At 38.7% G+C, this 57,671-nt stretch carries 44 protein-coding genes (1 of these 44 cut by a window edge); 18 read left to right on the top strand and 26 right to left on the bottom strand.

Annotated features, from left to right (window positions below; genetic code table 11):
- Nucleotides 1–524 precede the first annotated feature (524 nt).
- The 6 genes from LC419_RS10620 to alaS form a co-directional block, all read right to left on the bottom strand.
- Nucleotides 525–1,994 (bottom strand): M20/M25/M40 family metallo-hydrolase, encoded by a 1,470-nt coding sequence (locus LC419_RS10620; protein ID WP_223607308.1) that lies wholly within the window; start codon nt 1,992–1,994, stop codon nt 525–527.
- A gap of 7 nt (nt 1,995–2,001) precedes the next feature.
- Complete coding sequence (locus LC419_RS10625) at nt 2,002–2,238, bottom strand: hypothetical protein (RefSeq protein WP_223607309.1); 237 nt, start codon at nt 2,236–2,238, stop codon at nt 2,002–2,004.
- A gap of 31 nt (nt 2,239–2,269) precedes the next feature.
- Entirely contained in the window at nt 2,270–4,684 is a 2,415-nt protein-coding gene (locus LC419_RS10630) for a hypothetical protein (RefSeq protein WP_223607310.1), read from the bottom strand.
- A gap of 434 nt (nt 4,685–5,118) precedes the next feature.
- Complete coding sequence (locus tag LC419_RS10635) at nt 5,119–6,933, bottom strand: cytochrome-c peroxidase (RefSeq protein WP_223607311.1); 1,815 nt, start codon at nt 6,931–6,933, stop codon at nt 5,119–5,121.
- 64 nt (nt 6,934–6,997) lie between these two features.
- Nucleotides 6,998–8,479: a hypothetical protein gene (locus tag LC419_RS10640; protein ID WP_223607312.1), complete on the bottom strand. Its 1,482-nt coding sequence runs from the start codon at nt 8,477–8,479 to the stop codon at nt 6,998–7,000.
- Between the two features lie 196 nt (nt 8,480–8,675).
- The gene (gene alaS / locus LC419_RS10645) at nt 8,676–11,279 is read right to left on the bottom strand and encodes an alanine--tRNA ligase (protein ID WP_223607313.1); all 2,604 of its coding nucleotides are present in this window, start codon (nt 11,277–11,279) and stop codon (nt 8,676–8,678) included.
- A 507-nt stretch (nt 11,280–11,786) separates the two neighbouring features.
- Between alaS and LC419_RS10650 the strand changes: the two genes are divergently transcribed.
- The 4 genes from LC419_RS10650 to msrB all read left to right on the top strand — a co-directional run bounded on the left by LC419_RS10650 (nt 11,787) and on the right by msrB (nt 14,287).
- Nucleotides 11,787–12,341, top strand: a complete 555-nt coding sequence (locus LC419_RS10650; protein ID WP_223607314.1) for a sigma-70 family RNA polymerase sigma factor — start codon at nt 11,787–11,789, stop codon at nt 12,339–12,341.
- Nucleotides 12,342–12,355: 14 nt separating this feature from the next.
- Nucleotides 12,356–12,628 (top strand): hypothetical protein, encoded by a 273-nt coding sequence (locus LC419_RS10655; RefSeq protein ID WP_223607315.1) that lies wholly within the window; start codon nt 12,356–12,358, stop codon nt 12,626–12,628.
- An 82-nt stretch (nt 12,629–12,710) separates the two neighbouring features.
- Nucleotides 12,711–13,160 (top strand): DUF417 family protein, encoded by a 450-nt coding sequence (locus LC419_RS10660; protein WP_223607316.1) that lies wholly within the window; start codon nt 12,711–12,713, stop codon nt 13,158–13,160.
- A 17-nt stretch (nt 13,161–13,177) separates the two neighbouring features.
- A complete protein-coding gene (msrB, locus tag LC419_RS10665) occupies nt 13,178–14,287 on the top strand; it encodes a peptide-methionine (R)-S-oxide reductase MsrB (RefSeq protein ID WP_223607317.1) in 1,110 nt (369 codons plus the stop codon).
- 210 nt (nt 14,288–14,497) lie between these two features.
- On the opposite strand, the gene LC419_RS10670 is transcribed toward msrB, so the two are convergent.
- From LC419_RS10670 to LC419_RS10685, 4 genes are all read right to left on the bottom strand, one after another.
- Nucleotides 14,498–15,139 carry a hypothetical protein gene (locus LC419_RS10670; RefSeq protein ID WP_223607318.1) on the bottom strand — a complete coding sequence of 214 codons (642 nt, stop codon included), beginning with the start codon at nt 15,137–15,139 and terminating at the stop codon, nt 14,498–14,500.
- Nucleotides 15,136–15,780: a hypothetical protein gene (locus LC419_RS10675; RefSeq protein ID WP_223607319.1), complete on the bottom strand. Its 645-nt coding sequence runs from the start codon at nt 15,778–15,780 to the stop codon at nt 15,136–15,138. The genes LC419_RS10670 and LC419_RS10675 overlap by 4 nt, the downstream gene beginning before the upstream one ends.
- 190 nt (nt 15,781–15,970) lie before the next feature.
- Nucleotides 15,971–16,816: an ABC transporter permease gene (locus tag LC419_RS10680; RefSeq protein ID WP_223607320.1), complete on the bottom strand. Its 846-nt coding sequence runs from the start codon at nt 16,814–16,816 to the stop codon at nt 15,971–15,973.
- Entirely contained in the window at nt 16,809–17,720 is a 912-nt protein-coding gene (locus LC419_RS10685) for an ABC transporter ATP-binding protein (protein ID WP_223607321.1), read from the bottom strand. Before LC419_RS10685 ends, LC419_RS10680 begins: the two co-directional genes overlap by 8 nt.
- Nucleotides 17,721–17,913: 193 nt before the next feature.
- Here LC419_RS10685 and LC419_RS10690 point away from each other — a divergent pair, with 193 nt between their 5' ends.
- From LC419_RS10690 to LC419_RS10710, 5 genes are all read left to right on the top strand, one after another.
- The gene (locus LC419_RS10690; protein WP_223607322.1) at nt 17,914–18,909 is read left to right on the top strand and encodes an alpha/beta hydrolase; all 996 of its coding nucleotides are present in this window, start codon (nt 17,914–17,916) and stop codon (nt 18,907–18,909) included.
- 313 nt (nt 18,910–19,222) lie between these two features.
- Nucleotides 19,223–20,587: an ATP-binding protein gene (locus LC419_RS10695; protein ID WP_223607323.1), complete on the top strand. Its 1,365-nt coding sequence runs from the start codon at nt 19,223–19,225 to the stop codon at nt 20,585–20,587.
- A gap of 189 nt (nt 20,588–20,776) precedes the next feature.
- Nucleotides 20,777–21,883, top strand: a complete 1,107-nt coding sequence (locus LC419_RS10700) for an FAD-binding oxidoreductase (RefSeq protein WP_223607324.1) — start codon at nt 20,777–20,779, stop codon at nt 21,881–21,883.
- A 190-nt stretch (nt 21,884–22,073) separates the two neighbouring features.
- Nucleotides 22,074–23,186: a peptide chain release factor 2 gene (gene prfB, locus LC419_RS10705; RefSeq protein ID WP_223607325.1), complete on the top strand. Its 1,113-nt coding sequence runs from the start codon at nt 22,074–22,076 to the stop codon at nt 23,184–23,186.
- Between the two features lie 87 nt (nt 23,187–23,273).
- Nucleotides 23,274–23,969 (top strand): DedA family protein, encoded by a 696-nt coding sequence (locus tag LC419_RS10710; protein WP_223607326.1) that lies wholly within the window; start codon nt 23,274–23,276, stop codon nt 23,967–23,969.
- A 41-nt stretch (nt 23,970–24,010) separates the two neighbouring features.
- On the opposite strand, the gene LC419_RS10715 is transcribed toward LC419_RS10710, so the two are convergent.
- Together LC419_RS10715 and LC419_RS10720 are read right to left on the bottom strand one after the other, a co-directional pair.
- Nucleotides 24,011–24,880 carry an alpha/beta hydrolase gene (locus LC419_RS10715; protein ID WP_223607327.1) on the bottom strand — a complete coding sequence of 290 codons (870 nt, stop codon included), beginning with the start codon at nt 24,878–24,880 and terminating at the stop codon, nt 24,011–24,013.
- A 212-nt stretch (nt 24,881–25,092) separates the two neighbouring features.
- Complete coding sequence (locus LC419_RS10720; protein ID WP_223607328.1) at nt 25,093–26,481, bottom strand: serine hydrolase; 1,389 nt, start codon at nt 26,479–26,481, stop codon at nt 25,093–25,095.
- A gap of 163 nt (nt 26,482–26,644) precedes the next feature.
- Between LC419_RS10720 and LC419_RS10725 the strand changes: the two genes are divergently transcribed.
- Entirely contained in the window at nt 26,645–27,544 is a 900-nt protein-coding gene (locus LC419_RS10725; protein WP_223607329.1) for a DUF808 domain-containing protein, read from the top strand.
- A gap of 70 nt (nt 27,545–27,614) precedes the next feature.
- Here the strand turns inward: LC419_RS10725 and LC419_RS10730 are convergent, their stop codons facing one another.
- The 6 genes from LC419_RS10730 to proS all read right to left on the bottom strand — a co-directional run bounded on the left by LC419_RS10730 (nt 27,615) and on the right by proS (nt 35,115).
- A complete protein-coding gene (locus LC419_RS10730; RefSeq protein WP_223607330.1) occupies nt 27,615–28,625 on the bottom strand; it encodes a hypothetical protein in 1,011 nt (336 codons plus the stop codon).
- Between the two features lie 159 nt (nt 28,626–28,784).
- The gene (dnaJ, locus tag LC419_RS10735) at nt 28,785–29,906 is read right to left on the bottom strand and encodes a molecular chaperone DnaJ (protein ID WP_223607331.1); all 1,122 of its coding nucleotides are present in this window, start codon (nt 29,904–29,906) and stop codon (nt 28,785–28,787) included.
- Between the two features lie 104 nt (nt 29,907–30,010).
- A complete protein-coding gene (locus LC419_RS10740) occupies nt 30,011–30,550 on the bottom strand; it encodes a nucleotide exchange factor GrpE (RefSeq protein WP_223607598.1) in 540 nt (179 codons plus the stop codon).
- A gap of 217 nt (nt 30,551–30,767) precedes the next feature.
- Nucleotides 30,768–32,099 carry an Nramp family divalent metal transporter gene (locus LC419_RS10745; RefSeq protein ID WP_223607332.1) on the bottom strand — a complete coding sequence of 444 codons (1,332 nt, stop codon included), beginning with the start codon at nt 32,097–32,099 and terminating at the stop codon, nt 30,768–30,770.
- Between the two features lie 113 nt (nt 32,100–32,212).
- Nucleotides 32,213–33,520 carry an OmpA family protein gene (locus LC419_RS10750; RefSeq protein ID WP_223607333.1) on the bottom strand — a complete coding sequence of 436 codons (1,308 nt, stop codon included), beginning with the start codon at nt 33,518–33,520 and terminating at the stop codon, nt 32,213–32,215.
- Nucleotides 33,521–33,639: 119 nt separating this feature from the next.
- The gene (gene proS / locus LC419_RS10755; protein WP_223607334.1) at nt 33,640–35,115 is read right to left on the bottom strand and encodes a proline--tRNA ligase; all 1,476 of its coding nucleotides are present in this window, start codon (nt 35,113–35,115) and stop codon (nt 33,640–33,642) included.
- A 144-nt stretch (nt 35,116–35,259) separates the two neighbouring features.
- Here proS and LC419_RS10760 point away from each other — a divergent pair, with 144 nt between their 5' ends.
- Complete coding sequence (locus LC419_RS10760; protein WP_223607335.1) at nt 35,260–36,369, top strand: prolyl-tRNA synthetase; 1,110 nt, start codon at nt 35,260–35,262, stop codon at nt 36,367–36,369.
- A 29-nt stretch (nt 36,370–36,398) separates the two neighbouring features.
- A complete protein-coding gene (locus LC419_RS10765) occupies nt 36,399–37,802 on the top strand; it encodes an OmpP1/FadL family transporter (protein ID WP_223607336.1) in 1,404 nt (467 codons plus the stop codon).
- Nucleotides 37,803–37,887: 85 nt separating this feature from the next.
- Here LC419_RS10765 and LC419_RS10770 read toward each other — a convergent pair whose 3' ends face one another.
- On the bottom strand, nt 37,888–38,610 hold the full coding sequence (locus LC419_RS10770) for a ZIP family metal transporter (RefSeq protein ID WP_223607337.1): 723 nt from the start codon (nt 38,608–38,610) through the stop codon (nt 37,888–37,890).
- On the bottom strand, nt 38,607–39,335 hold the full coding sequence (locus tag LC419_RS10775; protein WP_223607338.1) for a bifunctional 2-polyprenyl-6-hydroxyphenol methylase/3-demethylubiquinol 3-O-methyltransferase UbiG: 729 nt from the start codon (nt 39,333–39,335) through the stop codon (nt 38,607–38,609). Before LC419_RS10775 ends, LC419_RS10770 begins: the two co-directional genes overlap by 4 nt.
- A 135-nt stretch (nt 39,336–39,470) precedes the next feature.
- Here LC419_RS10775 and LC419_RS10780 point away from each other — a divergent pair, with 135 nt between their 5' ends.
- Entirely contained in the window at nt 39,471–40,634 is a 1,164-nt protein-coding gene (locus LC419_RS10780) for a class I SAM-dependent RNA methyltransferase (RefSeq protein ID WP_223607339.1), read from the top strand.
- 187 nt (nt 40,635–40,821) lie between these two features.
- Nucleotides 40,822–41,220 carry a branched-chain amino acid ABC transporter substrate-binding protein gene (locus LC419_RS10785; protein WP_223607340.1) on the top strand — a complete coding sequence of 133 codons (399 nt, stop codon included), beginning with the start codon at nt 40,822–40,824 and terminating at the stop codon, nt 41,218–41,220.
- A gap of 209 nt (nt 41,221–41,429) precedes the next feature.
- Here the strand turns inward: LC419_RS10785 and LC419_RS10790 are convergent, their stop codons facing one another.
- From LC419_RS10790 to LC419_RS10800, 3 genes are all read right to left on the bottom strand, one after another.
- Nucleotides 41,430–42,353 carry a hypothetical protein gene (locus LC419_RS10790; protein WP_223607341.1) on the bottom strand — a complete coding sequence of 308 codons (924 nt, stop codon included), beginning with the start codon at nt 42,351–42,353 and terminating at the stop codon, nt 41,430–41,432.
- Nucleotides 42,354–42,510: 157 nt separating this feature from the next.
- Entirely contained in the window at nt 42,511–43,326 is an 816-nt protein-coding gene (locus LC419_RS10795; protein WP_223607342.1) for an AraC family transcriptional regulator, read from the bottom strand.
- 39 nt (nt 43,327–43,365) lie between these two features.
- Entirely contained in the window at nt 43,366–44,379 is a 1,014-nt protein-coding gene (locus LC419_RS10800; protein WP_223607343.1) for an SDR family NAD(P)-dependent oxidoreductase, read from the bottom strand.
- Nucleotides 44,380–44,568: 189 nt separating this feature from the next.
- Between LC419_RS10800 and LC419_RS10805 the strand changes: the two genes are divergently transcribed.
- On the top strand, nt 44,569–45,573 hold the full coding sequence (locus LC419_RS10805; RefSeq protein ID WP_223607344.1) for a glycosyltransferase family 2 protein: 1,005 nt from the start codon (nt 44,569–44,571) through the stop codon (nt 45,571–45,573).
- A 50-nt stretch (nt 45,574–45,623) separates the two neighbouring features.
- On the opposite strand, the gene LC419_RS10810 is transcribed toward LC419_RS10805, so the two are convergent.
- Nucleotides 45,624–46,850 (bottom strand): aminotransferase class I/II-fold pyridoxal phosphate-dependent enzyme, encoded by a 1,227-nt coding sequence (locus LC419_RS10810; RefSeq protein WP_223607345.1) that lies wholly within the window; start codon nt 46,848–46,850, stop codon nt 45,624–45,626.
- A gap of 158 nt (nt 46,851–47,008) precedes the next feature.
- On the opposite strand from LC419_RS10810, the gene LC419_RS10815 reads away from it, so the two are divergent.
- Entirely contained in the window at nt 47,009–47,467 is a 459-nt protein-coding gene (locus tag LC419_RS10815) for an Lrp/AsnC family transcriptional regulator (RefSeq protein WP_223607346.1), read from the top strand.
- Nucleotides 47,468–47,575: 108 nt separating this feature from the next.
- Here the strand turns inward: LC419_RS10815 and LC419_RS10820 are convergent, their stop codons facing one another.
- Together LC419_RS10820 and LC419_RS10825 are read right to left on the bottom strand one after the other, a co-directional pair.
- Complete coding sequence (locus LC419_RS10820; RefSeq protein WP_223607347.1) at nt 47,576–48,601, bottom strand: bestrophin family protein; 1,026 nt, start codon at nt 48,599–48,601, stop codon at nt 47,576–47,578.
- Between the two features lie 129 nt (nt 48,602–48,730).
- Nucleotides 48,731–50,803, bottom strand: a complete 2,073-nt coding sequence (locus LC419_RS10825; protein WP_223607348.1) for a thiamine pyrophosphate-dependent enzyme — start codon at nt 50,801–50,803, stop codon at nt 48,731–48,733.
- Between the two features lie 532 nt (nt 50,804–51,335).
- Between LC419_RS10825 and dnaE the strand changes: the two genes are divergently transcribed.
- Together dnaE and LC419_RS10835 are read left to right on the top strand one after the other, a co-directional pair.
- A complete protein-coding gene (dnaE, locus tag LC419_RS10830; protein WP_223607349.1) occupies nt 51,336–56,003 on the top strand; it encodes a DNA polymerase III subunit alpha in 4,668 nt (1,555 codons plus the stop codon).
- Between the two features lie 336 nt (nt 56,004–56,339).
- Nucleotides 56,340–57,671, top strand: the beginning of a protein-coding gene (locus LC419_RS10835) for a T9SS type A sorting domain-containing protein (protein WP_223607350.1). It continues 2,223 nt past the right edge of the window; the window shows 1,332 of its 3,555 coding nt (coding positions 1–1,332); the start codon lies at nt 56,340–56,342; the stop codon falls past the right edge of the window.

A 57,671-nucleotide genomic window follows, 5' to 3' on the forward strand; every position in this document is an offset into this window, starting at 1 on the left:
TGGTGTTGGGTTTCGCAAAGACGCTGTTTTTCTCATGCTATGAATTTTTAAGGCTCAAGAATTTTATCTGCGATAATTTAATGCTTTTGATATATTAGAATGTTGCCGAATATTGCTTTTGTAATCGCTATAATCCGACTTCCGAAAATGGAGCGCTAAGAAAATAAATGCTGTGAACGTCAAGAAAATTCTACTGTCCGAAGCGCGGGACTGTAAGTGAAACGAAGCAGAAATAATACATCCGCGCAAGTTTTAGAATTTTTAGAGAACAGGATTTATTTTTAGCGGAAGTTTCCAGGTCTTGAACTTTTGCTTCTTTTGTTTAAAGACAAAAGAATATTATAAAATATCTGATGAATGATGTTGGTGTTTCGCAAAGGCGCTATTTTTTTCATGCAATATGTTATTAAGACGCAAGGATTTTATCTGCGATAAAATTTTATACTGGAGATTGCTTCGTCGCTACGCTCCTCGCAATGATAAAAAGGAGTTTCGGCGGCCCGGAGGGCCGCCGAAACTTTCATTTATCTCTCAAGCGTAAAATTAGAAATGACTTTCGGACGTTCAGTCTCGTTGGCTACTTTCCAGGATGTCCTGTACATCCATTCTGTCATTTTATAGAGCTTTTTGTAATTGATATTTTCAGATTCATCCTGAGGCGTGTGATACTGATCATGCAGTACGCTGGTGAAAAATACTGCCGGAATTCCAATTTTTGCATACGGTAGGTGATCACTTCTAAAATAGAAATATTCAGCGTGATTTGTAGAATCCCAATCTTTCAGGTATTTAAATTTTGTGCTTTCATTATTGGCATCTTCGGCCATTTTTACCAAGTCCTCAGAGTTTTTATGTGGTGTATTTCCACCCAGAAGAGCGGCTTCATTATTGTCATTTCTGCCGATCATATCACCGTTCAGAACGGCTACGATCTTTTCTTTCGGAACGACCGGATGAGCAGCGTGCCATCTGGAACCCAGCAATCCTCTTTCTTCCGCTCCATGGAAAACAAACAGAATACTTCTTTTCCCTGGTTGTTTTTTATAGGCTCTGGCCATGGCAAGCATTGCAACACATGTACTCGCATTATCGTCGGCGCCGTTGTAGATGGTGTCATTTTTTACAGGATGTCTGATTCCGTCGTGATCCTGGTGACCGCTTAGTAGAACATATTCTTCTTTAAGGGCAGGATCTGTACCTTCAATTTTTCCAATAATGTTTACAGAAGGATATTTGTAGGTTTCTGTGATGAGGTTCAGTGCCATTTTAGGGTTGTTTTTCACCCAGTTTGCATTTTCTCTTTTGATCCATAAAACAGGAATATTATCCGTTATTTTCTCTCTCAGACCTTCTACCCCGTAGGTTCCTCTTGTCATTTGAGGAAGAACTTCAACCCAGCTTTTTTCAGAAATATCATCAGTGATAAAAATAATGGCTTTTGCACCTAGTTCATTGGCTTTGTTATAATATTTTGTCCTTACAAAACCGGGATATCTTCTTACGAAAAGCGTCATTTCCTTGTCGATGTTTTTATCAGAGGCATTCACGGCAAGAACTTTTCCTTTGATATTTAATTTGGAAAGTTCTTCAGGCTCTGTATTTCCTGCGTATACAATTTCGGCATCAATCGCAGCATTAACCGGCTCCGCAACAAGGAAATCTTTCCAGAGTTTCAGGCTGCTGTTCCCGATTTTCATACTGCTTTGAGGAATCACCTGATGTCTGTACATATCAAAAAACTGGAAGAATGTACCGTTGTCACCGGCGGGCTTCATTCCGGCTTCTTTTGCTTTATCGGCCAGCCACATTGAAACTTTTAATTCATCTAAAGTTCCAGCTTCACGGCCCCAGAACTGATCGGCTGCCAGTTCATACATGTCTTTTCTGAGATCGGTTTCTTTGATGGCAGAGACCAGGGGTTTTTTATAGTTTTGAGCATTCCCAAGACTGAACAGAAGAACACTTAATATCGAGAATAGGTAATTTTTATTCATCAGATTTTTAATTGAAGTTAGCCAATTTATCTGAGAACTGTTTTGAAAACTCCTTTCTGTCTTCCTCCAGTTTTACCTTGTCAGCCGGAAGGACATAATTAAAAAGGACTTTATCTTCATTGTCAAGAAATATAATTTCCTTTTCATTACCATCAATCATCTGTGCGAAAATTTCCCACATCGGGGTATCTTTCAGTCTTAACAATTCAAAAAACTGTTCCGCTTTTATTTCTATTCTCTGCATGTTTCGTTTTTTATGTATTTATAAATGTTGTTTAAAATTCTAATATTTTCAGCTTAAACTGAATCGCAAAATTCTGCTTAAAATTGGGTGTGGTGTAGTATCCGACTCTGTAGAACAGTCCCAAATTAAAATAGCTTGAAAGGAAATTATTCCACTCAAGACCTACTTCCTGATAAAGGTGATCCAGTTTTCTGAATCTGAACTGGTGGTATTCCGGATGCTTCATATCTCCGATGGTTCCTCTCAATACAAAATCAAAGCTCGAAATATTCTGCCCAAAACTTTTAAAGTACAAAGGAAGTTTATGGGTGAAATAATAGGCTACAAATTTATCATTGTAATACTTTCCGCCTTCCAGCGTGGCAAAACCAAGGTACGACGTAAGGTTAAAATTAAAATCCTTTCTCGGGGAAGCCAGCCCGTTCATGGTAAAATGCTTCCAGATAGGAGCTTCACCAAGCACCACGCCTCCGTAAAGCCTGAATCCAGTAGTTCCGAGCATTGTCTTAAAATTGTGGACAAACAGAGCGTCAAAACGGGTGTAATTGAAATCTCCACCCAAAACTTTATAGCTCTGTTCATAGTTGAAATACAGTTCGGGATATTTCTGATCGATGATGGATTTTCCCTGAGGGGTCATGATATTCGTCGAATTCGGGGAATATTTTAAGGTAAATAGCGTATTGAAATTATCAAATTCACCGCCTTTTCCTCTGAATTCGTAATCAAACTTAGCTTCCTCGATATTTCTTTTGGCTGCAAAAACCAGGGTCAGTCCATTCGTCACATCATTCAGATAAGACAGCGATGCTCCTCTGAAGTGGTAATATTTGTCATTGTTAATGTTATTCCCGTAATTCATCATCCGCATTTTGAAATTCCATAGCCTTCTGTAGAACTCGCCCGATGCCGTCACATCATTATAATACTCGATTCTGAAAAATGAATTTTTATCCAGCGTCGTCTTCATGTCAAGACCGATTCCGTATTTCCATTTATCATCCTTAAAACCGTACGCGAAATAATAATCCGGTGAGAAATAAGGATTGAAGGTTTCGTTCATTTTAGCTTTTAAACCAAGCCTGAAGCCTTCGTACAAGTTATAATTGACAATTTCATCCACTGCAAAATCTACGACGCCTGCTCGGATTTGTCCATTGATAAGACCGGTGAGAATTTTGGCTTTACTGTCGATGTTATATTTTTTTCCTAAACTGTCAATCGTTGTATATGTATTTTTTTCCCTTTCTGTGAGAGGGTCGGTTCTGTACTGATCCAAAAGATGTCCATCGGCATTTTTTACTGAAAAAGTATAGCCTTTAAAATTATTGCGATCCTCTTCAATAGGCGATTTGAAATCAAAATATGTGGAAGTCAGGAAAGCATACGTTCCAAAGCTCGTCTTGTCTTTCTTCTCCGGATGTTCTTCCGTTTTTTCTTTGTTTTCCTCTTCCATAGCCACTCTGCTCATTCTGAGTTTTACCTTTTCCTGAGCCAGAAACCATTTATTATTGTAGAAAACCCAGGTACTGGTAATGATACCGTCGTTTTTGTTCTTGCTGAAATTTTCGATCTTTTGAATTCCGTAGGTTTCAGTGTCTACATAGATGGCACCGTTATACTTTCTCCTTTTATCCGGTTTTTTGTAATTCACTTCACGGAAACGGATTACAAAGGTTTTTCTTCCGCTTACTTCAATGGTATCCGAAAGGAAAAAACGGTAAAGTCCTCTGTTTTCCTGCTTGATCTGATTGGGAATTTTGTCCCTGTTGCTCTGTTGGATAGCGATCATTTCGTAGATCGGCTGTTTGAGACCGGAAATTCTGTTGTCCAGGATATTGACCTTTTCACCGTATTTTTTAGAATAGACAAACTCCTGAGCTCTTTCCCACAGGAATAATTTGCTTTTTGAAAAGATCTGTTTGGCTGAGATATTATTTAATGAATCCTTTTCCCTTTTTTTCTTGAAAAACTGAGTGTCGTTAAAAAACTTGTTGAATTGTGTAATGCTATCCTGATCAATGTCCATAGACATTTTTTCGTAAGATTTGAACGTGTAGGAATCTAAACTTTTCGGTGAATTGTCTTTAAAAAGCTTGTTCACCTTTTTTAGGATCTCAATAGCCCGTGGATCGCTTCGGTCTTCAATGACTACCTCTTCAATATCGGTTGTTTTTGACGTTTTTTTCAGCAGAGTGACCTCCATGTCAGCTTCTGCCGCTGCTGTTTCCTTGTCGTATCTTTCAGCCTGGATCTCAATGGTACTGCATGAAGCTTTAAATTCCAGGGTACCCTGAATATCTGTAAAGCCAAGAATTTTCCCTTCACAGGAGATCTTGGCATTGGATATAGGCTTTTGGCTGGTTTCGTCAATGACCCTGATCTTTGATTGAGTGTAACCAAAGAAAGATATTAACAAATACAGTAAGACTAAAAACCTTTTCATGCAAAAACTAGCTCAAAAATAGTAATATTTCTTATGTTAAAAAAGTTTTTATGATTTGTTAATACATTGATTTAATCTAAGTTTCAGATAGAAAAATAGAGTACAAAAAAATGCTCTCTTTGTTTTTCAACCACTGATTTCATGGATTTACACAAGATCTTTTCAAAGATTGGCTTTTTATAATTATGATAAAATTGACATAGGAAAATGGGAGCGTTAAGAAAATGAATCCTGTGAACGTTAAAAAAATTCTATTTTCTGAAGCGCGAGATCCATTTTGAACGGAACAATTCCTATTGAATTCGCGCAAGTTTTAGAATTTTTAGAGAACAGGGTTTATTTTTAGCGGAAGTTTCCAAGTCTTGAAATAACATTCGTCGACTTTATGGAGACAATTTTTGCTTCTTTTGTTTCAAGACAAAAGAAAAGAATATTTATCGGTCATCCAATGCGCCCATAAAATCGATGATCTTATCTATTTCCTGATCCGTAAGCTGCAGAGGATTGTCAGAAAGCGTCTGGTTGTCCACTTTAAATCCGAAGCCTTTTCCGCCACCTTTGTTATAAAAATTCATGACTTCCTTCAGGGTTTTATACCCTCCATTATGCATATAGGGAGCAGTTTTGCTAATGTTTCTGAGGGTAGGTGTTTTAAATGAATGTTGTAATGCAGCTACAGTTTCATGAAATTTTCCTCTTCCAAGATCCTGATCAAACATTTTGTTCTCTCCATTGACACCAGTTCCCAGTACTTCCTGTTCTGTTTTTTTGAAATTCGGGGGAACAGTTCCGTTAAACAAAGGAATAAAATGACATAATGCACATTGGGCTTTTCCTACAAAAAGATTGAATCCCTGTTTCTGATTTTCCGTCATCGCAGAACGGTTTCCGCTCATGTATCTATCAAAATTAGAATTGAACTTCGCCAAAGAACGGATGTAGCTTGCCAGTACATTCTGGAGCTGCCAGGTTTCAGCTTTTGGAGTGTGGTAAATCTTTTTAAACGCGGGAAGATAAGAGGGATCCTGATTAATTTTATCCAAAATAACATTCAGGTCACCGTGCATTTCTTCCTTGTTGGAGATCACATCTGAACTTTGACCTTCAAGATCATCTTTCCGCATATCCCAGAACTGTCCTTGCTGAAACCCTGCATAATTCAGAGAAGGTGTATTTCGCGGCAGTTCTTCATTGTCAAGCGACATAGATTTGGCAAGTCCGTCTGTAAAAGCTTTTCCCGGATTATGACAGGTGGAACAGCTTCTGTTGTTGCTGTTGGATAGAATTTTGTCGCTGAAGAGTTTTTTACCCAAAGCTGCCTTTTCATTAGAGAACGCGAATTCTTTTCCTGGAATAAATGCATTGGGATTGAAAGCGTTTTTCGAGAAAAAAGTAGCTGCATTCTTACTTAAAGCAGTGTTTACCTCAATGTCCGGGATGTTTTCCTGCTTTTTAAATTCCAGGAGTAAAGACGAAATTGTATTCAGATGATCCGGAATGAAATTAACATAGTCAAACGTATTTCTGTCTGTATTTTTTTTCAGCGCTGCGATGGCTGAATGAATGGCTGCGTCAATGCTTTTCAACGCTTTATCTTTCGACTGATCCGTAGAAATCTGTTGTAAAGTCAGTTGAACAGCTTCTAAAGAATAGGGCATTTCCTTTAAAAATGTTCCTGATATCGGCGTATCAAAACTTGAAATTCCTAAACTTGAAATCCTGAAAATTTCCTGTCTTGCCGCATCGAAAACCTGATCTTTGCTGATGGAAATCGCCTGGAAGTTCGTTTTAATCGTATTGCTTTTATTGGTCAGCTTCTTCAGAAACCGGATAGCTTCTTCTTTGTTTTCGGGGGTGTAAGGATAGAAGAGTTCTTCAAGAACCTGAAGACCTTCTGGTTCCAATTCGGTATGCTCATCCATTTCAATTTCAGAAAGAGCAGGACCGTTTATAAACCGGGCTGAATTCGGCAGGAAATATTCAACCGCCCATTCCATTTTTTTATAGGTGATTCTCAGGTCCTCAAATTTTCTCTGGATTGTCTTCTCATCTGCATTATTTGAGACAAGAGCCATAAGCTCATTGATCTGTTTTTCAAAGGAAGTATTGGTTTTGACTATTTCACTTTTTACAGCACTCAGATCCTCATGGACAGGCTGATGTTTGTCTGTTTTACACTGAAAAAGAACGAAAAGAACAGTTACAATGGATAATACAACGAGTATGGGATATTTGAAGAATACTTTCATAGGCATGAAAAAGTATCAACGGAAATTCTCCGCTGATACTTTGGTTTTTATGGGATATCTAAAATTATTTCTCTACGTTTCTGATGATTACAATCTGGCCGCCTTCTTTGTTGGTATTCACGCCAGCACCGTCAGCATTCTTAAACTTATCCTTCTGCCATGTATGAGAGTGAATATTTACCGTAAAAGTATTCGGAACTCCGATGATGTCTGAGATGTCAACCATCGCTCCATATTCCCATGAACCGAACTTTTGAAGTGTTCCGGATTGGTTATATGCGGTCTGCCATGCTGTATCCAGTCTGTTGTGTTTCATATTCAGCCACGGTTTGTACTGCTTTGTAGTGATATTCAGCTGCCAGATATAAGAATCATGAGCTGCTGCTGTGTAATAAGAATCCCCGTCTTCCTGGATGTAAACGAAGTTTTCCGTTACACAAAGGTTATCAGGATTGATCAGGTTATGTCCCGGATTGGAATCTCCTTCTGCAGCCACTTCCAGTTTTCCGGCCAGCATATTGTTTTCGTTAAGAACAAGCTTGTACACTCTTCCCCACATGGTTAATCCCGGTTTCGGAGTCACACCGTCTGAAGATTCCCCTGTTGCCGTAAAGTAAATTTCCCTTCCTTTTCCGGCTCCTTTTCTGTAATCTACGTCCTCAACTCTTGAAAAGCGGATCGCATTGTTATCAATATTCTTTTGGTTGATCTGGGCTCCTGTAAGATTTTTAGCATTGGAAATCTCTACAAATTCCACGTCATAAGAACTTCCTTTTACCATATCGGTTTCCGTATAGTTATTGTTGGTTCTCTTTAAAGCATATAATTTTCCGTTCTCAAGATCTCCCTGTGTATTGGAAACATACATGATCAGCTGTCCTGCAGACTGGTGTGATGAAGAGTAAGACTGATCTTCACCAATCATAATGTACGTTTTTCCGCCTGAAATATCTTTAGGAAGCGGAACCGCATTTTCCATAGACGCTTTACCCAAAGCAGGTTTTACCCTTGTCTGGTCGGATGCCTGAGAAGCAGCTGCCAGTGGATTGATGGCATGAACCATACTTTCTTCACCGGATTCACCGGCAGTAAGAAAAGCACTGAAACCATGCGTTTCAGGAGTGGCAAGGGTAGCAGAACATAATCTGGTCATACCTCCGATCCCGTTCAGGATGTATTCTCCTTTTACAGGTCTGAATGTTTTATCTAAATAAACTCTTGATACAGATTGAGTGATCTCATGATTGGTGATCATTAAATAACCATCCGAGTTGGGATCTTTCATAATTCCCATGCCGTCCGGCTGGCCTGCGAAAACAAAATTGGGTGTTCCGGAAAGAACATCGGAACTTGAAATCAAAGTCGTAATATTCAGGTTTTCAAAACCCGTCATTCCATAAACGAAGGCAGGTTCCTGTGAAAAGTTTTCAATTTTAATATTCTGATTGACAGGATTGGTTTCCTGACCGTCATTATTGTCATCGTTACAGCTCTGAAAGGCCATAGCAGCGAAGAGTAGAGCTCCGATAGTTTTGTTAATTTTCATAATTACTTTTTTGAATTTCGATTGTAGCAAAACTAAAGGTCTATTGTGAATTATATTTTAAGGGGACGCAACAAATAGTTTAAGTTTGGGTAATGGTTTGTTAAGATAAGATCAATAATTAGAATGGTTATAAATAAAAAAAACTCCTGAAAATTTCAGGAGTTTCTAATGTTTTATCGTAAAAGGATGATTAATCCTAAATATTCAAAGCTTTTTGGTAAGCATTTTCCAAACCGTCAAGATTTTTACCTCCTGCCGTTGCGAAGCCCGGATTTCCGCCGCCGCCGCCCTGGATTTCTTTGGCCAGGTCTTTTACGATAGCTCCAGCCTGATAATCTGCTGCCAGATCATCAGAAACTCCAACAGTGATCATTGGTTTTCCATCCGAATCAGAAAGAATAATGGTTACAGAACTTGGGATTTCTTTTTTCAACTGGAATACAATGTCTTTTACAGAACCTGCATCCAGAGAAGTTTTCTTCACCAATAGCTGTTTGTTGCCTTTTTGTTCGTAAGCATTTTTCCATTCACCGATCTCGCCTTTTGCTTTTTCCTTTTTAAGGGCTTCCACTTCAGATTTTAAAGATGCATTTTCGTCGATCAGTTTTTCAATAGATCGTACCACATCTTTAGATTTCAGCAATTGAGAAAGCTCAAGGATCTGATTTTCCAGGTTTTTGAAATATTCCTCAGATTTATCTCCGGAAATCGCTTCAATTCTTCTGATCCCTGCTGCTGCAGAACCTTCGGAAGTAATTTTGAAATGACCGATTTCAATGGTATTTTTTACGTGAGTTCCCCCGCAAAGTTCCTTAGAACTTCCGAACTGGATCATTCTCACACTGTCACCATATTTTTCACCGAACAAAGCCATAGCTCCTTTATCCAAAGCCTCCTGAATAGGAATGCTTCTGAACTCCTGTAAAGCAATGCTTTCTTTGATCTTGTGGTTTACTTTTTCTTCTACCAGCGCCAATTCTTCCTCGGTCATCTTATTGAAGTGAGAGAAGTCAAAACGAAGATAATCCGGACCTACGTAAGAACCTTTTTGCTCTACGTGCGTTCCTAAAACCTCTCTTAATGCCTCATGCAAAAGGTGAGTGACAGAGTGATTCGCCTGAGAGTTTTTTCTGTCGGTTGCATCTACTTTAGCATAGAACACAGCGCCTGCATCTTTCGGAAGACCGTTGATCAGAGAAATGATCAGTCCGTTTTCTTTTTTGGTTTCCAAAACTTCGAAGCTTTCTACAGCATTTTCCAGAACCCCTTTGTCTCCCACCTGACCACCGCCTTCAGGATAGAAAGGAGAGCTGCTCAATACCACCTGGTAGAATTCTCCGTCTTTATTTTCTACTTTTCTGTATCTGGTAATATAGGTTTCAGATTCGATCTGGTCGTATCCTACAAAGTTTTCAGGTTTAGTCTCTAAGGTTACCCAGTCGTACACTTTCTGAGCAGAATCAGCTTTTGAACGAAGCTTCTGCTTTTCCATTTCAACTTTAAATCCTGCTTCATCAATGGTAAGACCTTTTTCCTCTGCGATAATTCTTGTTAAATCATCCGGGAAACCGTACGTATCATATAATTCAAAAACTTCTTCGCTTGGTAATACTTTTGAACCGTCCGCAATTGTCTGCTCAATTAATTTCTCAACTCTGATCAGTCCGTTTTCAATCGTTTTCAGGAATGAATCTTCTTCACTTTTGATCACTTCAGAAACCAGTTTTCCTTGCTTTTCCAGTTCAGGAAAGAAAGTTCCCATCTGAGCCTGAAGTACGGCAACAAGCTTGTAAAGGAAAGGTTCTTTCATGCCTAAAAATCGGTAAGAATAAGAGATTCCTCTTCTTAAAATTCTTCTGATGACATATCCTGCTCCTCCGTTGGAAGGAAGCTGTCCGTCAGCAATGGCAAAAGAAACCGCTCTGATGTGGTCTACCACAACACGGATTGCAATATCTTTTTCGTCTTCTAGAATTCCTGTATATTTTTTGCCTGAAAGTTCTTCCACTTTAGCGATAAGCGGTGTAAAAACATCAGTATCATAATTGGAAGATTTGCCCTGAAGTGCCATACAAAGACGCTCGAAGCCCATTCCTGTATCCACGTGCTGTGCAGGAAGTTTTTCCAGAGATTTGTCCGCCTTTCTGTTGAACTCCATGAAAACCAGGTTCCATACTTCTACAACCTGCGGGTGATCATTGTTGACAAGATCTAGTCCTGATACTTTAGCTTTTTCTTCCGGCGTTCTAAGGTCAATATGAATTTCTGAACACGGTCCGCACGGTCCGCTTTCACCCATTTCCCAGAAATTATCCTTTTTGTTACCGTTGATAATTCTGTCTTCCGAAATATGAGATTTCCAGAAATCGTAGGCATCCTGATCTCTTTCAAGATTCTCGGAAGCGTCTCCTTCGAAAATAGTTACATATAAATTTTCTTTTGGAACTCCGAACACTTCAGTCAGTAATTCCCAGGCAAAAGCAATAGCATCTTTTTTGAAATAATCACCGAAAGACCAGTTTCCTAACATTTCAAACATGGTGTGGTGGTACGTGTCTCTTCCCACATCATCCAAATCATTATGCTTTCCGGAAACTCTCAGACATTTCTGTGTATCGGCAATTCTTGGGGCCGTAGGCGTTTTGTAGCCTAAGAAAAAATCTTTGAACTGTGTCATTCCTGAGTTGGAAAACATAAGGGTAGGGTCGTCTTTCAACACGATAGGTGCCGAAGGAACGATAAGGTGGTCTTTACTTTTAAAATAATCTAAAAATTTTTGACGTATCTCTTGTGATGTCATAGTATTGCTTTGCTTTTAAAACTATCAAATTTTTGATAAGATGCAAATTTAATGTTTTTAAGCGATTTGTAAATAATTTTATGCTATGTTTTGAATTGGGTAAGTCGGTTAAAGTTTATTTGTTGCGAGATAAGCACAAGGTCGTAAATAATTCTAAGTATTATACGGTAGATAAGTCGCAGGAAAATCAAGTTTGTTAGCAATGACAGTGTGCTCAAATTTATCGGAGATAAAATGTTTTAGCTTTATCAACATAAAGTATGGAAGAAAATTTAGTATTTTTGCGTTTATCCAACAGTTTTGGAAATACTACAGACATTACTGACTCATTTTTTATAAGCCTTCCTTAAAGATCTGCATAATAAAAATTTTGCATGTTCTGTTTTAACTTTTTATATTCGTTTTAATATTAAATAAAGACTTAATCGATTTTATGATTTTGAAACCAAAATATAATGGTCTGTGTAAATCAATAGAATTAGTTTTTATGATATTAAAGAATAAAAAATGACGAAAAATGAAGTGCTGAAAAGCTGGGTAGAGCAGTATTCCGGGCCTCTTCTTAAAAGAGCAGCCTATCTGCTTTCAGATAAAGTGGAAGCGGAAGATATCGTACAGGATGTTTTTTTAGCTGCATTTTCGTCCTATGATTCTTTTGAGGGAAAAAGCCAGCCGCTCACCTGGCTGATCGCTATTTTAAATAGAAAAGCTGCTGATTTTTACCGGAAAAAGTATAAATCGGATCCGGAGATCAAACTGGATCATTTTTTTGACGAAACCGGTTCCTGGAAAAATAACGGTGTTTTGAATGTCTGGAATGTTTCCGAGAAAGAACCTGAACTTTTAGACAATAAAGATTTTAATAAAACTCTTGAGGATTGTATTGAAGATTTACCCTCCAGATGGAAAATCCCGCTGAAAATGTATTATCTTCAGGAGAAAAAAGCACCGGAAGTGAGTCAGGAATTAAAGATGTCTGCGACTAATCTTTGGAAGATCCTTCAGAGAAGCAGAATGCAGCTGAGGGAATGTCTTGATATCAACTGGTTTACCAACTTATAACCATATCATAAAAAATGTTGAGAAAATTGATTCATATTCTGTTCCTGCCATGCAGCAAAGCTACAATGCTGATGGAGAAAAGGAATGCACAGGCCATCTCCCGAAAGGAAGACTGGCAGTTAACCATGCACTTAAAGATCTGTAAATGGTGCCGTGCGTATGAAGAAAAACTGAAGATTCTGGATGATATTTTAAGAAGAAAACTTTCTCAGAAAGAAAATACTGAAATTAATGATTCTGATATTAAGGGTTTTAAAAGTAAAGTTTTAGAAAAATTAGATCTTTAGAATAAATATTGTCAGGATTTTGAAATGTTTCCGACTATACTTTTGAAAACAATAATAAAGTATCATTCAAAATCTTAAAGACATGAACGGAACATCAAAATTGAACGTCGAATCCGGAACGTACCAATCGGGATATTATATTTCCCTTTTCGGGGGTGCATTGATTTTGCTCTGGATTGGAATATTCAAATTTACACCTACCGAGGCAGCTGCCATTAAACCGTTGGTGGAAAACCATTTTCTTACTTTCTTCGTATATAAAACAGCAAGTGTCCAAATGGTGTCAAATGCTATAGGAGCGATAGAAATTATCATTGCCTTATTACTGATATTTAGTGTGAAATTTGCATCTCTAAGAAAGTATGCCGGAATCGGGCTTATCATGATATTTCTGGTAACGCTAAGCTATCTTTTCACAACTCCCGGAATCTGGAAAACAGTGGATGGTGTTCCTGTCACAGATTTTTTCATCCTGAAAGATCTGATTTTCCTGGGATTCGGGTTAATGATCGTACAAAACAATAAAAAGTAATGGATAAAAAGAAAAAAATGAAAAATATATTTATCGTACTCGGGATTATCTTGGGTATCGCAGTTTTTGCTGCAGGATCGGGGCTTTTTAAAAATCCGAAGTCCAAAGAATTAACAAACGGAAAAGAAAAAGAAAAAGAAAATCAGGAAATTATGGATAATAAAAATGTCAGAGAAATCTATTTTGCAGGCGGATGTTTTTGGGGGACAGAACACTTTTTTCAGCAGATCCGCGGAGTGGTGGGAACTGAAGTAGGCTATGCCAACGGAAATACTCAGAATCCAACGTATGAAGAGGTCGTAAGCCATACTACAGGTTTTGCGGAAACAGTAAAAGTGAAATATGATCCTGAACAGGTTGATCTTAAATTGCTGATTGATCTTTATTTTAAAACAATAGATCCTACAACTCTGGACAAACAGGGAAATGACAGAGGAAATCAGTACAGAACCGGTATTTATTTCACGAATAAAGAAGATGAAACTTTAGTGAAAAATGAAGTTCTGAAACTGGCTAAAAATTATTCTCAGCCTATAGTTGTGGAAACGGTAGCATTGAAAAATTTCTATAAAGCAGAAGATTATCATCAGGATTATCTGGATAAAAATCCGGGAGGGTATTGTCATATTGAGCCGGGACTTTTTGAAATGGCTAAAAATGCAAACCCGCTTCCCAAAGCAAAATATCAGAAGCAGGATAAAAAAGTTTTAAAAGATAAACTGACTGCAGAACAATATAATGTAACGCAGGAAAACGCAACGGAAAGACCTTTCCAAAATGAATACTGGAACGAAACACGTGAGGGAATCTATGTAGATATCACGACTGGTGAACCATTATTTATTTCTACCGACAAGTTTGAATCCGGTTGCGGATGGCCAAGCTTTTCAAAACCGATTACCAAAAAGCTGATCGATGAGAAAATGGACAAAACTGCCGGAATGGTAAGAGTGGAAGTAAGAAGTAAAACGGGAGATGCCCACCTTGGGCACGTTTTCACAGATGGCCCTACGGATAAAGGAGGTCTTAGATACTGTATCAACAGTGCTTCGCTAAAGTTTATCCCAAAAGCTGAGATGGAGAAAAAAGGCTACGGAGATTATATCTCTCTGCTGGATAAAAAGTAATATGAAGGAGAGACCGCCGAAAGGCGGTCTTTTTTGTTGGTATGAAACAAAGCTGGTACTTAAAATCTTGCTGAAAATCTTTGATTTGCTCACGCCTTAAAATATTCTCAGTTTCAATCGTGCCTTGTGTCTTTGCGATTTTCCAACAAAAAAATAACATAATAAACGGATGTTGAAAATTTCACGCAGATTTCACTGATAACGCAGATTTTAATAATGCACTTGAAATCTCTCCTTAATACTAAGCATTGAGATATTCACCAGGAATAAAAATCCGAACATGATATAAAATGCCTCTTTAGGAAGTTGAGCTATCTGATATTGAAACTTTTGAAACCCTTTAAAATAATGTTCTTCCGGAAAATCGCGGCCTATATTCCCGCACTTGTCACTCAGTGCAGCGAATAATTCTTTGGCGCTTGGGTCATTATATTCTTGGCTGACAAAAAAGTGCCATGTCTTTTCCACATCAAGCGTATAGGTAAATTGTCCTGCAAGTTCTATATCATTAAGCAATGCAATAAGATCACTGTAGTTATTGTGGCCATCCAGAATGAATTCAATACCTGAATTTTTCTCATTCCTTTTCTGTAAATTCCTGATTTCAGCAACGTATAAATTTGTATTTTCCTTTGCTGTATTGGGAGTTACTTTTATTTTTTTATAATTCCAGTTTCTGTAAGGTTCAAAGCTTAAATAGGACTTTTCGCCTTCTGCTTTTGCTTTTGCAGGAAGCCAAATATCAATAGCATTAAAATTCACTTCTTCAAACTTCCGGTTTCCATAATACCAAAACAGCAGTGGAATTAATACAGCACTGATCAAGCCCGGAAAGTAATAGATCTTTTTCATGCGATTATTTTTTTTTGGGTTTGAAGGTTTTCTTTAATACTGAACATGGATATATTCAGGAAAAGCAGAAAGCTGAAGATGATATAATATGACTGTTTAGGTAGGTCGAGAAGGTATTTCAGTTTTTCCACGCCTTTATAGTTGTCATTCATCCTGTAAAAGACAGTAGCATCTCTGGTTCCACAGTTTAGCCTATGGATTTTTTCAGCGACATTCGAATCTTTATAAAAATGAAGTGCAAAAAAATGATTGGTTTTTTCCAGATCAACCCCATAGCTATCCTGGCCGGCAAGTTGCATAGCGTCAATTAACGATATAAAATCCTGATAATTATTGCGGTCATCAATGATAAATTCAATACCAGTTTCTTTTCCATTTCTTTCCTGAAGTTTCTTCAGTTCTGAAACATAGAATTTCTGGTTTTGAAAGGCTGTATTGGGCTTTACAATGATTTTTTGATAATTCCAGTCTCTGTAAGGTTCAAAAGAATTATCTATATCTGGATTGTATCTGTGTTTGGCAGGAAGTCCCAGGTCTATGACGGTGTATTGTGGTTGCACCCTCTGGTTCCCGTAGTACCAGAACAATACCGGAATAAGGACAGCACTGATCAATCCCGGGAAATAATACATTTTTTTCATTCCTGTCATTTTGATAAAATTAATAAAAAATCGAATATCCAAATGATCAAACCCTATTTTTAACATTCTACAGGTAAACAAAAGAATAAAAAAAGTGATCCAAAGGACCACTTCATTTTTAAATCAATTCAATCATTCAATGTTTAAATCTTTAAATCTTTAAATTTTTAAATCTTTAAATATTAGATTTTTACCAATCCCTTTTTCTCAAGATCCAGTAAGACCCGAAAATAAAGATCACAGACCAGATGATACACACAATCATACTTTCTGTGGGATAATGAGCTTCATATTTTACCCCCATAACTTTCAGCATATTCAGTCGCATTAGTGGATTAGGAATAAGATTAGACATACTTTCTAACGGTAAAAGACTGGTAATGAAAAAGTCGTTTTCCAATACGGCTTTTCTCTGTTCACTTTGCATTCCTGTTAGTTTCTGGTAAGCTTCCAGACCTGCTAAAATCTTTTCTACCACCCAGTATGTAAAGAAACCAAGAAATACAAACATCGATTTTCTCAGTAATACGGAAAGGAACATCAGAAACGAGAAGAATGTAAACAGCTTCACAAAATAGTTCCCGATAAAATAAACCTCTGCATATATTTTTGAATCATCAGTTACTTTAGAATACTGGTGTCCCAAAAACATGGCGAGGATAAACACAATCAGTGTGGAAACTGTTGTGAAGATTGTGATCGTTAGAAGCTTTGATCCTATGAATTCTTTTCTGCTAAGGCCGTCAATCGTGTTTTGTTTGAACATCCGGTTGGTGAATTCCTGCGAAATAGAAAATACAATGATCAGTCCAAGGAAGATCTTCAGCAAAGCGACAATCCATGTTGTAAAGTTCCAGATCTCCGGGAAATTGTAGATTCCCTGTTCCTTTAAGTTGACAGTACCTCCGAAAATATTCAGATCTACCAGTCCGATGAAAAGAAGAGCGATCAGAATGGCAAAATACATGATGGTGAAAACCTTGAACGGTCTGTAGTTCAGATTTTTATAATATTCTAGTTTTAATAGTTTAAGCATGGGTATTCGTGTTTTTTACAAGTTCAAGGAATTGAGATTCTAGAGACAGTTTTTTCTTCGTCAGATGAGACAGAAAAATTCCCTTTTCAGCAAGCTTTTGATTTAAAGCCGAAGCAGATATGGAAGCATCTTCCCGGATCTGAGCTTTGATGATCTCACCGTCAGCTTTCACAGCAGTGAACCACTGAAGTTCTTCCAAAGCGCTTAACAGCAAAGTATTGTTATCTGCCTTTAATTCAAAATATCCGTTATTCGCAGTCATTTCATCCACTCTTCCGCAATAGATGGAATTTCCTTCCTTCAATACGATCACATGGCTGCATATTTTTTCAATTTCGTCCAGAAGGTGGCTGGCAATGATAATAGTAATGCCCTGTTTAGCGATATTACTTATGATATCACGAATCTGGATTATTCCTTCCGGATCCAAACCATTCGTTGGCTCGTCCAGAATCATCACCTCAGGATTGTTCAGCATGGCTGAAGCGATGGCAAGACGCTGTTTCATCCCCAGAGAATAGGTTTTGAATGCATCATTTTTTCTTTCAAAAAGACCCACCGTTTTCAGAACTTCTGCAATTCTGCTGTAGGGGGTTTCTTTGATCTCAGCTACGATTTTAAGATTCGTTTCGGCATCCAGATAAGGGTAAAAATTAGGCTGTTCAATGATGGCACCTATTTTTTTCAGTGTATCAGGCTCAGTTCCTTTCTTCCCAAACCAGTACCAGTCGCCGCTGGTAGGATTGATGGTAGAGAGAAGCATCCCAAATGTAGTAGATTTTCCGCTTCCGTTAGGTCCCAGCAAGCCATAGACATTTCCTCTTTCTACATCAAAGGAGATATTATTGACAACCGTTCTCTTGAATTTTTTAGTCAAATTCTTTACTGACAAAATTTTTTCCATGTAATTTGTTTTACATAGTAGTAGTCTATGTAATTAACAGAATGTTACAGCATCTGAGTTTTTTTAACAGATATTTTTATTCGAGGTCATCAGATTCGATGTAACAAGATTCACAATATCATTGTTTTATGGATGTAACTATTTTTATTTAATACAGACCTATTGAAGAATCATCACATCAAAAAATATAACTATGAAAATTATTAAATGGACGAAGCGTATTCTTATGGCGCTTCTTTTAGTCATTATTTTACTCTTGATTACAGGATTTGCTTTTGAAAAGATATCCCGTGCAAGGGCTGAAAAAATCAAACCGGACGGTGAGTTTGCAGAAGTGGAAAATCATAAAATGCATTATCTGAAGGAAGGAACAGGCGGTCCGACGGTTGTTTTTGAAACCGCTTTTGATCCTGCAGGCCATCTGCAATGGTATCATATCCAGAAAGATCTTCCAAAAACTTACACCACTTTTTCCTACGACAGATCCGGAATTTTGTGGAGTGAGCGGGGAATGAATCCCAAAACAGGTGAGAAAATAGCTGAAGAACTCCATGCATTGTTAGAGAAGTCCAATGCACCGAAACCCTATATTCTGGTCGGACATTCTTTTGGAGGAATGCTGACGAGGTTTTTCGTTCAAAAATATCCACAGGATGTGGCAGGCGTAATATTGGTAGATAGTCAGTATCCGGCTGATGAGAAATTTCTTTCCCCTGAAATGTATAAAATGGTGAATCAGGGTCTTCCAGGAGGATTTTTGAAGTTCGCAAATACCTTTGGAGCAGCCAGACTGATGTTTAAAAATATGTTTCCGTTAGGAGAACAGTATAAATACCAAAATTCATTGATGCCTGCACTGCTTTACAAAAGTGCCGATGCAACCCTGGAAGAGCAGGATCACATGAAATCCATAAAAAAAGAAGCCGCAGCTATTAATTCTTTTGGCTCGATTCCGTTGTACGTGATCACGGCAGGCGATAAGACCAGATACGATACTTTTATTAAAGAGCAGAAATTAAAAAACGAAATGCTTGGCGCATGGGATAAAATGCAGAAAGATTTGCTGAATTTATCTACCGACAGCAAACAAATTGTAGTCCCAACAAGCGGCCATTACATCAATCAGGATCAACCGAAGATCATAGAAGAAGTTGTGAATGAAATGGTTAAAAAAGTCACAACCGAATAGCGAAATTTCAGGCTAAGGCAAAGGTTTAGATTAATAAATGTGAAAGGTCAATTTTGCTTCGCAAGTGAATGGTGAATTTAAAAACCAAGATGTCAGACGTCAGATTTCATACAGCAGATTGTTAACTCAATAACTACAAACTAGCAACCGAATCAAGTAACCAGCAACAGACAACATTATCCAGACCCAATTTACGCTAAGACTCTGGAACTCTCTCACCCTCAAAACCATATCCCGGATCATCAATTTTACCATATTTTCAATAGATGTTCAAAATTTAAATATTAAATTTGATAGAATTAATCGTTTGTTTATGAAGTTAATTGAATTAGCGAAGGAGCTGAATGTTTCTGCAGAAGCCATCAAACAGTTTATCCAGGATTTTGATCTGGAGCTGGGAGTCTGCATCAGTACCAACTTTGAAGTGAAGAAAGATTTCGAGAAGTTTGCCCGCGAAAATCTGGATTTTTTAAAGCTTTATGAAAAAGATCTGGACAAAAATAAAACCTTGGAACAGATCGCTGAGGTAATCAACCAGCCGAAGGAAAAAGTAGAAGAAGCGATCAAAGAAACCAATCCCAATATTTTTGATAACGGTTTTTTCCGTTCATCCATCTCAAGTTACGGCATTGATAATAAACTCGGTGGCAACTATCAGTTTGTCTACGATTATTTTGGACATAAAACCAGTCTGATGCATCGGGATTTTATCGGGTACAGAGATTTATTTTTCTATATATCGGCAGTTTTGGAACCATTCCTGAATCCTCAGCAGATCAAAGACTGGGGAATTCATAAACCGGCGGGGATTATTCTTTACGGGCCCCCGGGAAGCGGAAAGATTTTCTGGGCAACCAAAATTGCTGAAATTATCGGATACAAGTTCAAGGAAGTTAAAAAACATTATCTGGGAACCTCTTTTATTGATGGGAACCCAACCAACTTTACTGATTTTCTGGTTACGATGATGAAAGAAGAAAAAGTACTTCTTTTCCTTGATGATTTTGACGAAATTATGATGGAACGAAAAGCAGAAACAGATCTGGCTTCCTGTAATCTTGAAACCCAGGAACTGATTCTGCACTATATCGGAAAATTTGAAAAAGAAGAACTCCTTATGGTCGGTTCCGCCAATTCTGTTTCGGAAATCGATGAAGAAATTCTTGCTCCGGGAAGATTTGATGTGATGATTCCTGTATTTCCGCCCAATGCCGCAGAACGGTCGGAAATCATTTTATATGCGATGACCAGAGGGCTTGAAGAAGATTCACTTCTCTATAAAATCCTTAAAAAGAACAAAGCGGATAAAGTTCCGTTCTGGCATGAGATTTCGGCTAAAATGAAAGCATTTAGCAATACCATGCTGATCGATTTCACCCAAAGTCTTAAAAAACGTCTTAAAAATCAGTACCAGAGAACAAAAAATGAAAACCTCAAGATTGATCAGGTTCTTTTGAATGCTGCTCTAAGAGATGCGGGTGGAAAACTTACAGAAGAATATCTGGATCAGGTAGCGAGATTTCTGGGAGATGCCATTATCAATAATTTCGATGAATTCAGGTTCAGAATCCAGGCCCTGAAAAAAGAACTGGAAACCTATAAAGTAGTGGAAGAACCGAGAAGAGAGATTGGGTTTCATCATAATGGGGAAGAGGGAAATGGTGGAGCACAGGGGTAATGTGGGTTGATAGTTTGAGTGTGGGAGGGTTTTAGAGTATAAGAGTCTTGGAGTTGGTAAGAGGTTTGGGGTGCGAGTTTTCGGGATTCGGGGTTTGAGAGTATAGCATTCAAATAATAATCTTAATCTCAGTCTAAACCTTGTCTCAATCTTGATCTGAAATCTGGCATCTAAAAACAAAAATTACTCATGAACAGCATTTGGGAACTTGAAACCTTTTACAGAAAAAGAGATATCGTTATTATCGGGTCTGGATTTTCCGGGCTTTGGACAGCGCTATCTATTAAGGAAAAATATCCTGAAAAATCGGTTTTAATTATTGAAAGAAATACGGTTCCACTGGGAGCTTCAACCCGCAATGCCGGATTTGCCTGTTTTGGAAGCCTTACGGAAGTCATTGCTGATTCTGAGAAAATGGGCTGGGAGAAGACACTGGAACTCGTAAAGATGAGATTTGAAGGCCTTCAGAAGATCAGAAGATATTTTAAAAACAGTGAAATTGATTTTGAGCTGAACGGTGGCTATGAAATTTTAAATAATGATGAACCTTTACAGCAGCTTGATGTGGTTAATGAGAAGCTAAAGCAAATAACCGGTCTTGATAAAACTTATGTTCTGAAGCAGGAGAAGATCGAAGAATTCGGTCTCGGAAAATCTGAATTTCTGATAGAAAATCCATGTGAAGGGAGTCTGCATTCCGGGAAACTATTGCAAAAACTTTTGGATAAATGCTATGAGTTGAAAGTAGAGTTTCTTTTCGGAACAGAAGTGAAAAATATTGATGAACATGCTGAAGAAATAAATATTCACCTTTCGGAAGCGCTTTCTGTAAAGGCTGAGAAGATGATTTACTGTACGAATGCTTTCAGTTCGAAATTTCTTGAAAAAGAAGAAATCATTCCTGCACGAGGACAAATCCTTTTAACGGAACCTATTGAAGATTTAAAACTCAGAGGAACGTTCCACTATGATGAAGGGTTTTATTATTTCAGAAATCTCGGAAACAGAATATTGCTTGGCGGTGGCCGGAATCAGGATTTTAAAACAGAAGAAACCACCAGTTTTGAAACCACGGAATTTTTACAGAACCATCTGGAATACTTTTTAAGAGAAGTTATTCTGCCGGATCAAGATGTTAAAATCTCTCTTCGCTGGTCAGGAATTATGGCCATGGGTTCCGAAAAAACACCGATTGTAAAACAACTTTCAAACCGGCAATTTTGCGCAGTAAGGCTCTCCGGAATGGGAGTGGCACTGGCTCCTAAAATAGGGGAGATGGTGACTGAGATGATTTGAGGTAATAGATTTCAGATATTAGACATCAGATTTCAGACTAAGGCTGAGAAAAAGGTTTAGACTGAGATTAAGATGATTATTTGATGGCTATCAAACTCTAAAACTCTCCTGCACTCAAACTCTCAGACTCTCAAAGGCTCTTACTCTCAAACCCGAAAAATTCCGTATTTTTGTATAAAATAAAAATTTCGTGATCAACAACGACCAGATAAAAGAAGTTCAGTCTAGAATTACAGACCTATATAAATACCTTCAGATCGAAAAAAAGAAGATAGAAATAGCAAATGATGATGAAAAAACCGCCGCTCCTGAATTTTGGGATGCTCCCAAGGAAGCAGAAGTTTTTCTGAAGCAGCTTCGTTCCAAAAAGAGATGGGTGGAAGACTATGAGGAGATCAGTACCCAGTTCGAAGACCTGCAGGTATTGGCTGAATTTGCCAAAGAAGATCCGGACTCCGAAAAAGAGCTGGATGAAACATTTCCCAAGCTTGTCGAAAAAATAGAAGACCTTGAGTTCAAAAATATGCTTTCCAATGAAGGGGATGAGCTTTCTGCAGTTCTTCAGATCACTGCGGGAGCAGGAGGTACGGAAAGTTGTGACTGGGCATCAATGCTGATGAGAATGTACACGATGTGGGCTGAAAAGCAGGGGTATAAAATCCGTGAGCTTAACTATCAGGAAGGAGATGTAGCCGGTGTGAAAACCGTTACCCTTGAAATTGACGGGGAGTATGCCTTCGGATATCTGAAAGGAGAGAACGGTGTACACAGACTGGTAAGGATTTCACCTTTTGACAGTAATGCAAAACGTCATACCAGCTTCGTTTCGGTATATGTTTATCCTTTGGTGGATGATACTATTGAGATTAACATTAATCCGGCTGATATTTCATTTGAAACGATGAGATCTTCCGGAGCTGGAGGCCAGAACGTTAACAAAGTAGAAACAGCTGTACGTCTTCGTCACGCACCAACCGGAATTATCATTGAAAACTCCGAATCCCGTTCCCAGCTTCAGAACAAGGAAAAAGCCATGCAACTCCTTCGTTCCAGACTTTATGAAATGGAGCTCGAAGCGCGTATGAAAGCCAGAACAGAGATCGAGGCCAACAAGATGAAAATAGAGTGGGGAAGCCAGATCAGAAACTACGTGATGCATCCATATAAATTGGTAAAAGATGTTCGTTCTGCTCATGAAACTTCAGATGTGGATTCTGTGATGAACGGAAATATCACTCCATTCCTGAAAGCCTTTCTGATGGCCGATGGGACGGCTGTTTCAGACGATGACCTGGACTTGTAAAATATCATGTCCCTATTTTAGTTAAAAACTTATAATTAATTTTTGTTTAAGACATTTTACGCTTACTTTTGTTGTTAATCGTTATATATGGAAGATTTCAATAGCTGGAGAGATTTACTGAACCCCGAGTTTTACATTAAAATGGGTGGGTTCTGGCTTATTTTATTTATTGTTTTTGCTGAAACAGGTCTTTTCGTGGGATTTTTCCTGCCTGGTGATTCATTACTGTTCGTGTCGGGAATTTATGCCGTTGAAATCATCAAAGAGACTTTTGGCTCTACAGGGAGCGATTTCTTAGATACTACTATTCTCGCTTCATGTGTGGCACTTGCTGCCATTATCGGAAATGAGGTAGGATATTATTTTGGAGTGAAAACTGGTCCGGCTCTGTATAAGAAGCAAGATACCATGCTTTTTAAGAAAAAATACCTTTATCAGGCGCATGACTTTTTTGAAAAACACGGTGCGCTGGCCATCATTATGGCGAGATTTTTACCGGTGGTGAGAACCTTTACTCCAATTGTTGCAGGTATTGTAAAGATGGACAAGAAAGAATTCTTAAGAGATAATGTAATCGGAGCTGTCCTTTGGTCATTCATTTTGATTTTTGCAGGGCATTATCTTGACAAATTATTCCAGGAGCAGTTCGGGATCAATTTAAAAGAGAAACTGGAGCTGATCATTATTATCATCGTTCTGGTAACAACGCTTCCGGTGATCTTCAAGTTTGTATTTGGTAAAAAAGAAGACCATTCGAAATACGAAAACAAAGATTTAGATTAAGAAAATCAAACAATCATATCAATAACCTGCTTTCCGGCAGGTTATTTTTTTATCCATTCCAGTATGTTGGGGTAAATGATTCTGTCCCTTTTTATCCTGCTGAAAAACCTTGGAACATGGCCTGTTCTTTTCATAAAGATTAGCTTATGGGGAACGTTCTGCTTCGTGAGGGCAGAATCCATAGACAATCCCTGGTGTTGGTTAACCAGGAAATCATTATTTCCCTGAAAAAGCAGGGTAGGAACATTGGATATATTCGCAATCGGACTGGCTTCCTTAAAGGCTTCAGATATATTTTTCCGGTCAAATTTCTCTCCCACTACTTTCTGAAAAGTAGGAGAAGTATATTTTGAATAGAATGAATTAAGATATTCCGGGCTGTAAAAATCTGTCGGCCCGCTCAGGGAAATAATCTTTTTGATCTGTTCCGGATGTCGGTAGCCATAGAGTAGAGCAAGATGTCCGCCGGCGCTTTCCCCGAGAAGGATATAATTGTTTGGTTTCAATTCTGCTTTTTCGGCCAGAGAATTAAACTTTTCAATAGTATATCCAATATCTTCCAGCTGTTGTTTATAAGTGATGTTCTTCTGCTTTGAAACAAGCCTGTAGTTCATATTAATACTTGGAATCTTCTGTTCAAAAAGCATTTTCTGAATTTTGATCATATGCTCTTTCTTTCCAAGAGTCCAGGCCCCACCATGTACGATAAGGACTACAGGAGCATCTTTGGCATAATCCAGCGGAAGGAAAACATCCATTTTCTGTCTTTTGTGCTCGCCGTATTTTAGGTTGTAAATTTTCTGCTGGCCACCGGTACCTACCCAGACCCTGAATTTTGTATTACAGGACTGCAGCAGGAAGCTGAGGCATCCTATGATGAAAAAATGGTATCTGATAATGAGCTTTTTCATTACTTAAATTTAAGGAAAAATTACGGTTTGAGAGTGAAAGGGTGTTAGAGTTTCGGGGTACGGGATTCGGGTTTGGAGAATGTTGTCAGTTGCTGGTTGCTAGTTCGTAGTTACTAAGTTAATAACCTGGTGTCTGAAATCTGACGTCTGGCATCTTCGTTTTTAAAATTCACCATTGACTTGCGAAGCAAAATTCACCATTCACCTCTATCTTAGAGCTTTTCCGCCGTTTTAGAAGAAAGTCCTTTTTTGATTATGATAACATCTTTTTCTCCTTTTTTAAAGATAAAAGAAATTTCCGTATCATCATCCTGAAGGAAAAATACATCATCTTTTTCAGCCAGCATTCTTACCTTGGGATCATTATTGTTCTGAATAAAAAGCTGACCGTTTTCGTTCAGAATATGAATAATGTTATCATCTGAAAGTGCATAATTACCCACATATTTTTTAAGGACATCAGCATTCAAAGTGACTTCTTTCTTAGGCAGCGGAAGCGTGTAAGGCTGTCCTAATAGAGCTGCTAAAATCGTATTTCCGGCTTTCTCCAGTTTTTTACTCGTGATATTGTTGAGCAGTATAATGCAGAGATCCTCATCGGGAAGCATCGCAAAATAACTTGTGGAACCCTCTATATTTCCACCGTGATTGATCAGCTTTTTTCCATAAAGATCATCAATGAACCAACCGTAAGCGTAGCCACTCAGATAAGGGGTGGTCGCTTTTTTAAATGACTTTTTGGAAACAATGGTATAATCTCTTAAGCCTTTATAATACTTGTAAAGATCTTCAGCGGTACTGTAAATCTGCCCTGCAGGGCCGGTTAATGTGGGATTCCATATTTCTGTTTTGTCCTGCTTCGTTTTTGAAATGTAGGAATAGGGAATTGTTTTGTACTGGCTTTTCAAAGCAAGATAATCAAAACCGGTATGGGTCATTTTCAGAGGATTTAAGATTATTTTTCTTACAGCGTCTTCATAAGAAAGTCCCGTCACTTTTTCAATGATTACACCCAGTAATATATATCCGGAATTGGTATACGAAAATTGAGTACCGGGTTCAAAATCCAAAGGTTCATCTTTAAAAAAAGAGATTTCTTTTGTTTTGCTGATAGCTTCTCCGGTATGAAGCAGACGGAAATATTCCTTATTTCGCAAGGCTTCGTAAATTCCTGAGGTGTGGTTGAGAAGATGCTCAATGGTAATTTCATTCCCCCTCGGATAATCCGGAATAAGTTTAGAAACCGGGTCTTTCACAGAGAGTTTTCCTTTTTCGCTGAGCTTTACAATGGTTAAGGCCGTGAAAGATTTGGTCAAAGAAGCGATCTGATATATACTTTTGTCCTGATTGGGTATCTTTTTCTCTGCATTTTGCCAGCCATAAGACTTTTCAAAAACTGTTTTATCCTGATAATGCACCAAAGCCGTTCCGTTGAATTTATTGATAGCTGCAAACGCTTGTATAATACTGTCTATTTCCTTCTTTTGTTTCTGGTTAATATCGCTGACATTAGGCTTGGCCTGAGCTTTTAAAGGAGAGCTGATTGTACTGAACATAAAAATCATACATCCTAAAACGAAAATATAAGATTGATGGTGCATGGTATCTGGTTTTAAAAAACGGTTAAAAGTAAGCAGACTTTTGCTTACATCAACGGTCCGTCCGCAGAAAATATTTAAAATTAATATCCAGAAACAAATAAAAATAGATTTTAATAATTATTTTTGCCCAACTTAACATATATTAAAAAAACATTAAAATAATATGGCATCTGGTTTTTTTGCAATTTTAGATGATATCGCGGCGCTGATGGATGATGTAGCTGTTACAAGTAAAATAGCCACACAGAGAACAGCAGGTATTCTGGGCGATGACCTGGCTGTGAATGCAGAGAAAGCTACGGGTTTCCTCTCTTCACGGGAAATTCCGGTTCTGTGGGCCATTACAAAAGGCTCCTTTATCAATAAACTGATTATTCTTCCTGTGGTGTTCCTTCTCAACTGGCTCTATGCTCCTGCCATCAACTATGTGCTGATTTTGGGCGGATTATATCTGGCATTTGAAGGTGTTGAAAAAATTATAGAATTTCTTTTTCACCGGGATAAAAAAGGTCACGAAGTGGTAGAAGAAATTGTAGAAGACGAAAAGAGTGCTGAAGAAATAGAAAAAGCAAAGGTAAAATCGGCCATCACCACAGATTTTATTTTATCTGTTGAGATTGTGATCATTGCTTTGGGAACCGTTTTGGAAGAGAGTCATCCTTTCATTACCCAGATTTTGGTAACGAGTCTGGTTGCTTTTATAGCTACGGTGGGCGTATACGGAATTGTTGCTTTGATCGTAAGAATGGATGATGCAGGATTCAAATTGATCAAGAAGAGTAATGACAAAGGCTTCTTTGGAAAGCTTGGACACTTTTTGGTGAATGCTTTACCGGTTGTGATTAAAGCTTTGGGAGTGATAGGTACCATTGCTTTGATTATGGTAGCCGGCGGTATTTTTGCACACAGAATAGAATTTCTTCACCATGTTTTACCTTCCTGGTCTTCTAATGAGCTGCTTACTATTTTTAAAGAAATTATCTTGGGACTTATAGGAGGCTTATTTGCAGTAGCACTTTTTACAATAGGAAAAGGGGCTGTTTCTCTGGTCAAGAAGAAATAAAAAAATAAAAGAATTAAATTTAAATATTCAAAAAAGCCTGTACTCAAATATGAATGCAGGCTTTTTTATATTATTTTTTGAGATTTGCCTGGATTAATTCAATGATGGTTACCGACTTTGTTCCAAACATATCTTTTACCCAGAATTCTGATACTTTTTGCCGCTCAAGGATTAAAAAAAGTGCCAGACCTTCTTCCTGTGACCACCATCTTCCATTTCTTCTGATTCCCTTTATGGCTGTTTCTTGATCTGTTTTACCTCCTTGAGGGTGAATCAGCCATAAATACATTGAATATTGTCCTAGACCTTCCATAGTAAGAAACAGATCGTCCATTGCAGCGAGGGTCTTATATTTCCCTTTTAAATATTTTTTTTGCCTTTTATTCATTAGATTCAAGCCTTTTAATAGCTCTTCCTGATGAAGTTCTTTATCAGAAATACTATTATAGAAGCTACTTACTTCAGCATTAAACAGATCAACATATTCTTTATTTTGACTGAAAATATTCTGAAGCATATCATCATTGGTATTAACCCCGAAATCATGCTCCTTTTCATATTGGGTAATTTTTATTCCAAAATTCAGCATTTGTTGCGAATGGGAAAATTCATGAAGGAATACCCCGGTGATTAAATTGTCCAATCCGAGTTCCTTGCTTTCTACACCTGCTTTTTTCCAGAAACTGGGAAGAGGCATGACGAAAAAAGAATGATGTGCTGTACCGGGAATCTCGGAAGCATAAGAAGTAATGCCTACCGGAATAGAATTTTTGTCGGGTAGAGTAATTTTGCCATGGTGAAGGGCCTTTTTCCAGTTTAGTTTTAAATTTAAAAGGCTGGGTCCATTAATAGTTTCCCCTTTATTTATAGTAACTGTAGACGTTGAATACACATAGTTTTCATCAAAGAATACAAATTCTACAGGCGTTATGGTATCAATTTTATAAATATTCTGATAAACCAATATCCATGCGGAAAACCAATCGGTCACTGTCTTGTGAAACTCTTCATTCGGAGTGTTCTGTCCAAATGCTTTGACCTGGAAAATAAGAAGTACCAGAAAAAAGTATATTTTCTTCATAAGTGTTGGATTGTGTGATAAGCCAATATACAAAATATTACTATAAAGACAGAGTCCATAATTCCGGTTATTGATGAAGATAAAATCAACCCCATAAAAACAAAAAAGTCGGAAGAAAAATCTTCCGACAATAACTGCCATGAGGCCTTATAATATATCTTAGTTGAATAAATCTTTCACTTTATCAAAGAAAGTTTTTTCTTTTCCGGAAGGTTCTGCAACCATTTCTCCGCTTGACATCTGCTTTTCAAAGAAATCTTTCTGATCCTTTGTCAGTTTTTGGGGTGTCCATACATTGATATGGATGAACATATCACCTTTTCCATAGCTGTCGATGCTAGGAAGGCCCTTTCCTGCCAGTCTGAGGATCTTCCCGGACTGTGTCCCCGGATCAATGGTAATTTTCACCTTACCACCTACTGTAGACACTTCTTTCTTAGTTCCTAAAGCGGCTTCTGCAAATGAAATATATAATTCCTGGTGAAGATTGTCACCTTCTCTCTTGATTGTTTTATCTACTTCCTCTTCAATGATCACCAATAAATCACCCGGAATTCCTCCGAATGGCGCATCATTTCCTTTTCCTCTTACGTTAAGCTGAATGCCGTCTCTCGCACCCGCCGGAATATTGATAGAGATTTCCTCTTCATCTTTGATCAGTCCCTGTGCATTGGCTCCTGCTGGAATTTTATCGGCTACTTTCCCGATTCCCTGACAGGTTCCACAGGTAGTCTGCGTCTGCATTTGTCCGAACATCGTATTCATAACCTTTAACTGAACACCGGAACCGTTACAGGTAGGACAAACTTTTGAAGTGGCACCTTCCGCCATCTTCATTTTTTTTACTTTGATGGTTTTCTGCGTTCCGTTCACCATTTCCTCAAGGTTCAGCTTGATTCTGATTCTTAAATTAGAACCTTTCACCTGCTGGCGTCCTCCGCCACCACCGCCAAAACCACCGAAGCCTCCGCCTCCGAAAATATCTCCAAACTGGCTGAAAATATCTTCCATGTTCATTCCGCCGCCGAAGCCACCGCCTCCAAAGCCACCATTTCCGCCCATTCCGGCATGACCGAACTGGTCGTATCTTGCACGTTTCTGGTCGTCGCTCAGTACTTCATACGCTTCTGCAGCTTCTTTAAATTTTTCCTCAGCCTCTTTATCACCGGGATTTTTATCCGGGTGAAATTTGATCGCCATTTTTCGGTATGATTTCTTTATCTCTTCGGCCGATGCAGATTTACTGATCTCAAGAACTTCGTAATAATCTCTTTTTGACATATTCTTATAATTGATTATTGATAAATGATAATTGACGCCTATTGCTTATGGTTTAAAACCCGCTGTCAATCAATTATCTATCACCATTTATCATTTATTTACTATTAGTTTCCTGTTACTACTTTTGCAAAACGGATCACTTTATCACTTAAAGTATATCCTGTTTCAATAACATCTACGATTTTGCCTTTTAGATCTTCCGATGGTGCAGGAATCTGTGTAATCGCCTCGTGGAAGTCTACATTGAAGGTATCACCTGCTCTTACTTCCATCGCTTTTAAGCCTTTTTCAGTAAGTCTGTTCTTAAATTTCTGATAGATCAGTTCTACACCCTGAAGGTCAGCTGAATTTCCGTTTTTAGCAATTTCTTTTAAAGCTCTTTCGAAGTCATCAAGAATACCCAGCATTGAAATCATCATATCCTGATTGGCATACTGGAAGAATTCCATCTTCTCTTTTGCCGTTCTTTTTTTATAATTTTCGAATTCAGCGTACAACCTGATGTAACGGTCTTTTTCTTCTGCCAAAAGTTCCTCTGGAGAAGGTTTTACTGTCACATTTTCCTCAGCTGCCACTTCGTTCTGAACGTTGTTCTCTTCCTGATTATTGATGCTTTCTTCGTTAATATCCTGATTTTCCATAATTCAATATTTATTTAAATAGTTGTTTGACAAAGAACCTGCCAAATAGAAAATATGGACATTAAGGCAGAAAAGGGAATGAGGAATTGGCTGTGAATGGTCAATTTTGCTGGGAAAGCCAGAGAAGATTGTGAAATGTCAATTTTACGTCACAAGTCAATAGTGAATTGTGGAGGATGAAAATTCACAATTCACTATTGACGATTCTCCATTCACTTTTCTACCCTGCGAATGTCTGGTACAATAGGTATAAATTCAGTACAATAATAACCACGGAAATAATCCAGACACTAACTTTTAAAATAGGTTTATTCACGAATTCTCCCATTTTGGCTTTATCATTGGTGAACATCACCAAAGGAACTACCGCAAAACTCAGCTGCATGGATAGGATCACCTGGCTTAAAACCAGTAAGTCTGTAGTTCCCTGCTCTCCATAGATGATCGCAACTATTAAAGCCGGAATGACAGCAATCAGCCTTGTGATTAACCTTCTTAACCATGGTTTCAAACGAATATTTAAAAATCCTTCCATAACGATCTGTCCTGCAAGTGTGCCGGTAAGCGTTGAATTTTGTCCTGATGCCAGCAAGGCAATTGCAAAAGCAATACTTGCCATAGAAGCTCCCAGAATAGGAGTCAGCATTTTGTAGGCGTCATGAATATCCGCTACATGCTTATTTCCTGTAGTATGGAACGTGGCGGCGGCAAGAATAAGAATGGCTGCATTGATGAAGAAAGCCAGCATCAGGGAAACCGTACTGTCTAAAGTGGCGAACTTGATCGCTTCCTTTTTTCCTTCCTTATCGCGCGGATAATCTCTGGTCTGGACAATACTGCTGTGCAGGTATAAGTTGTGGGGCATTACAGTGGCTCCCAAAATCCCGATAGCGATATAGAGCATTGCCGGGTTTTGGATGATCTCTTTCTGGGGAACAAGTCCTCCAAGTATTTCATTAAAAGCAGGCTGTGAAATCACAATTTCATAGATAAAACACGCCAGAATGATAAAAATAAGTCCGCCTACAATACTTTCTATCCATCGGAAACCTTTGGCCTGAAGCAAAAGAATAATCAGAACATCTACAGTTGTGATCACAATTCCCCAGGTTAGTGGAATATGAAATAAGAGATTTAAGGCAATAGCTGAACCTATCACCTCTGCGAGATCACACGCGGCGATGGCTATTTCACAGAAAACCCACAGGATAAAATTGGTGGTAGGGCTGAAGTGGTCACGGCAAGCCTGCGCGAGATCCCTTTCTGCAACAACACCCAATTTTACGGACAGGTGCTGCAAAACCATGGCGAAAATATTTGAAATAAGAATCACCGAAAGCAGGGTATATCCGAATTGAGCTCCTCCCGCAATATCGGTAGCCCAGTTTCCCGGATCCATATATCCTACGGCAATCATCAGTCCCGGACCTGCAAATGCAAGATACTTTCTCCAGAAAGAACCTTTTCTGGGAACTTTTATGGAGGAATATACCTCAGGCAGGGAATGGGAAGTTTTATCTTTACGCCAGGCGTTATTTAAATTGAAATTCATAAATGTTAGAAATGACTAACAAATTTACTTAAATAAATGTAAATACGAAAGTCGGTGACAAAAAAATCCCGAAAACTAATTTCCGGGATCCTATTTTTAAAGATTCTAAAGATCTATTTTGCAAATCTTACAGCCATTTTTCTGTCTGCAGCTCTTTCTGCATCAGAAGCTTTAGCATCTACTTTAGCATATTTGCTTCCGTAGCCTTCTGCTTCCAGAACCTGAGCTCCAACGCCGGCTTTCGCTAAGGCACCTTTGATAAATTCAGCTCTTGATTTAGACAATTTCACATTGCTTGCCTCATTTCCTGTCTTATCAGTATATCCTCCGATTTTGATTTTGGCATCCGGGAATGCTTTTAAAATAGCAACCAGGTTGTCAAGCTGTCCCTGAGAACCTGCTTCCAGTTCAGTAGAGCTTCCCAGTTTGAAGTTAACATGGTCAAAATCATACCACTTATCTTTTAATGTGGCATCATCAGCTGCATTTTTATAATCTCCTGATTTCAGGAAGGTAATCATCTGATCTTCCATACCTCCTTTATAACCTTTCAGCATAACCCCGTTTAGATCGATGTTTTCATCGGTTTTGGCAACTGGTGCTGTAGTGGTTGCAGAAGTATCAGCAGGAGTTGTGGTAGCTGCTGAGTCTGTTTTTGATGCTGAAGAATCAGTCACCGTAGTTGTCGTTGTAGTCTGTTTCTTGTCGCACTGCTTCCAAAGGAAATAAGCCGCGGCAATTAAAAGTAAAAGCGGAAGCAACCATTTCCAGATTGAACCTCCGCCTTCATTATTATTTCTGTCAGGATTGGTTCCTGCAGCTGTAGTACTTCTTGTAACTTCTATTTTAGGCTCTTCGCTGGCCGTTGTTCTAATGGTATCGTTATCATTATCAAACTTATACCCTTTAGCCCAGTCTCCGATATTAAGAGATGCCAGAGAAAGCCCTGCCGGCAGCAGTGAAGAAACAATTCCTTTTTGCTCACCCAACAGGTTTGAAATACCTGATTTGTCTAAATTGTTATCAGCAGCATATTTTCCGATAGAACCTACCGTAGCTCCTGTTACTAAATTAAGCAGTGAACTGGAAGAATTATTGCTGATTCCTGCATAGGTAGCAATAGCATTCACTATTCCACTGATTTTGTCTCCAAAAATAGAGGTCAACAATGTAGAAATAACAGGGCTGCTGGAAGCACCACCCATTAAATTTCCTAAAATTCCGCTCGACGAGGCATTGGTAATTGCATCCAAAACTCCCGGGTTATCGGAATTATTTGCTAATCCTCCAACAACTGCAGGAAGCATACCTCCAATTGCTTTTGAAATACCGGATTCACTTTCTCCAAGTTGTGAAGCTGCTTGTGAAACCAAAGCGGGACCTAATTGTCCTTTAATTAAATCAATGACATTTAAAGACATAATAAATTATTTTTTTAGATTAATGTTGAATAAATTTAAACAAAAATCTGTCCAAAAGTCACTTTTTTTTGAATATTTATTTAATTTCCCGCCAGGTTTTTGAAAATCAGCAAGGTTTTTTAGTAAGCTTTTGCGAATAATACACGTCTTTTCGACGGCTTACCACTTACCATAGAAATACCTTCTTCGATATCGTCATCTAAAGGAATACATCGGATTGTAGCCTTCGTTTCATCCTTAATCTGCTCTTCTTCTTCAGCCGTTCCATCCCAATGTGCGTAAATGAAGCCTCCTTTTTCTTCAAGAACTTTCTTGAATTCTTCATACGTATCCACTCTTGTGATGTTATCTTTTCTGAAGTTGAGTGCTTTTTCGTAAAGATCTTTCTGAATGGTCTGCAATAACTCTTCGATATAAACATCTACTCCTTCAATAGAGCGCACTTCTTTAGTCAGATTGTCTCTTCTCGCGATTTCTACGGATTTATTTTCAAGATCTCTTGGTCCCATTGCAATTCTTACTGGAACACCTTTTAATTCGTATTCTGCAAACTTCCATCCCGGTTTGTTATGCGTATCGTCATCAAATTTTACAGAGATGCCTTTTGCTTTTAATTTAGCCACAATATCCAATGCAACTTCACTGATCTGAGCCAATTGCTCTTCTCCTTTGAAGATCGGAACAATTACCACTTGGATTGGAGCCAGGGTAGGAGGAAGTACCAGTCCTAAATCATCGGAATGTGTCATGATCAATGCTCCCATCAAACGTGTGGAAGTTCCCCATGATGTAGCCCATGCATGTTCAATCTTACCTTCTTTGTTGGTGAATTTTACATCGAATGCTTTCGCAAAATTCTGACCTAAGAAGTGAGAAGTTCCTGCCTGAAGCGCTTTTCCGTCCTGCATTAAGGCTTCGATACAATAGGTTTCGTCAGCTCCCGCAAATCTTTCAGATGGCGTTTTTAATCCCATTATAACAGGCATCGCCATGAATCTCTCTGCAAAATCTGCATAAACGTTATTCATTTTTTCAGCTTCCTCCACCGCTTCGTCTTTGGTAGCGTGTGCAGTGTGGCCTTCCTGCCATAAGAATTCTGCCGTTCTCAGGAACAGACGGGTTCTCATTTCCCAACGGACAACATTCGCCCACTGGTTGATCAATATCGGAAGGTCTCTGTAAGATTGAATCCAGTTTTTGTATGTATTCCAGATAATAGCTTCGGAAGTAGGACGTACAATAAGCTCCTCCTCCAGTTTTGCATCCGGATCCACAATCAGCTTGTGCGGATTATCCGGGTCTGTTTTTAATCTATAATGGGTAACTACTGCACATTCTTTAGCAAAACCTTCTGCATTTTTCTCCTCTGCCTCAAACAGGCTTTTGGGCACAAAAAGCGGGAAATAAGCATTCACGTGACCTGTTTCTTTGAATCTTTTGTCCATTTCATCACGCATTTTTTCCCAGATTGCATAGCCGTATGGTTTGATCACCATGCATCCTCGCACTCCAGAGTTTTCAGCTAAGTCAGCTTTTACCACCAACTCATTATACCATTTGCTGTAATCTTCGCTTCTTGAGGTTAATTTTGCCATTATTTTTTTAAATTTTTTTAACTTTTGTACATTATTGTTATCTAAAAATAAAAATCTATTTTTGATAGATTTATTTACCAGTGTTTTGGTACATTTTTGGTACAGATTGCAAATATAATTTAAATTAAAAATTTTTACGTTATCATGAAAAGAAATATACATAAAAATTTGCTCGGTCTGTTAAAGTCCAAAGGGATTTTAGCAATATCAGGCGGATTGCTGCTTGTGTCTTGTGGCGCCCAAATGGGTGGCTATACAGAGACCGACGGGGTATACTACGACCCCAATAAAGATACGCTGCCTGAAGGAGTGATCATCAATGATCGCGGAAACAGAGTGGGGGAAAATTACGATTATTACCAGGACTCTAATGTGATTCAGAATGCACAGACCAATTCCAGAGAACAGGACAACAGATATAATACATGGAGCGACAATAACTGGAATACGAATGCTACAGATTCAGACTGGGGTGCGTTTGCCGGATCTCAGACCAACTACTACGACAACTCCTGGGGTTCTCCCTGGGGATGGTATGGTGGTTATAGCCCGTATTGGGGTATGAACCGTGGCTGGGGCTGGGGTATGGGATTATCCTGGGGCTGGGGCGGATCTTTCGGCTGGGGCTGGGGAGGCTCAATGGGCTGGGGTAGTCCTTACTGGGGATATGGATATTCTCCTTATTGGGGTGGATATTATGACCCGTTCTGGGGCGGCGGTTACGGTAACCCATATTGGGGCTGGAACGGTGGCTACTGGGGTAATGGTTACAGACCTATCTACAGAAGAAGTGGCGGCGGAGGATTCAGCAATCCGGGGCTGACCAATAATATTTACAGAAACAATACTTATAACGGAGGTTTCAGAAACAGCAACAGCAGTGGTTTCAACAATTCATCTAATGGAGGTTTCAGAAACGGAAGCACAAACGGTGGTTTCAGAAACAGTTCAAGTGGCGGTTTCAGAAACGGGAGTTCAAATAACGGAGGATTCAGACAGGGAAATATGAATGGGGGTTACAACAACCAACAGCAGTCCGGAGGATTCCGTAATTCAAATTCTCAGCCTAGACCTAATTATAATACGCAGCCTACCTATAACAATAACAACGGAGGATTCAGGTCCAATGATAGTGGAGGATTCAGATCAAGCGGCGGTTCTTCCGGTGGTGGTTTCAGAGGCGGTGGCTCTTCCGGTGGAGGTGGTGGCTTCAGATCTGGCGGCGGAGGCGGCGGCTTCAGAGGTGGCAGATAATTTCAAACTTAATAACTATTAAAAAAATAATGTTAAAAAAATCTTTAGTATTAATGAGTGTTGCTGCAGCATTTTATGCGCAGGCTCAGGATGTTTCTATATTGAGAAATACTGTAGATGTTTATTCCAGTACTCCGATGGTGGGTTCGTCAAAATTTAATGCAATGGCTGGAGCAAACGGAGCATTAGGAGGTGATGCTAATTCCATGCTTACGAACCCTGCAGGTTTGGGAGTTGCCATTTCCGGAGAAGTTTCCGGAACATTGGCCATCGCGGGAAATAAAAATAAAAGTACGTGGGCGGGATCTACTATTGATTATAGCAAGACCAATACAGATCTTGGAAATGTAGGCGCTGTGGTTACTTTTCCTTTGATGAGTGAAACAGGATGGAAGTTCATCAATATCGGGATCAATTATTCCAATCAATCATTGGATAATTATATAGAATCTCCGGGAAGCAATGATGTGATCAAGGATTTTACAGATAAAAGTGCTTCTTTGGCAGGTCATGCCTATAACAGATACGGAAATCTTTCCAAAACCAGTTTTGGGGTAGGTGCTAACTATAATCACAATGTATATGTAGGGGCTGCATTGAACTTTTTCAATGCATCGATCGATCAGTATGATACGGCAGCTTTCAAATCGCTGGCTGACGGTTCTATTGAATATTTCGACAGACAGAATACTCCTATGTTTGAAAGATCTTCAGGTTTTTCTGCCTCTGTAGGGGTGATTGGAAAGCTGAGTCCTAATTTCAGAATTGGAGGTGCTATAGAAACACCTACTTTCTGGCGTATAGACAGAGATTACAGTTTCTATAACGATCCCAACTATGGAGATGGTACAGGAACTGAATCCAGAGATCTTACCACACCACTTAAAGCAACAGTGAGTGCAGCATTTGTTGCCAGTAAAAACTTCTCATTGAATGTGGATTACTCATTGGGCCTAACAAGACCTAAATATAAAGTGGTAACAGGCGCTGAAACCGAACTGAACAGCTTCTTTAAAGATAATTATAAGAACGTATCAGAAGTAAGAATCGGAGCCGAGTACAGATTGAAACAGTTCAGATTAAGAGGAGGGTACTCTTACGCATCCAATCCTTTTGATGCTTTGACGGTAAGTCAGGTGAATCCGGATGCCTCTACTTCTGACAGATCATATAACGATATGATGCTTAATAACAGAAATCTTGCTTCTTTCGGTTTAGGATATGATTTCAAATCATTTTATATAGATGCTTCTTATCAGTATATAACTTCTACATACAGCAATCCTTATCTTAGAGGTATTGAAACAGGAAATCCAAACACTGATACTGCTTATTATTCTGCTAACAGAATTATGTCTTCCGACTACTTTGCAGTTTCAGAAGTGAAAAATAACAGAAATAACTTCTTTATTACATTAGGCTGGAAGTTCTAATTCCAGATTGTGTAATGAGTGATTAAATTGAGGCTCCGGATCGTAAGATCCGGAGCTTTTTTATGTCGTTTAAATTAGAGGAAGATTAATGTCCTACAGCAGGATGAGAATGGAAAAGATGCATGATCAGAGCTAAAGAAACCCCAAGGATCACAAGCCCGATCTTGATCCAGTCGATATTATGATTCTTATTGCTCTCAAAGATAATCACTGATGAGATATGAAGGAAAATCCCACCTACGATAGCCAGAAAATAGGGCTGAAGATCAGGATTGAAATAATTTCCAAGCAGCATTCCCATCGGAGAGGCCAATGCAAACAGGGCAACAATCAGAATAGAAGGATATGGTGAACTTTTGGACTCATTTTTTCGGTTAAACAAAAATGCTCCAAGAATAAATGAAATAGGAAGATTGTGAAATACAATTCCCAGAAGATAAGGCGACAGCTGTTGCTGCTCATTAGCCAATGGAATTCCCTCAATAAAAGCATGAATAAATAAGCCAACCATCAGGGCCATCGGAAGGATATTATTTTCACTGTGATGGTGAAAATGCCCGTGCTCGAAACCTTTCGTTAAAGCCTCAAGGATCATCTGAAGCAAAACTCCCGCAATCACGAAAATTCCCAGACTGCTCCCCACTCGGGACGTGTAGACCTGTGGAAAAACTTCGTTCAGACAGATGGTGATCAGAAATCCGGCACTCAGGACCAGCAGATTTTTAGCCAGCTTTTCTTTTTTTCCGAAATGCTTGCCGAGAAAAACTCCCGTAATAACACTTAATATCAGTAAAACAACGGTGATCATGCCTTTTTCTTAAATAAATTGATACAGCGTGTAGAAACTTCACGGTCAAATGCATTCAGCTGATAATCGCCCCAGATTTTTACTCTTTCAAAACCGCAGTCTGCTGCATATGAATTGATGGCTTCCAAAGTATGAAGTTTTACTTTTTCAAAGAAATGAAAAGATTTTCCGTCCGCTTCAAAACGGATGTCCTTGATAATATGTCTTCCTTCGATCTTTTTCAGAATCTTAAAATCAATATCACCGCGGGTTATTGTCGTTTCAGGGACTATTTTTTTTCTTACGTACTCTTCATTCAGATAATCCAGAACAAAATATCCTCCCGGTTTTAAAACATGATAAACCGACTGGAAGACTTTTTTGTCATCACTTTCATGATCAAAATATCCGAAACTTGTAAATAAATTGAATACGGCATCCATCGGATCAGCATCAATAGGGTTTCGCATATCATGAACATTGAATAAAAGAGTCTGGGTTTCAAACTGTTTGTCGAATTCGATGCTCTGTCTTGAAAGGTCCAGCCCCAACACGTCATATCCCAATTTATTCAAAAAAACAGAGTGTCTGCCTTTGCCGCAAGCCAGATCAATAATCTTGGATGAAGGCGGTAACTGAAGGTCTTCAGTGAGTTTTGTAATGAAATTTTCGGCTTCCGTATAGTCTCTGTTACTATAAAGAAGATGATAATAAGGTGTATCAAACCAAGATTCAAACCATTCCATAATGCAAAAATAACTAAATTTGTGCGGTTAAAAGCAAAGTATTTACATATTGAGAGATCGAAAGATTCAATTACGAGCAAAATTGAACCTCTAATCTTTTAAGTATTAAATCATTAAATCTTTTAATTATAATTTATGGACACAGAAAATCTAAAGATTCAGATAAAGACATTCTTCGGACTGGAGCAGGTCCTTGCTGAAGAGATCAAAAAATTAGGCGGGAAAAACGTTGAAATTAAAAACCGTGCGGTCAATTGTGAAGGCGACCTCGGTTTTCTTTATAAAATTAACTACTCTGCAAGAACAGCATTAAAAATATTAATTCCTGTTTTTGAATTTAAAGCATTTAATCAACATCAGTTTTACAATAAGCTTTCTGCTATTGCATGGGAAGACTATATGCGTGTAGACCAGTCTTTCGCGATTGACTCTACCGTCAATTCTGAAACATTCAAGCATTCACAGTTTGTGACGTTGAAAATGAAAGATGCTATCGTGGATTATTTTCAAGAAAAATTCAATAGACGTCCTGATGTTGAAACAAGAGGCCCTGACATCAAATTCCACCTGCATATTGACAGAGAACTGGTCACTATTTCTTTAGATTCTTCAGGAGATCCTCTGTTTAAAAGAGGGTATAGAAAAGAGCAGGGTGAAGCCCCTATTAATGAAGTTTTGGCAAGCGGAATGCTTCAGCTGGCAGGTTGGGACGGAAAAGGAAACTTTCTGGATCCAATGTGTGGTTCAGGAACACTCCTTGTGGAAGCCGCAATGATTGCTATGGATCTTCCTGCACAGATCTTCAGAAGAAGATTTGCTTTCCAGAACTGGGCTAACTATGATGCTGATCTTTTTGCAAAAATTAAAGAAGTAAGAGTAAACAGAGTAAGAGAATTTACCGGAAAGATTGTTGGATATGATATTGACAGAAGGATGCTGAATGCAGCCAGAACCAATATCGAAGCAGCTGAAATGGAAGATGTAATCGAGGTGAGAACACAGGATTTCTTCGAATCCAAAAAAGAGCTTTTCCCGTTATTGATGGTCTTTAATCCGCCTTATGACGAGAGAATCTCTATTAATGATGATGATTTCTACAAAAAAATCGGAGATACATTCAAGACAAGTTACCCGAATACACTGGCCTGGCTGATCTCCTCTGATCTGGAGGCTGTGAAGAAAATCGGTCTGCGTCCTTCAAGAAAAATCAAACTTTTCAATGGAAAACTGGAAACCAGATTTCTGCAGTATGAAATGTATGAAGGAACGAAAAAACTTCATAAACTGGAAAAAGAATAATCAAGTTCTAGATAGAAACCTTCCTTCACCGGAAGGTTTTTTTTGTATTTGAACGTGATTAAATAGATAAAAGGAAAAGAGAAGCTGAGTATTAACTTCCATCCCTCCTCTTCAAGCTTCCTTTCTTGAGATATTTTGCTATTTTTTCAAAAGATTCTTTATTTTTGCCCAAAATCAAATTTTAAATATGGCGTGGGATCTTCTTGAAACTTTAGGAAATGTACTGGATGTAGTTTCCAGTAGTTCTTCATCTTCCGTGAGACTGAATTACAAGGATAAAAGTACAAAAAAGAAAAAATCAAAGTATTTCACCGAAAAAGCAAGTGCAGGTTTCATTGCCGTGGCTGGTGTTTTACTTTTTTTCGTGTTTAAGGATCCGTTACCGGCAGAAAATTACACTCAGACTTTAATAGTGGCTTCACTTATAGGAATTGCCATTTCGGGTATTCTGTTTTTTCTTTTGTATTTAATGGAATTTTATTATTTTAAAAGCTTTTTTAAATTATTGCTTTTCAGTGGTTCGGTAATCCTGTTCTTTATTTCCCTCGTGCTTTGTGTTTATTTCAAATCAGGGGTGTTTGTTTAAATATTGGATTAATAATGATCGTTTTGCGTGAAATGTTTTCCCGCAGATTCCACGGATTGCACAGATTTTTATGTAAAGATTTATATGATTTGCTCTCACAGATATCGCTTGCCGCACATTAAGCAAATCTCTAAGGTTCGCATTTGTATTCAATAAAAAAGCCCCTTCGAAGGAGCTTAATTTTAATATGTACTTTTTATTCTGTTTAATTATAGTGTAGTTTTCGTAAACATCTGAATAGACATATACCCTCTTCCCCAGTTGAAGTTGGGATCTACGGTAGACCACATATTGAATCTTATGGTTGCTGTATCTGCAGTAGGCTCCACATAACCGTTCAGAGCATAAGTAACGTTCACCGGTGTTGCGGTATTGTTTACAACTGTATCTCCCACGGTAGCATTGACAGAGGCCATTCTTGAACTGGCGCTGGAAGAAACCGCTGGAACCGTATATTTTCTGGAACCAGCCGGAAGTTCAGACCCGTTCTTTAAAAAACGGATTCCGAAATAGCCCCCGAAACTTGGCGCTATGGCTGTTGTTCCGATGGGAACGCTGTAAGTGGTCACCAGTTTCGCCTGCGTAAATGCCGGAATGGTAATCGTCACACTCAGACCCAAATTAACATTATTCACTGCAGTAGTGGCCGTTACCACCTGATCTATAGGTGCTGTGGCTGTCACGTCAAAAACGTTATCAAGTTTCCATGCTGTTTTGTCACGCTGTTGATAAGTAATCCATTGTGGAAGGGCAGGAGTTCCGTAATTGGTATAAAAGCCTTCTTCCATATTGGTGGTGACGTTCGTGTTGTAAACGATAAGTCCTTTCGCTGGAGATGAAATGGTTGTACCGTCATTAGGAGCCGTTAAAGTAACACGTGGAATAAGCATTCCTTTATTGGTAGCATTGATTTGAAATTTGGCCGATGCATCCACCGTTGTGGTGCCCAAAGCTGCTGACCCTGCTGAAGTAATAATAAAATCGTTGTCGGTCTGGGCAGCAGTAGGAGAGGCCGCATTATCTTTATTTCCATCCACGTGGAAGGCTCCGCTTGGATTATTTGTTCCTACTCCTACTTGTGCAGATGAGAAGATGCTCAGCGCTAATGAAATAGCGGTTAGATTTGCTTTCATAGATTGTGATTTTTAGTTGAAAATAATCCTTACACTGAAAATTTATTGATTGGATCTTAATCAAAAATACTGAAATCTATTCAATGATAAGTCTTTACTTGTTGATTTTCTTTATAATTAAATTTTTATGGTGATGTGATCACAGATTTAGATTTTTTTAATTCAATAAGTTCAGGGCAGACGGAACAAGTCCGTACTGTTTTTTGAAAGCATAAGAGAAGTGGGAGAAATCTTCAAAACCAACTTCCATGAACACATCCGACGGTCTTTTCTGTTTTTCCTTCAAATGATAATAAGCCAGTTCAAGCCGTTTTTGAGTAAGCCACCGCTGAGGCGTAGTTTGAAAAACCTTTCTGAAATCCCGGTTAAAAGTTGAAAGACTTCTCCCTGTAAGGTAGCCAAACCTTTCGAGAGACATATTGAACATATAATTCTTTTCCATAAAACTGATAAGATCTGCTTTTCCCGGTTCCTCAAAATCAGCCAGAATACGGTCTACATCCTGATCAATTTCTCTGAGAATGCTAATGGCTTCAGTGATTTTCAGCGAAGCAATATTTTCAGGAAAAGGTCCTTCCACTTCGAAATAAGGAATCAAAGAGGCAAGACAACTTTTTAATAAAGGATGACTTTGAAAACTATAAATCTTAGAATCATGGCCCACCGTTTTATGTTTCAGTTCGACAGAAGCATAAAAATCTTTCAGTTTCTCTGTGGTAAGATGCATCACGACAGCTTTATGAGGAAGTCCGTCCTTAGGATAGTTGATGATGGTCGCGAGATGATTTCTGGGAATCAGAAAAATATCCCCAGCTTTAAACAGATAGGTTTTATCGGCCTGGATAATTTTGGTTTCGCCGGAAATAAACCAGACCAGCATGTGGTATTCAAAAACCGTTTCCGTTTTGAAGAGCTTATCATCATAGGTTGAAAGCTTGATGTCCGGGGTGATGTACTGTATCTGGAAATCCATCGTTTTTAATTTATAAGTACAAATGTATTTAAAATGTGATTATTCTCCATCGAAAGTAAAACCAAGCATTTCTTCACTCAGTATCCATAATCTTTCCGCGTTTTCCCGGTCAATGGAATACGGCTGCACACCGCGAATCGTTGCCGGTTCATCATAGCGGTGTTCTATCTGTCCGAGATCAATTTCAGCAATATCACAGTTTTCACAATACACTCCACCGATATTTTGAAGAGCAGGACTTGTGGCACACCAAACCGTTGTGGCTGCCCCTTGCGGAATTGTTTTTAATTTGGCTTCCACTTCAGGCTTTATTTTTCCATCCTTGTCATGCGTTCCCATCTGGATGTAAAGGTTAATCGGTTCTTCTCTCCCCAGATCGGTTCCGTACACAGAACCCGGATGTAATGAATACGCCCTGATATTAAATTTCTTTCCCCTTTCGTCCAATGCGACGGAAAACAAATTACATGCGGTCTTCGACTGCCCATAACCGGCAAGAGTCTGGTATTCTCTGTTGATAAAATTCGGATCTTCAAAATCAAAAGGAGCCATCTGATGTCCGTAAGAAGAAACACTGAGGACCCGGGTGTTTCCGGCTTTCTTTAATGCCGGCCAAAGTTTTGCGGTCAAATGGAATTGTCCAAGATAATTCGTTGCCAGCTGAGATTCAATACCTCTTTCATCTCTTCGAAGCGGAACCCACATGATGCCTGCATTATTGATCAGAAGATCAAGCTTTCTCCCGGAAGCCAGAAATCTTTCACTGAATGCATCGATAGAATCGGTATCCATCAGATCCATTTTTTCCAGTTCTATATTATTAATGCCGGTAAGGTTTTTACCCGCTTTTTCAATATCTCTTGCCGGAATAATCACTGTTGCTCCTGCGGATAACAATACTTTTGTGGTTTCAAGGCCAATTCCTGCGTAACCTCCTGTGATAATTACTGTTTTTCCGGTAAGATCAATTCCTTTGATGATTTCCTGTGCCGTTGATGCTGCATTAAACCCTGAATGAACAGGCTGTTGTAATGGATTGATGTTCTGTGTCATTTTTCTATTTTTTAAAGTTCTTCAACAAAGGTATGGGGTATTCAGGATGATGATTTTGTTTAAAATGTCAAATTAGTGTGTTGAGAATTCCAAAACTTTTTTCCTGCTTTAAAAGTTAATTTCTTTGAATAAGCTGTTAAACTGTTTGTAGATTCCTCAGCGAATAAGTAATTTTGAAAAATTTTCAATTTGAGACCTACTATTTCTATTGTCGTTGCTATTTTCAACCGAAAAGATGAGCTTTTTGAACTGCTGAATTCTTTGACTTTTCAGACGGATAAAGAGTTTGAAGTTATTATTGTAGACGACGGTTCTCTTATTGACCTTAAACCGACCATTCAGAATTTTGAAGAAATACTGGATATCAAATACTTCCGAAAAGATAATTCCGGTCCAGGGCTCAGCAGGAACTATGGCGCGAAGAGAGCTCAGAATGACTGGCTGCTTTTTGTAGACAGCGATGTGATTGTAGAAAAAGACTATATAGAAAATATTAAAAAAGATATTGAAACCATTGCATGTGATGCTTTCGGAGGAGCCGATAAAGCTCATAAAGGTTTTAATCTGATGCAGAAAGCTATTTCCTATTCCATGACCTCAGTTTTTACAACAGGAGGAATCAGAGGGAGTAAAAAAGCAGTCTCCAGATTTCAGCCGCGAAGTTTTAATATGGGTGTCAATAAGGAGGTTTTTGAAAAAGTGGGCGGTTTTTCCGAGATGAGAATTGGCGAAGATCCGGATCTGTCCATGACCCTATGGGAAAAAGGTTTTACGACTGCATTTTTTGACGATATCGCCGTGTTTCACAAGAGAAGGGTAGATCTGGGTAAATTTTCCAAGCAGGTGTATCAGTTTGGATGTGCCAGACCGATTCTTAATCAGAGACATCCCAATTATGTAAAAATCTCTTTTGCATTTCCTACCTTGTTTATGTTAGGATACATTTTGGGCTTTATAGAATACTTTATTTTAGGCAGAGGAATTATCCTCGCGTTTTACGGACTGTATACTTTCCTTGTTTTATTCCACGCGATGATTGTGACGAAAAATATAAGCATTGCCGGAATGGCAGTGATTTCTACCTACATTCAGATGTTTTCCTATGGATACGGTTTCCTGAAATCATGGGTACTCCTGAATATCCTCAGAATGAAGCCTGAAGACGCTTTCCCGAAACATTTCCACAAACAATAGATAAAAAAATAAAAGCTGCCAGAGATTCCGACAGCTTTTCTAACAATAAATTAGGATGTAAATATAGTTTCATGGTTGAGAACGCCTGTTTTCAGCATGCATTCCCGCATTTTTTCATAAGTTCTTGCGATATCATGATCCAGTCCGATGGAGAATCTGATCAGTCCGTCCGATATACCCATTGCTTCACGTTCTTCCTCAGGAATTTCCGATGATGTTGAACTTCCCGAGCATGAAAATAAAGTTTTGTAGAATCCTAAGCTTACGGCCAGGTAGCCCAGGTTTTCCTGCTGCATCATTTCCATCAACTCATTGGCTTTGTCAGTAGTTCCGGCATCTAAGGTAAGAAGTCCTCCGAATCCGTATTCCTCGTACATCATAGATTTCATCAGCTCATGATCTTTATGGGATTTCAGTCCCGGATAAGATATTTTCAATCCGTCTTTTTCGAATCTTTCCGCAAGATACATCGCATTATGGCTGTGCTGCTTCATTCTGATGTGAAGGGTTCTCAGATTTTTCAGGATGCTTGCAGATCTGAAGCTGTCCATAGTAGGTCCCAGCAACATACAGGCTCCGTTATTAACGTTTTTGGTATCATTAATGAATTCCTGAGTTCCACAATATACACCGCCTACCGTATCACTGCTTCCGTTGATGAACTTGGTTAAACTGTGAATAACGATGTCTGCACCTAACAATTTAGGCGAAACGGAAAGAGGGGAGAAGGTATTGTCAACAATCAGTTTCAGATTGTGTTTTTTACAGATCTCTGAAAGTTTTCTAAGGTCTGCCACCTCAAGAAGCGGGTTGCTTACACTTTCGCAGTAAATCACTTTTGTATTGGGGGTTATTGCATTTTCTATAGACTCAAAATTGCTGATGTCTACAAAAGTAGTATCAATATGAAATGGAGGCAGGAAATTTTTAAGGAAAGCATATGTTCCACCGTAAATGGTTCTGCTCGAAATAATATGGTCTCCGCTTTTACATACCTGCATTAAAACAGAGGTAATTGCTCCCATTCCGGAGGCTGTAACGTTGGCAGCTTCTGTGTTTTCCATTTTAGCCAATGCCTGAGCAAGGTACAGATTCATCGGGGATGAATGTCTGGAATATAAATAACATCCTTCAGCGTTTCCTTCAAATGTATCAAACATAGTTTTTGCAGAAAGGAAGGTATAAGTAGAGCTGTCAGAAATCGATGGATTTACGCCTCCGAATTCGCCAAAATATTGCAGATCCTGGATCTCATTGGCTGCATTAAAATTTTCCATAAGCTTTAGATTTTATTTTTCGGTTTAAATATGCTCCGTTTTCAGAATTATTACAAGAGATATTTAAATATGTAGAATATAAATCTGATATTTTTGCTTTTATTAGAAAATATGTTTGTTATATTTGATTTTGTTAAACTTTATCCAAAAAATTATCTATGAATTTTGATGAAACCGATAAAAAACTGCTCCTGTTTCTTCAGGAAGACTGCAAACAGACCACCAAAGAACTGTCTTACAAGCTTGGTTTGTCTGTAACGGCTGTTTATGAGCGAATAAAAAAGCTTGAAAACCTGAGAGTAATTTCCAAATATGTTGCATTACTGGACAGGCATAAAATTGAACGGGATTTTATTGTTTTATGCCATATAAAACTTACCCAGCACAAAAAAGAATTTGTACTGCAGTTTGAAAGAGAAGTGATGAATCTGCAGGAAGTTACAGAATGTTTCCATGTAAGTGGCGATTACGACTACATCCTTAAAATAGGCGTGAAAGATATGGAGGATTACCGTAATTTTATGCTCAGTAAATTAACGGCGCTTCAGCATATAGCCAGTACCCACAGCTCTTTTATGATCTCTGAGGTGAAAAATACAACGGCTATTGTTCTGTAATTTAACTGGGTTTGGTTGATGGTTGGTCGTAATTAAACGATTAAATGATCGTCTGAAATCTGATGTCTGCAATCTAAAACAAATGTCTTATACCGAACTCATGTCAATTTATACGAGGACTCCGTTCTTTGAAGCGATTGGTTCAGGAAGATCGTCATGCTCTCCGATTATTTGAAGAACATCAATCTCTATGGTCCGGCATATGGATAGCATTGGAATGTCAAACATCATCCCTTCAAACGGGTTTTCCGAATAGTCCCCAACGAGTTCCATCACAATGTAGATCCATCCGATAATGACGCAGAAAGGAACGCTGATCAATATTCCCCAGTTTCCTAATTTGGCGAATTCATTCACCAATCCCAAAGGAAGAAGCATAATGAAGATCACATTAAAAATAAAGGCTGTACTGGCAAACTGTCTGGGTGAAGGGAATTTTTTTATTCTTTCTGCCTGTCCCTGATAGTCATAAAACAGATTAAGTGCCTCCTGAAGCTGCATCTGGTTGAAATCTGAGATATCACCGAAGTTTTTCAGATCATTCACATCCTTGGCCTGTTTTGAAATCAGATAAGTAGCGAAATTTTTATATTCCGGCTGGAGATCCAGTTCCTTTTCCGAAAGGTATTTATGGAGGAAAATAGGCGTTCTTCCATAGTCAGGAAATCCGGCCTTGATCAGTCGGTGTCTTCTGATGTTAATATCCCCGAAATGTCTTTTCTGAGACATATGCTCCCATTCCGTAGGCACTAGTAATTGTTCACGGAAAGTATACAGCCATGCAATATGGCGGTAGGCAATTTTCTTTTTTATAGTTTCAGTTTCACTGTTACTTTCTGTTGTTGTATTAAAGGCATACAGCATTGAAACGAAAGAACGGCTGGAATTCACGATTCCACCCCATATTTTCCGGGCTTCCCACAATCTGTCGTAGGCCTGATTGTTTTTAAAACCTACATAAAAGGCTTCTGCAGTACCAATCAAGGCTACAGGAACCCAGGGAATGATCATCCATTTCCATTTAAAAAAATAAAAGAGGGCTGCCACTAAAGTACACCAGGCCGTAAGCCAGATTATATGTCCGCCTGCGAGATTGAGAACCTGTTTGTAATTAAAATATTTGGTGGTGATCATATTGTTTCATCAATTTTGGTGTGCATAAGCAAAAGAAATACCAAAAACAGGGTGGTCTTTTGCTTTAATAAATGTAATAAAAAAAACCTCTAAAAAAATTAGAGGTTTCGTATAATTAATATGGGTTGATTAATATTTCAGCATTTCTTCAATCTTTTGGCTGAGTTTTTCAGCATTCGGAAGCATCTCTTTTTCAAGGATCAAATTGATAGGAACGGCCGGAACATCCAGAGATCCCATGGTTTCTACAGGGGCATCCAGATATTTGAAACAGTTTTTAGAGATACGGTGTGCGAATGCTTCAGCAAATGAATTATTCAGCTGCTCTTCCGTAAGAACAATACATTTTCCGTGGGCTTTCACTCTTTCGAAAACAAGTTCTTCATCCAGGGGAATGATGGTTCTCAGATCGATTACTTCAACTCTTCCGCTGAAATTTTTCACAGCTTCCTTCGCCCAGTAAACGCCCATTCCGTAAGTGACAACCAATAAAGTTCTGCCTTTTTCAGTTTCATTCTGGTCAGCTTCAATAATCACTTTACCTTTTCCAAAAGGAAGGATGTAATCTTCTGCCGGTTCAATAGTTTTAGCATCTTCAGTGCCCGGAACTTTACTCCAGTATAAACCTTTGTGCTCTAGCATAATCACTGGATTCGGATCGTAATACGCTGCTTTTAATAAACCTTTGAAATCGGCTGCGTTGCTTGGATAAGCGATCTTGATTCCCTTGATGTTGGCTAAAATGCTTTCAACACTTCCGCTGTGGTAAGGTCCACCGCCTCCGTATGCACCAATTGGAACACGGATAATATTGCTTACAGGGAATTTCCCCTGACTTAAATAACTTGATTTTGAAATTTCAGTGATCAGCTGGTTGATTCCCGGATAGATATAATCTGCAAACTGAACTTCCACGATAGGTTTTAGTCCTACAGCACTCATTCCCGCAGTTGATCCGATGATATAAGCCTCCTGAATAGCCGTATTGAAAACTCTTTTACTTCCGAATTTCTTCCCTAATGTCACTGTTTCTCTGAAAACACCTCCGATTCTTTCTCCTACATCCTGTCCGTAAAGAAGAGCTTCAGGATGCTTCCACATCAGTTCCTGAACCGCATGAATGGCAGCATCTACCATTACGATTTTTTCACCGCCAGCAGGTTCACGTGTTCCTGTCTCCTCCGTAATTGGAGTAGGAGCGAAAACGTGCTGCATCACGGTTTCCGGCTTAGGATCTTCTGCATTTTTAGCTCTTTCAAAAGCTTCTTCAGCTTCCAGACGGGCTTTTTTAGTGATCTGTTTTAAAAGATCTTCGTCAGCTCCCGATTCCAGAAGTTGTTTTCTAAGGATCTCGCCTGGATCTTTAGCTCTATGTTTTGTTAAATCTTCCTCGTCTCTATAGAATTCTCTTCGTACTCCTGAAGTATGGTGACCGATAAGTACTGTTTTAGCACAAACCACCAAAGGCTTTCTTTCGTTTCTTACAAAATCTACAGCCTTTTTCATGGCTTCGAAACTTTCTACGAAATCTGTTCCGTCTACACGCATTCTGCTAAGACCTGTAAATCCTGCCACGAAATCATAAGCGTCACATGTTCTGGCTTCCTCTTTGGTTACTGAAATTCCCCATTCATTGTCCTGTACAAGGAATATAATAGGAAGCTGGTGAAGAGCGGCAAATTGTAAAGCTTCACTTACTTCACCTTCCGTTACGGAATTGTCACCAAGGCTACAAACCACAACAGGATTATTCTCAAAGGTCTGCAAATTGAAGTCCTGAATATACTTTATCCCTTGTGCTACACCCGTAGTAGGAATGGTCTGCATCCCTGTAGCTGAACTCTGATGAATGATTTTCGGTTTGTTTTCATCCCTGCTTGAAGGGTGAGAATAATACGATCTTCCTCCTGAAAAAGGATCTTCAGCTTTTGCGAGTAATTGAAGCATCAGTTCATAAGGCTCAAAACCGATGCCCAAAAGAATACTTTCGTCTCTGTAGTAAGGAGAAATCCAGTCTTCTTTTTTCAGCTGATAAGCGGTTGCCAGCTGAATGGCTTCATGACCTCTTGATGTACTATGAACATATTTACAGATATTTCTGTTTTCTTCATAGATATCTGCCATTGCTTTAGCCAGCATCATGTGATTGTACGCTTTTAGCAAAATATCCTGAGAAACTTTTTCGTGAAGTGTATTTTCCATAGGAAGCAAATATACACAAAAAAACAAAATACGAACAAGTGTTAGTATTTTCTTGAGATTGCCGTAAGTAAGGGCTTGTCATCTAATTAGTTTTTTGAACAGAGACCTTCAAAACGGTGTTGTTTTTAATGATTTAAGCCCTAAAAAACCGCTTCCAAAAAATATGGAAGCGGCCGGGGAATTAATGAAAAGTTGATTTGCTTGATTTGACAGCTTTTTAGCATTGATGCATAATGCCTATTGCTTAGTCATATTTTCGAATCAAATATAAAAGATGTTATTTCAATTGAAAATTAAAAATTGTTAAATTGTTGTTTTAAAGTGTATTTTATTGTTTATAATTTGTTTTTATTTCGTTTTATTCTGAATAATATGTAATTAATGTTTGTATTTAAATTAAAAGTCATTTTTAATTGATAAATCGAATTTTGTGAAAAATTATTCGCCCTTCTTTTGTATTTTACTGGTGAATTTTTTGAAAAAAATGGAGTAACTTTACATTCTCTTTTTTTTTAAAAAGTTAGAAACTTATATGTATTTAATTTTTGACACAGAAACAACCGGTTTACCTAAGAATTTCAATGCACCACTTTCAGATTCAGATAACTGGCCAAGAATGGTTCAGATCGCATGGCAGGTGCATGATGATGATGGTAATTTAATTGAAAATCAGGATTATATAATAAAACCTGAAGGGTATGATATTCCCTTCAATGCTGCAAGGATTCACGGAATTACCACCAAGATCGCCAATGAAGAAGGGCGCGACCTGCAGGAGATTCTGGAAGAATTTTCCAAAGTGCTGGACAGAGTGAGAATTGTTTCCGGACACAACGTGGAATTCGATTACAATATCGTAGGCGCTGAATTCTTCAGGAAAAACATAAAAGACAATCTTCAGGATAAGCCCAAAGCCGATACCATGATTCTGGGAACAGATTATTGTAAGCTTGGTGGTGGAAGAGGAGGAAGGTATAAATCTCCTAAACTGGAGGAACTGTACGAAAAGCTGTACGGTCACAAATTTGACGAAGCCCACAACGCTGCAGCCGACGTAAATGCAACCGCCAGAGTATTCTTCGAAATGATGAGAATTGGCGTGATTCCGTCCGAAGTACTGAAGATATCCGAAGATCAGCTGGCATATTTCAAAACACTTTATCCGGATCCGATAAAGCCGTTTCCGATTGTCATCAGACGCCAGGTTGCTGATTTTAACAGTAAGAAAAAACATACAGACTCCCGAAATATTGACGAAGTTGATATCGGGAAATATTTCAATTTCAACAGCCACAGTGTTTTCTCTACATTGATGGCAACTTCCAGCATTAATGACCTGATCAAAAAAGCTTCTGATGAAAAATTTCCTGCCGTAGGAATGGTGGATACCGGAAATATGATGGGGGCTTTTAAATTTGTATCAGCGGTAGAATCCGCGAATTCCGACCGTTCAAAAAAACATAAAGAATTCCTTGCTAAAAAGCAGGAAGCCGAAGAAAACGGAACTGAATTTACAGAGGAAGAGCCTGTTTCAGCTCCGCTTATACCCATCGTAGGCTGCGAATTTTATATATCAGAACGTTACGAGCAGAAGCAGTTTACCAAAGATGATCCAGACAGAAGGACTCAAATGGTGCTTTTGGCAAAAGATTTTAACGGATACAAAAATCTCGCGAAGCTTTCGAGTATAGGATTCTTAAAAGGGTTCTATTTTGGAGTGCCGAGAATCAGCAGAGAATTGATCGCTGAATACAAAGAAGGGCTTATTGCGGTAACTTCCGGTATTCTGGGAGATATTCCGGATGCCATCCTTAATACTGGGGAGCAGAAAGGGGAAGAGCTCTTTAAATGGTGGAAAGAAACCTTCGGTGATGACTTCTATGTGCAACTTCAGAACCATAAACTGCCTGAAGAAGAGCATTTAAATGAAGTTTTACTTTATCTGGCAGATAAATATGATACTAAAATTCTTGCCCAGAACGAAACTTTTTATACTGAAAAAGAGGATGCCAATATTCAGGATATCATAAGCTGTATAAAGGATGGTGAAAAACTTACCACTCCTGTAGGAAAAGGCTTCGGGAAACGAAGAGGACTTACTACAGGGGAGTATTATATAAAAAACAGCGACGAAATTAAAGAAGCATTTCTTGCTTATCCGGATGCTTTCGATGCTTATGAGGAATTTCTAGGCAAATTCAGTCCGTACACTTTAAAAAGAGACGTTCTCCTTCCTAAATTTGATATTCCGGAAGAGTTCATCCATGCGGAAGATGCTGAAGATGGAGGAAAAAGAGGGGAGATGGCTTATCTTACTCATTTAACATATGAAGGGGCTAGAAAAAGATATATTGAAACCGGAATTACAGATGAAATCAAAGAACGTCTGGACTTTGAGCTTGATGTAATCGCGAACACCGGGTATCCCGGATATTTCCTTATTGTGCAGGATTTCTGTAATGAAGCCCGTAATATGGGAGTTTGGGTAGGACCGGGAAGGGGGTCTGCAGCAGGTTCTGCGGTAGCTTACTGCATTGGGATTACCAATGTTGACCCTATTAAATATGATCTCCTTTTTGAGAGATTCCTGAACCCGGAAAGGGTTTCGATGCCCGATATTGATATTGACTTTGATGATGAAGGTCGTGACAGGGTGATTAAATGGGTTATCGAAAAATACGGACAGAGCCAAGTAGCACAAATCATTACCTATTCCGTTTTAGGAGGCAAATCTGCCATTAAAGATGCAGGAAGGGTGTTAGATCTTCCCATTCCAGATACCAATAATATTGCAAAACTGATTCCTCCAAGTCCCGGAATGAACATTGCAAAAGCTTTGGCTAAATATGACAAGCTGAAGCCTGAAGAGCAGATGTTGGTAGACGAAATGAGGATGGTGCTTGATAATCCTGACGATCCGCGTTTCGATGTATTGGCAAGTGCCAAGAAAATGGAAGGCTGTATCAGGAATACCGGAATTCATGCCTGCGGGGTAATTATTACGCCTGAGGATGTGAGTAATCTTGTTCCGATCACCATTGCAGCGAAAGATGCGGACATTCTTGTTTCGCAGTTTGATAACTCAGTGGCGGAAAGCGCAGGGCTTCTGAAAATGGATTTCCTGGGACTTCGTACCCTGACCATCATTAAAGATGCCATGAAACTGGTGAAGCAAAGACATAATATCGACCTTGATCCGGATGAGATTCCACTGGATGACGCGAAAACATATCAGCTGTTTAAGGAAGGAAGAACCATCGGGATTTTCCAGTATGAAAGCCCAGGAATGCAGAAATACATGAGGGAGCTTAAGCCTACGGTTTTTGCCGATCTTATTGCCATGAATGCCTTATACCGTCCGGGACCGATTAAATATATCCCGAACTTTATCAACAGAAAGCACGGAATTGAAGAGATTGTATACGACTTACCGGAGACCGAAGAATATTTAAAAGAAACCTACGGAATCACCGTATACCAGGAGCAGGTAATGCTTTTATCCCAGAAGCTGGCCAACTTTACAAAAGGTGAAGCCGATACATTGAGAAAAGCAATGGGTAAAAAACAGATCGACGTTCTGAATAAAATGTACCCGAAATTCATTGAAGGAGGACGGAAAAACAATCTTAATGAAGAGCGGTTAGAGAAAATCTGGAATGACTGGAAGGCCTTTGCAGAATATGCCTTCAACAAATCTCACTCTACATGCTATGCAATGATCGCGTATCATACAGCCTATCTGAAAGCTAATTTTCCGGCTGAGTATATGGCGAGTGTAATGAGTAATAACATTAACAATACGGATTCTATCACCATGTTTATGGAGGATTGCAAGAGTATCGGGGTAGATGTTTTGGGGCCGGATGTGAATGAATCCCAATATAAATTCTCAGTAAACGAAAAAGGTCAGATCCGTTTTGGTCTGGGAGCAATCAAGGGGATTGGAGAAGGGCCGAGTGAGGCCATTACAAGAGAAAGAGCGAACGGAAGGTTTAAAAATATTTATGATTTCTTCGAAAGAATTTTACCTTCCCAGATGAATAAAAGAGTGGCGGAAAGTTTAGTATTGGCAGGTGCTTTCGATGAATTGGGATCTTACCACAGAGGTCAGTATTTTGATATTGATATGGCGGGTAAAACCAATCTGGAAAGATTAATCAGATACGGGCAGAGCTTTCAGGAAAGTAAAAACGAAATGGAACATTCTCTTTTCGCAGACTTTGCTGATGAAGTCCAGATCGAGCAGCCAAAATTACCACCTTGCCCGGAATGGCCGAATATGCATAAGCTTAACAAAGAAAAAGAGATCATTGGATTCTATCTTTCTGCGCATCCGCTGGATGAATTCAAATATCATTTCCAGTTTATGCAGGGGCAACTGTCTAAAAAGAGCGTGCTGGAAAAAGATGAGGAAGAAAAGCTGGTAACGGATGAGGTTCCTATTTTGGAAAAAGATGCTCAGGATGAAACGGTAGATCTTATTGAAATTGTTTCTGATGAAATGTCCATAGGGGAAGAGGAAATCATAGAAGAAGTGACGAAAAAAGCTGAGCCAAAAGGAAATTTTATGTTCCTGAATCTCGATGAAGTGGATGCTTATAAAGAGCAGGCTTTCTCCAACAAGCAGGAAGAGCTGTTTGAAGAAAAGAAGAAAGACTGGAAAACCCTTCAGAAAGAAAGAGAAAACGGTGGCGGCGGAAAAGAATACACGGTAGCCGGACTTATTACTGAGTATAGAGTTCAGGACGGTTTCAGAAGTGGTGAAAAAGTGGCTTTTGTAACATTGGAAGATTATTCCGGATCCTATTCATTCAGGCTTGGAGACAGGGATTATATGCGTTTGAAAGAAAAGCTGGAAGTCCAGAGGTTTGTGATTTTTAAAATAAAATTTGCACAGGTAAAAGATGGAAGGGTTTTCGTGAATGTAAATGATGTTATAGAGCTGCAGGAGGCATTTGAGCGGTTTGCAAAAAGTATTTCTCTCGTGATGGATGTCATGGATGTTCGGGCTGAAGATCTTGAATTTTTCAGAACGGTTCTCGACCGGAATAAAGGAAATCAGAAGCTTAAATTCTATATCAAAAATATTGAAGATGATTCACAGATTGAAGTTCAGTCCATGAAGCATTCGGTAGATCTGAACGGAGATTTGATTAAAGAAATTCAGCTCCTCAATAAATATGAGTTCTATCTGAATTAATAAAAGGAACCTGTTAAAAATAAAAAAGCGGCATTTTGTCGCTTTTTTTGTTTTTTTAAATTGAAAATGAGTGGAATAGATGAGAAAAAAATATTTTATGTTAAGTTGATATTTTTCCTATTTAAGTGATTTTAAATTTTAATGTAAATTACTGATAATCAGTATTTTTTAATTTATCTTCAGATTGTGAATTTTAAGTTAAAATTAAACATATATTTAATTTTGTTTAAAAAAATGACTCATTTGTTTATTTTGGTTTAATATTTTATGTTAATTTTTGATTCATTGTTGAATATTTAAGTACATTTACAGCCCTAATTTTTATTTTTACTATTTATGAAAAAAACTCTATTGTCGTTTTTATTCTTTTTAATGGCGACACTCATCAATGCCCAGGTTATCCTGGGTAGTGGAACTGCCCAGGGCGGGTATATGCCCGTGGATGTGAATTTCGGCTATAATTACAGTCAGCAGATTTTTACCAAGACTGAAATTAATACAGCTGCAGCAGGCAATATTACGGGCGTTAAATTTTTTCTCCCGAATAATGCAGATATTTCTAAATCAGTTGATTGGGTGGTTTATGTAGGACATACCGCTAAGACAAGCTTTAGCTCTGTTACAGACTGGATTCCTTTGGCCAGTATGACTCAGGTATTTTCAGGAGCAGTAAGTGTGGCAGGTAATGAAGTTACGGTCAACTTCACTTCACCTTTTGCCTATAACAATACGGATAACCTGGTTATTGCTATTGATGAAAATACGGCAGACTATACGGCTAGTACCAACAAGTTTTACACGTATACAGGACCTTCAAATTCAGGGTTGGCATACAGAAGTGATACGGTAAATCCGGATCCTGCAACTCCTCCTTCAGGAACACGTGGGACTGTCAAATCTGTTACCGGATTGTTAGGACTTTCTCCGGCGGCTGCACCGGTTTGTCCGGTAGTTTCAGCTCCTGCTGCAAATGCTACCAATGTGTCTGTTCTACCTACGATTACATGGGCAGGATCCAATTATGCATCTTCCTATAAGTTGAGCGTAGGAACAACACCGGGCGGTACAGATATAATGAACACGGTAGGTGTGGGGAATGTAACCAGCTTTACGTTTACCAGCGCTCTTAACTTCAGTACGCAGTATTATTACACGGTAAGTGCTTTAAACTCAGTAGGAGCAAGTACAGGATGTACTGAAAGAAGTTTTACTACTGCTTCGTTGGCATGTCCTTCTGTGAGTATTCCTGCAGCCTCTATACTGGGAACTTCGGTAAAACCTACCTTTACATGGTCTGCTATAACAGCAGTTCAGGGGTACCGTTTGAGTATCGGAACATCTGCAGGCGCTAATAATGTGTTGAGTAATTTTGATGTAGGAAATGTTTTGACCTACACTTTAACAACAGCACAGCAACTTAATCCTTCCACTCAATATTTTTATACCATAACAGCCTACACCGCTAATGCTGCTTCTACAGGATGTACGGAAAGAAACTTCACTACAGGAGCTACATTGCCTCCTGCTAATGATGATTGTTCCGGAGCAGTTTCGTTAACGGTTAATCCTGGATTGACATGTACAACTACAACACCGGGAAATACTCTTGGGGCCAGTTTCTCGATGGCAGCTACGCCTTGTAGTGGTAACCCGGGAGATGATGTTTGG

Origin of the sequence: Chryseobacterium sp. OSA05B (assembly GCF_019970065.1) — a bacterium.
In the GTDB taxonomy this organism is placed as follows: Bacteria; Bacteroidota; Bacteroidia; order Flavobacteriales; family Weeksellaceae; genus Chryseobacterium.

Excerpts from the sequence above, each read along its gene's own strand:
- LC419_RS10620 (WP_223607308.1), bottom strand. The coding sequence starts at position 1,994 with ATGAATAAAAATTACCTATTCTCGATATTAAGTGTTCTTCTGTTCAGT.
- LC419_RS10625 (WP_223607309.1), bottom strand. The coding sequence starts at position 2,238 with ATGCAGAGAATAGAAATAAAAGCGGAACAGTTTTTTGAATTGTTAAGA.
- LC419_RS10630 (WP_223607310.1), bottom strand. The coding sequence starts at position 4,684 with ATGAAAAGGTTTTTAGTCTTACTGTATTTGTTAATATCTTTCTTTGGT.
- LC419_RS10635 (WP_223607311.1), bottom strand. The coding sequence starts at position 6,933 with ATGAAAGTATTCTTCAAATATCCCATACTCGTTGTATTATCCATTGTA.
- LC419_RS10640 (WP_223607312.1), bottom strand. The coding sequence starts at position 8,479 with ATGAAAATTAACAAAACTATCGGAGCTCTACTCTTCGCTGCTATGGCC.
- alaS (WP_223607313.1), bottom strand. The coding sequence starts at position 11,279 with ATGACATCACAAGAGATACGTCAAAAATTTTTAGATTATTTTAAAAGT.
- LC419_RS10650 (WP_223607314.1), top strand. The coding sequence starts at position 11,787 with ATGACGAAAAATGAAGTGCTGAAAAGCTGGGTAGAGCAGTATTCCGGG.
- LC419_RS10655 (WP_223607315.1), top strand. The coding sequence starts at position 12,356 with ATGTTGAGAAAATTGATTCATATTCTGTTCCTGCCATGCAGCAAAGCT.
- LC419_RS10660 (WP_223607316.1), top strand. The coding sequence starts at position 12,711 with ATGAACGGAACATCAAAATTGAACGTCGAATCCGGAACGTACCAATCG.
- msrB (WP_223607317.1), top strand. The coding sequence starts at position 13,178 with ATGAAAAATATATTTATCGTACTCGGGATTATCTTGGGTATCGCAGTT.
- LC419_RS10670 (WP_223607318.1), bottom strand. The coding sequence starts at position 15,139 with ATGAAAAAGATCTATTACTTTCCGGGCTTGATCAGTGCTGTATTAATT.
- LC419_RS10675 (WP_223607319.1), bottom strand. The coding sequence starts at position 15,780 with ATGAAAAAAATGTATTATTTCCCGGGATTGATCAGTGCTGTCCTTATT.
- LC419_RS10680 (WP_223607320.1), bottom strand. The coding sequence starts at position 16,816 with ATGCTTAAACTATTAAAACTAGAATATTATAAAAATCTGAACTACAGA.
- LC419_RS10685 (WP_223607321.1), bottom strand. The coding sequence starts at position 17,720 with ATGGAAAAAATTTTGTCAGTAAAGAATTTGACTAAAAAATTCAAGAGA.
- LC419_RS10690 (WP_223607322.1), top strand. The coding sequence starts at position 17,914 with ATGAAAATTATTAAATGGACGAAGCGTATTCTTATGGCGCTTCTTTTA.
- LC419_RS10695 (WP_223607323.1), top strand. The coding sequence starts at position 19,223 with ATGAAGTTAATTGAATTAGCGAAGGAGCTGAATGTTTCTGCAGAAGCC.
- LC419_RS10700 (WP_223607324.1), top strand. The coding sequence starts at position 20,777 with ATGAACAGCATTTGGGAACTTGAAACCTTTTACAGAAAAAGAGATATC.
- LC419_RS10710 (WP_223607326.1), top strand. The coding sequence starts at position 23,274 with ATGGAAGATTTCAATAGCTGGAGAGATTTACTGAACCCCGAGTTTTAC.
- LC419_RS10715 (WP_223607327.1), bottom strand. The coding sequence starts at position 24,880 with ATGAAAAAGCTCATTATCAGATACCATTTTTTCATCATAGGATGCCTC.
- LC419_RS10720 (WP_223607328.1), bottom strand. The coding sequence starts at position 26,481 with ATGCACCATCAATCTTATATTTTCGTTTTAGGATGTATGATTTTTATG.
- LC419_RS10725 (WP_223607329.1), top strand. The coding sequence starts at position 26,645 with ATGGCATCTGGTTTTTTTGCAATTTTAGATGATATCGCGGCGCTGATG.
- LC419_RS10730 (WP_223607330.1), bottom strand. The coding sequence starts at position 28,625 with ATGAAGAAAATATACTTTTTTCTGGTACTTCTTATTTTCCAGGTCAAA.
- dnaJ (WP_223607331.1), bottom strand. The coding sequence starts at position 29,906 with ATGTCAAAAAGAGATTATTACGAAGTTCTTGAGATCAGTAAATCTGCA.
- LC419_RS10745 (WP_223607332.1), bottom strand. The coding sequence starts at position 32,099 with ATGAATTTCAATTTAAATAACGCCTGGCGTAAAGATAAAACTTCCCAT.
- LC419_RS10750 (WP_223607333.1), bottom strand. The coding sequence starts at position 33,520 with ATGTCTTTAAATGTCATTGATTTAATTAAAGGACAATTAGGTCCCGCT.
- proS (WP_223607334.1), bottom strand. The coding sequence starts at position 35,115 with ATGGCAAAATTAACCTCAAGAAGCGAAGATTACAGCAAATGGTATAAT.
- LC419_RS10760 (WP_223607335.1), top strand. The coding sequence starts at position 35,260 with ATGAAAAGAAATATACATAAAAATTTGCTCGGTCTGTTAAAGTCCAAA.
- LC419_RS10765 (WP_223607336.1), top strand. The coding sequence starts at position 36,399 with ATGTTAAAAAAATCTTTAGTATTAATGAGTGTTGCTGCAGCATTTTAT.
- LC419_RS10770 (WP_223607337.1), bottom strand. The coding sequence starts at position 38,610 with ATGATCACCGTTGTTTTACTGATATTAAGTGTTATTACGGGAGTTTTT.
- LC419_RS10775 (WP_223607338.1), bottom strand. The coding sequence starts at position 39,335 with ATGGAATGGTTTGAATCTTGGTTTGATACACCTTATTATCATCTTCTT.
- LC419_RS10780 (WP_223607339.1), top strand. The coding sequence starts at position 39,471 with ATGGACACAGAAAATCTAAAGATTCAGATAAAGACATTCTTCGGACTG.
- LC419_RS10785 (WP_223607340.1), top strand. The coding sequence starts at position 40,822 with ATGGCGTGGGATCTTCTTGAAACTTTAGGAAATGTACTGGATGTAGTT.
- LC419_RS10790 (WP_223607341.1), bottom strand. The coding sequence starts at position 42,353 with ATGAAAGCAAATCTAACCGCTATTTCATTAGCGCTGAGCATCTTCTCA.
- LC419_RS10795 (WP_223607342.1), bottom strand. The coding sequence starts at position 43,326 with ATGGATTTCCAGATACAGTACATCACCCCGGACATCAAGCTTTCAACC.
- LC419_RS10800 (WP_223607343.1), bottom strand. The coding sequence starts at position 44,379 with ATGACACAGAACATCAATCCATTACAACAGCCTGTTCATTCAGGGTTT.
- LC419_RS10810 (WP_223607345.1), bottom strand. The coding sequence starts at position 46,850 with ATGGAAAATTTTAATGCAGCCAATGAGATCCAGGATCTGCAATATTTT.
- LC419_RS10815 (WP_223607346.1), top strand. The coding sequence starts at position 47,009 with ATGAATTTTGATGAAACCGATAAAAAACTGCTCCTGTTTCTTCAGGAA.
- LC419_RS10820 (WP_223607347.1), bottom strand. The coding sequence starts at position 48,601 with ATGATCACCACCAAATATTTTAATTACAAACAGGTTCTCAATCTCGCA.
- LC419_RS10825 (WP_223607348.1), bottom strand. The coding sequence starts at position 50,803 with ATGGAAAATACACTTCACGAAAAAGTTTCTCAGGATATTTTGCTAAAA.
- dnaE (WP_223607349.1), top strand. The coding sequence starts at position 51,336 with ATGTATTTAATTTTTGACACAGAAACAACCGGTTTACCTAAGAATTTC.